Origin of the sequence: Nocardia sp. XZ_19_231 (genome assembly GCF_015355705.1) — a bacterium.
In the GTDB taxonomy this organism is placed as follows: domain Bacteria; phylum Actinomycetota; class Actinomycetes; order Mycobacteriales; family Mycobacteriaceae; genus Nocardia; species Nocardia salmonicida.
In genome coordinates this window covers 56640-114310 of sequence record NZ_JACUZI010000012.1, presented here as the reverse complement: position 1 = coordinate 114310, position 57671 = coordinate 56640, and the positions used below count along the sequence as shown (strand labels likewise).

Annotated in this window: 48 protein-coding genes (2 of these 48 cut by a window edge); 19 read left to right on the top strand and 29 right to left on the bottom strand. The window is 67.3% G+C overall.

Features of this window, described 5'->3' with window-relative positions; all coding sequences use genetic code 11:
• Positions 1-1193: the 3' portion of a DUF885 domain-containing protein gene (locus IBJ82_RS32410; protein ID WP_194829781.1), read on the top strand. The gene continues 478 nt to the left of window position 1, outside the view; the window shows 1193 of its 1671 coding nt (coding positions 479-1671); the start codon falls outside the window, past its left edge; the stop codon is at positions 1191-1193.
• A gap of 7 nt (positions 1194-1200) precedes the next feature.
• Here the strand turns inward: IBJ82_RS32410 and IBJ82_RS32405 are convergent, their stop codons facing one another.
• Positions 1201-2112 (bottom strand): DUF2797 domain-containing protein, encoded by a 912-nt coding sequence (locus IBJ82_RS32405; RefSeq protein ID WP_194829780.1) that lies wholly within the window; start codon positions 2110-2112, stop codon positions 1201-1203.
• 154 nt (positions 2113-2266) lie between these two features.
• Here IBJ82_RS32405 and IBJ82_RS32400 point away from each other — a divergent pair, with 154 nt between their 5' ends.
• Entirely contained in the window at positions 2267-2545 is a 279-nt protein-coding gene (locus IBJ82_RS32400) for a hypothetical protein (RefSeq protein ID WP_194829779.1), read from the top strand.
• Between the two features lie 296 nt (positions 2546-2841).
• Positions 2842-4092: a CdaR family transcriptional regulator gene (locus IBJ82_RS32395; RefSeq protein WP_194829778.1), complete on the top strand. Its 1251-nt coding sequence runs from the start codon at positions 2842-2844 to the stop codon at positions 4090-4092.
• A 26-nt stretch (positions 4093-4118) separates the two neighbouring features.
• Here IBJ82_RS32395 and IBJ82_RS32390 read toward each other — a convergent pair whose 3' ends face one another.
• Genes IBJ82_RS32390 through IBJ82_RS32375 form a run of 4 tightly spaced genes read right to left on the bottom strand, consistent with a single transcriptional unit; the run spans position 4119 to position 16044 of the window.
• Complete coding sequence (locus IBJ82_RS32390; protein WP_194829777.1) at positions 4119-5417, bottom strand: NAD(P)/FAD-dependent oxidoreductase; 1299 nt, start codon at positions 5415-5417, stop codon at positions 4119-4121.
• Positions 5414-6406, bottom strand: coding sequence for an AfsA-related hotdog domain-containing protein (locus tag IBJ82_RS32385; RefSeq protein WP_194829776.1), 993 nt, complete (start codon positions 6404-6406; stop codon positions 5414-5416). Before IBJ82_RS32385 ends, IBJ82_RS32390 begins: the two co-directional genes overlap by 4 nt.
• Positions 6403-9540: a type I polyketide synthase gene (locus IBJ82_RS32380; RefSeq protein ID WP_194829775.1), complete on the bottom strand. Its 3138-nt coding sequence runs from the start codon at positions 9538-9540 to the stop codon at positions 6403-6405. Before IBJ82_RS32380 ends, IBJ82_RS32385 begins: the two co-directional genes overlap by 4 nt.
• A gap of 24 nt (positions 9541-9564) precedes the next feature.
• Positions 9565-16044: a type I polyketide synthase gene (locus tag IBJ82_RS32375; protein WP_194829774.1), complete on the bottom strand. Its 6480-nt coding sequence runs from the start codon at positions 16042-16044 to the stop codon at positions 9565-9567.
• 236 nt (positions 16045-16280) lie between these two features.
• Between IBJ82_RS32375 and IBJ82_RS32370 the strand changes: the two genes are divergently transcribed.
• From IBJ82_RS32370 to IBJ82_RS32360, 3 genes are read left to right on the top strand one after another with little or no spacing between them, the layout of a single operon-like run.
• Positions 16281-17177, top strand: coding sequence for an oxidoreductase (locus IBJ82_RS32370; protein ID WP_194829773.1), 897 nt, complete (start codon positions 16281-16283; stop codon positions 17175-17177).
• Positions 17167-18375: a lipase family protein gene (locus IBJ82_RS32365; protein ID WP_194829772.1), complete on the top strand. Its 1209-nt coding sequence runs from the start codon at positions 17167-17169 to the stop codon at positions 18373-18375. Before IBJ82_RS32370 ends, IBJ82_RS32365 begins: the two co-directional genes overlap by 11 nt.
• 24 nt (positions 18376-18399) lie before the next feature.
• Positions 18400-19587 (top strand): lipase family protein, encoded by a 1188-nt coding sequence (locus IBJ82_RS32360; RefSeq protein ID WP_194829771.1) that lies wholly within the window; start codon positions 18400-18402, stop codon positions 19585-19587.
• On the opposite strand, the gene IBJ82_RS32355 is transcribed toward IBJ82_RS32360, so the two are convergent.
• Genes IBJ82_RS32355 through IBJ82_RS32345 form a run of 3 tightly spaced genes read right to left on the bottom strand, consistent with a single transcriptional unit; the run spans position 19588 to position 23146 of the window.
• Positions 19588-21663 (bottom strand): xanthine dehydrogenase family protein molybdopterin-binding subunit, encoded by a 2076-nt coding sequence (locus IBJ82_RS32355; protein WP_370585579.1) that lies wholly within the window; start codon positions 21661-21663, stop codon positions 19588-19590.
• Positions 21660-22646: a xanthine dehydrogenase family protein subunit M gene (locus IBJ82_RS32350; RefSeq protein WP_194829770.1), complete on the bottom strand. Its 987-nt coding sequence runs from the start codon at positions 22644-22646 to the stop codon at positions 21660-21662. Before IBJ82_RS32350 ends, IBJ82_RS32355 begins: the two co-directional genes overlap by 4 nt.
• Positions 22643-23146: a 2Fe-2S iron-sulfur cluster-binding protein gene (locus IBJ82_RS32345; RefSeq protein ID WP_194829769.1), complete on the bottom strand. Its 504-nt coding sequence runs from the start codon at positions 23144-23146 to the stop codon at positions 22643-22645. Before IBJ82_RS32345 ends, IBJ82_RS32350 begins: the two co-directional genes overlap by 4 nt.
• Positions 23147-23497: 351 nt before the next feature.
• Here IBJ82_RS32345 and IBJ82_RS32340 point away from each other — a divergent pair, with 351 nt between their 5' ends.
• Positions 23498-24283, top strand: coding sequence for an alpha/beta fold hydrolase (locus tag IBJ82_RS32340; protein ID WP_194829768.1), 786 nt, complete (start codon positions 23498-23500; stop codon positions 24281-24283).
• A gap of 7 nt (positions 24284-24290) precedes the next feature.
• On the opposite strand, the gene IBJ82_RS32335 is transcribed toward IBJ82_RS32340, so the two are convergent.
• From IBJ82_RS32335 to IBJ82_RS32325, 3 genes are all read right to left on the bottom strand, one after another.
• Entirely contained in the window at positions 24291-24824 is a 534-nt protein-coding gene (locus IBJ82_RS32335; RefSeq protein ID WP_194829767.1) for an STAS domain-containing protein, read from the bottom strand.
• A 61-nt stretch (positions 24825-24885) separates the two neighbouring features.
• Entirely contained in the window at positions 24886-25983 is a 1098-nt protein-coding gene (locus IBJ82_RS32330) for a glutamate--cysteine ligase (protein ID WP_194829793.1), read from the bottom strand.
• Between the two features lie 87 nt (positions 25984-26070).
• Positions 26071-26244, bottom strand: coding sequence for a CsbD family protein (locus tag IBJ82_RS32325; RefSeq protein WP_194829766.1), 174 nt, complete (start codon positions 26242-26244; stop codon positions 26071-26073).
• Positions 26245-26368: 124 nt separating this feature from the next.
• On the opposite strand from IBJ82_RS32325, the gene IBJ82_RS32320 reads away from it, so the two are divergent.
• The gene (locus IBJ82_RS32320; protein ID WP_194829765.1) at positions 26369-27055 is read left to right on the top strand and encodes a PAS and ANTAR domain-containing protein; all 687 of its coding nucleotides are present in this window, start codon (positions 26369-26371) and stop codon (positions 27053-27055) included.
• 33 nt (positions 27056-27088) lie between these two features.
• Here IBJ82_RS32320 and IBJ82_RS32315 read toward each other — a convergent pair whose 3' ends face one another.
• Both IBJ82_RS32315 and IBJ82_RS32310 read right to left on the bottom strand, forming a co-directional pair.
• A complete protein-coding gene (locus tag IBJ82_RS32315) occupies positions 27089-27367 on the bottom strand; it encodes a hypothetical protein (protein WP_194829764.1) in 279 nt (92 codons plus the stop codon).
• A gap of 256 nt (positions 27368-27623) precedes the next feature.
• Complete coding sequence (locus IBJ82_RS32310; RefSeq protein WP_194829763.1) at positions 27624-29771, bottom strand: catalase; 2148 nt, start codon at positions 29769-29771, stop codon at positions 27624-27626.
• Between the two features lie 196 nt (positions 29772-29967).
• On the opposite strand from IBJ82_RS32310, the gene IBJ82_RS32305 reads away from it, so the two are divergent.
• From IBJ82_RS32305 to IBJ82_RS32290, 4 genes are all read left to right on the top strand, one after another.
• Entirely contained in the window at positions 29968-30405 is a 438-nt protein-coding gene (locus IBJ82_RS32305) for an anti-sigma factor (RefSeq protein ID WP_194829762.1), read from the top strand.
• A 97-nt stretch (positions 30406-30502) separates the two neighbouring features.
• Positions 30503-31339, top strand: a complete 837-nt coding sequence (locus IBJ82_RS32300; RefSeq protein WP_194829761.1) for an RNA polymerase sigma factor SigF — start codon at positions 30503-30505, stop codon at positions 31337-31339.
• 139 nt (positions 31340-31478) lie between these two features.
• Positions 31479-31898, top strand: coding sequence for an STAS domain-containing protein (locus IBJ82_RS32295; RefSeq protein WP_194829760.1), 420 nt, complete (start codon positions 31479-31481; stop codon positions 31896-31898).
• Positions 31899-31973: 75 nt separating this feature from the next.
• A complete protein-coding gene (locus IBJ82_RS32290; protein ID WP_194829759.1) occupies positions 31974-32402 on the top strand; it encodes an anti-sigma factor in 429 nt (142 codons plus the stop codon).
• On the opposite strand, the gene IBJ82_RS32285 is transcribed toward IBJ82_RS32290, so the two are convergent.
• The 7 genes from IBJ82_RS32285 to IBJ82_RS32255 all read right to left on the bottom strand — a co-directional run bounded on the left by IBJ82_RS32285 (position 32377) and on the right by IBJ82_RS32255 (position 36275).
• Positions 32377-33372, bottom strand: coding sequence for an iron-containing redox enzyme family protein (locus tag IBJ82_RS32285; RefSeq protein WP_370585578.1), 996 nt, complete (start codon positions 33370-33372; stop codon positions 32377-32379). The two genes, IBJ82_RS32290 and IBJ82_RS32285, sit on opposite strands and share 26 nt — an antisense overlap.
• The gene (locus IBJ82_RS32280; RefSeq protein ID WP_194829757.1) at positions 33372-33551 is read right to left on the bottom strand and encodes a CDGSH iron-sulfur domain-containing protein; all 180 of its coding nucleotides are present in this window, start codon (positions 33549-33551) and stop codon (positions 33372-33374) included. The genes IBJ82_RS32285 and IBJ82_RS32280 overlap by 1 nt, the downstream gene beginning before the upstream one ends.
• 13 nt (positions 33552-33564) lie before the next feature.
• Positions 33565-34260 (bottom strand): HemK2/MTQ2 family protein methyltransferase, encoded by a 696-nt coding sequence (locus tag IBJ82_RS32275; protein ID WP_370585577.1) that lies wholly within the window; start codon positions 34258-34260, stop codon positions 33565-33567.
• Positions 34241-34531, bottom strand: a complete 291-nt coding sequence (locus IBJ82_RS32270) for a hypothetical protein (protein ID WP_056823027.1) — start codon at positions 34529-34531, stop codon at positions 34241-34243. Before IBJ82_RS32270 ends, IBJ82_RS32275 begins: the two co-directional genes overlap by 20 nt.
• A 105-nt stretch (positions 34532-34636) precedes the next feature.
• Positions 34637-35596 carry a hypothetical protein gene (locus IBJ82_RS32265; RefSeq protein WP_194829756.1) on the bottom strand — a complete coding sequence of 320 codons (960 nt, stop codon included), beginning with the start codon at positions 35594-35596 and terminating at the stop codon, positions 34637-34639.
• A 42-nt stretch (positions 35597-35638) separates the two neighbouring features.
• The gene (locus IBJ82_RS32260; RefSeq protein ID WP_194829755.1) at positions 35639-35827 is read right to left on the bottom strand and encodes a hypothetical protein; all 189 of its coding nucleotides are present in this window, start codon (positions 35825-35827) and stop codon (positions 35639-35641) included.
• 70 nt (positions 35828-35897) lie between these two features.
• Positions 35898-36275 carry a nuclear transport factor 2 family protein gene (locus tag IBJ82_RS32255; RefSeq protein WP_194829754.1) on the bottom strand — a complete coding sequence of 126 codons (378 nt, stop codon included), beginning with the start codon at positions 36273-36275 and terminating at the stop codon, positions 35898-35900.
• A gap of 38 nt (positions 36276-36313) precedes the next feature.
• Between IBJ82_RS32255 and IBJ82_RS32250 the strand changes: the two genes are divergently transcribed.
• Positions 36314-36886 (top strand): TetR family transcriptional regulator, encoded by a 573-nt coding sequence (locus tag IBJ82_RS32250; RefSeq protein ID WP_194829753.1) that lies wholly within the window; start codon positions 36314-36316, stop codon positions 36884-36886.
• Between the two features lie 38 nt (positions 36887-36924).
• On the opposite strand, the gene IBJ82_RS32245 is transcribed toward IBJ82_RS32250, so the two are convergent.
• Positions 36925-42387: a carboxyl transferase domain-containing protein gene (locus IBJ82_RS32245; protein ID WP_194829752.1), complete on the bottom strand. Its 5463-nt coding sequence runs from the start codon at positions 42385-42387 to the stop codon at positions 36925-36927.
• 557 nt (positions 42388-42944) lie between these two features.
• On the opposite strand from IBJ82_RS32245, the gene IBJ82_RS32240 reads away from it, so the two are divergent.
• Together IBJ82_RS32240 and IBJ82_RS32235 are read left to right on the top strand one after the other, a co-directional pair.
• Positions 42945-44690, top strand: a complete 1746-nt coding sequence (locus tag IBJ82_RS32240) for a GMC family oxidoreductase (RefSeq protein WP_194829751.1) — start codon at positions 42945-42947, stop codon at positions 44688-44690.
• A gap of 140 nt (positions 44691-44830) precedes the next feature.
• Positions 44831-46384, top strand: coding sequence for an acyl-CoA carboxylase subunit beta (locus IBJ82_RS32235; RefSeq protein ID WP_370585581.1), 1554 nt, complete (start codon positions 44831-44833; stop codon positions 46382-46384).
• Here IBJ82_RS32235 and IBJ82_RS32230 read toward each other — a convergent pair whose 3' ends face one another.
• The 7 genes from IBJ82_RS32230 to IBJ82_RS32200 form a co-directional block, all read right to left on the bottom strand.
• Entirely contained in the window at positions 46385-47656 is a 1272-nt protein-coding gene (locus IBJ82_RS32230; protein WP_194829749.1) for a CdaR family transcriptional regulator, read from the bottom strand.
• A gap of 594 nt (positions 47657-48250) precedes the next feature.
• Entirely contained in the window at positions 48251-48916 is a 666-nt protein-coding gene (locus IBJ82_RS32225; RefSeq protein WP_194829748.1) for a GNAT family N-acetyltransferase, read from the bottom strand.
• Positions 48917-48966: 50 nt separating this feature from the next.
• The gene (locus IBJ82_RS32220) at positions 48967-49629 is read right to left on the bottom strand and encodes a hypothetical protein (protein ID WP_194829747.1); all 663 of its coding nucleotides are present in this window, start codon (positions 49627-49629) and stop codon (positions 48967-48969) included.
• Between the two features lie 113 nt (positions 49630-49742).
• Positions 49743-50573, bottom strand: coding sequence for an alpha/beta fold hydrolase (locus IBJ82_RS32215; RefSeq protein WP_194829746.1), 831 nt, complete (start codon positions 50571-50573; stop codon positions 49743-49745).
• A gap of 46 nt (positions 50574-50619) precedes the next feature.
• Entirely contained in the window at positions 50620-51132 is a 513-nt protein-coding gene (locus tag IBJ82_RS32210) for a DUF1772 domain-containing protein (protein ID WP_194829745.1), read from the bottom strand.
• A gap of 48 nt (positions 51133-51180) precedes the next feature.
• Entirely contained in the window at positions 51181-51642 is a 462-nt protein-coding gene (locus tag IBJ82_RS32205; protein WP_194829744.1) for a VOC family protein, read from the bottom strand.
• Positions 51643-51688: 46 nt separating this feature from the next.
• Positions 51689-53884: an MMPL family transporter gene (locus tag IBJ82_RS32200; RefSeq protein WP_194829743.1), complete on the bottom strand. Its 2196-nt coding sequence runs from the start codon at positions 53882-53884 to the stop codon at positions 51689-51691.
• Between the two features lie 167 nt (positions 53885-54051).
• Between IBJ82_RS32200 and IBJ82_RS32195 the strand changes: the two genes are divergently transcribed.
• Entirely contained in the window at positions 54052-54861 is an 810-nt protein-coding gene (locus tag IBJ82_RS32195; protein WP_194829742.1) for a metalloregulator ArsR/SmtB family transcription factor, read from the top strand.
• Positions 54858-55448, top strand: a complete 591-nt coding sequence (locus IBJ82_RS32190) for a dihydrofolate reductase family protein (RefSeq protein ID WP_194829741.1) — start codon at positions 54858-54860, stop codon at positions 55446-55448. The genes IBJ82_RS32195 and IBJ82_RS32190 overlap by 4 nt, the downstream gene beginning before the upstream one ends.
• Here IBJ82_RS32190 and IBJ82_RS32185 read toward each other — a convergent pair.
• The gene (locus tag IBJ82_RS32185) at positions 55430-56371 is read right to left on the bottom strand and encodes an alpha/beta fold hydrolase (RefSeq protein ID WP_194829791.1); all 942 of its coding nucleotides are present in this window, start codon (positions 56369-56371) and stop codon (positions 55430-55432) included. The two genes, IBJ82_RS32190 and IBJ82_RS32185, sit on opposite strands and share 19 nt — an antisense overlap.
• A 90-nt stretch (positions 56372-56461) precedes the next feature.
• Between IBJ82_RS32185 and IBJ82_RS32180 the strand changes: the two genes are divergently transcribed.
• Together IBJ82_RS32180 and IBJ82_RS32175 are read left to right on the top strand one after the other, a co-directional pair.
• Positions 56462-57310, top strand: a complete 849-nt coding sequence (locus IBJ82_RS32180) for an SDR family NAD(P)-dependent oxidoreductase (protein WP_194829740.1) — start codon at positions 56462-56464, stop codon at positions 57308-57310.
• Positions 57311-57451: 141 nt separating this feature from the next.
• Positions 57452-57671: the 5' portion of an Lsr2 family protein gene (locus tag IBJ82_RS32175; protein ID WP_056822989.1), read on the top strand. Its footprint extends 131 nt past the window's final position; only the first 220 of its 351 coding nucleotides appear in the window; it begins with the start codon at positions 57452-57454; its stop codon lies beyond the right edge, outside the window.

Below are 57671 nucleotides of genomic sequence, written 5' to 3'. Positions count from 1 at the left end.
AGGCCGACACCTGGGCCGGTTCCGGTGGGAGGGACGGATTCTTCACCGCCTTCGTCGCCGCCGCCGCGGAGATCGACGGTGCGCCGCTGGCGCGACTGCACGAGGGCGCGCACGCGGCGCAGCAGGCCTACGCCGAATTCGCCGAGTTTCTGCGCGCCGAGCTCGTGCCCCTGGCTCCCGCCAACGATGCCGTCGGCGAGCAGACCTACCGGCTCTGGTCGCGCTATTTCACCGGCGCCGACCTCGATCTCCGGGAGGCCTACGACTGGGGCTGGGCGGAGTTCGCGCGGCTCGAGACCGAGATGCTGACCGTCGCTGCCCGGATCGCGCCGGGGGCCTCGCTCACCGAGACGGCGACCGTGCTCGACGCCGACCCGAAGTACCAGGTGAGCGGGCAGTCGGAGCTTCGAGCGTGGCTGCAGAAGATGTCCGACGAGGCGCTGGAGTCGTTGCGCGACACGCACTTCGATATTCCCGATGAGCTCATGCGACTGGAAGCCACGATCGCACCGCCCGGCGGGGTGGTCGGGGCGTATTACGTCGGGCCCAGTGCGGATTTCAGCCGTCCCGCGCGCATGTGCTGGTCGGTGGAGCCGGGGAAAGAGGACTTCGCGACCTGGCGTGAGGTCAGCACCGTCTACCACGAGGGCGTGCCGGGCCATCACCTGCAGATCGCGACCGCTGTGCGCGAAGCGGATTCGCTGAATCAGTACCAGCGGATGATGTCCTTCGTCTCCGGGCACGGCGAGGGCTGGGCGCTCTACGCCGAACGCCTCATGCAGGAACTCGGCTATCTCGACGACGACGGCGATCTGTTCGGCATGCTGTCGCAGCAGCTGTTTCGCGCCGCGCGGGTGATCGTGGACATCGGAATGCACCTCGAATGGGAGATCCCCGCGGGCACCGGCTTCCACGAGGGCGAACGCTGGACTCCTGACCTCGGCCTGGAGTTCCTGCTGACCCGAACGGTCACCGATTCGACCACGGCCCGCGACGAGATCGACCGCTACCTGGGGTGGCCGGGACAGGCGCCCGCGTACAAGCTCGGTGAACGTCTGTGGCTCGCGGCCCGCGACGAGGCGCGCGAACGAGCGGGCGCGTCGTTCGATGCGAAGCAATTCCACACCCGCGCTTTGCGATTGGGCGGCATGGGACTGGATACCATGCGGGCGCAACTCGCCGCCATGGAGTGAGGACTCGTCAGAACAGGCTGGTCTGCGCGGGTTCCGGAGTCGCCGTGATCGTGGGGTCGAGTTCGATGCGGCGACCGACGAGCCGGGTGTCGTTGACCAAGACGAGTTCGCTCGCGCCCGCGTGGTCTCGGCACGCGATGGTGTGACCGTGCGCGGTGACCGCGTCGATGACGTATTCGCCTGGTTCCCCGGCGATTTCGGTGGCGACCGGGAAGCGGCCGTGCGCGAGGATCGTGGCGTAGAAGTCCCGCCCGCCCGACCAGGCGATGTCGGTGCGCGTGATGTCGGCGGGCAGTGCGCTCGCGGCATGCTCGGCCGCGTCGGCGACAGCTGATTCCAGGGCCGCCCACGGACGCAGCGGTTTCGTCAGAATGCGGGTCTTGGTGACACCGGCGACCGCCTGACCGATGCCGGCTCGCTCGGTCACCGTCCGTTCGAGGTCTCGGACATGGAGTCCGTCGGGGGAATCGGTGATGAATCGAGCGACCAACGCACCCTGTTCGAACAGACGGCGATTGCGCCGCGACGCCGAGGCCGTTCCGACCTTGGTCATCCCGTCACCGAAATACGCGATGTAGAGATGGTGCGGCTGCGACATGTAGTCGCGAACCTGTTCGGGCAACGCCGTGAGCGGACCGCGATGGCTGTGCACCACCGACCACCCCTCGTTGATCCGGCACTGCTCGCACTGGCGCCCCGCGTCGAGCCGTGCGCGGCGAGGACAGGCCAGCCGCCCCCGACGCCCACCGCCGAACCCGTTGTAGCCGAGACAGAATCGGCCGGAATCGGTAATCCGGAAGGCCAGCCGCGTGCCGACACCGGGCATCAGCTCGGTGGTCCCGTCGTCGCCGAGCAGCTCGTAGAACCATCGACCCTGCTCGTCCCAGCGAGTGCCGCAGTACAGGGCCGTGGAGATCATCGGTCGAACCTACACCGGTCAGTCGGTGCGGATCACAAGTCGAGGGCCGAAAGATATCCGAACGCCCAGTAACCCCTGCCCGATTTCCCCCACCGCGAATCGGTCACCTACCTTGAGCCCACAGCAGGGGTGCGAAACTGGTAAGGGGAAAACAATGGACGATCTCGAGCTGCTGCTCGACACGGGATTCAGTGTGACATCGACTGTACAGATGGATAGCCTGACGCATCAGCTGATGGTCGCCGTCGAATCCTGTTCCCGTAACGGAATTCCCTTTCCTCGAATCTGGGAGGAGGTCGAGGACGCTCTCGACATGGTCCCGGCGGATATCCCCGCTGAGTACCGCACGGAATTGAGGCTCTACCTCAGTGATCACGTAATCTCGGCCTTCATGAACGTACCGTCGGACGCGAGAGTGCTCCCCGACATCTGAGTTGTTTCGGACCGATGCCAGTCCTCGATCACCGGCATTGGACAGTTTCCAACGCACCGCCGCCGAGCCTTCGCCGCTGTTAGCGTGCGGCGGTGCGTATCCGGATAGCATCGCTACCGCTCAGCAACCGGCGACACCGCCCGCTTGTGAGCCCGCACAACCTGCCTATCAGGGGATCGTGATCCCACCAGGCCATTCGATGGGACCGACGACTACGACCTCCGATGTGGCTATGTTGCGATTCACACAGACTCACGACCAGCCCATTCGCTGTCTGCCCCGACGGAGTGCCTTCGATGAATTCTTCAGCCATGGATCGGATCTACGATCCACTCATCATCGCGAACGGTCGAACAGCCTCGAGTTTCCTGGGAAACGCCGACGAGTTGGTGTCACAGCTCGTCTCCTATTTCGCCGAGAATGTCATGCCGTGCCAGGCACTGCCGAGCGAGGCGATGCGCGGTGATGTCACCGAGTTCACCCGCCGCTGTCTGATCCTGGCGATGGAAATGCTGGACAAGCGGACGACCCCGTCCGAGCCGCAACTGGTGGCGCTGCGTGCGGCATCCGCCCAGCACGCACGCGAGGGTGTACCCGTGGGGACACTGCTGCGCGCGTACGCCGAGGGGTTCCGGATCGGCTTCGAACTCGTGATCGGGCAGGTGACCGCGGCCGATCTCGCCGAGGTCGTCGCGGGTACGCGCCTGCTGCTGCGCACGCTCGAGGTCATCAACGCGACGGTGACGAGTGCCTATCTCGACGAGCAGCGCCAGGTCGCCAAGGAACACCAGACCGGTGCGCAGACGATGATGTCGGCACTATTGAGCGGCCATGGCATCGGCGCCCTCACCCGGCAGACCGGGATCAGAGTGGCCGACTCGTATCAGGTAGTGGCGCTGATGATTCCGGAACTGCCCGAGGAGCACGACCCGCGCGTCGACGCCCAGGTGGTCGCGCGGCGCAAACTTCGACGCGTGCAGGCGGCGCTGGCCGATGCCTTCGCCTCCCGGTCGCTCGCACTGCTGAGCACCACCGGCGGAACCCTGCTGATCCCGAGCGACGAGCCCGACACGGCGCGGATGACCGGCGACATCCTCGCCACGATCAGCGCGACCTCGGGGGTCGAACTCACCGCGACCGTGGTGCCCGCCCCGACCGACCAGATCCCCAAAGCCACCGAGGAAGCACACGAGCTGCTCGATCTGGTGCGTGGCATCGCCAGACCCGCCGGCCTGTACGAGCTCTCGGATGTGGCGATCGAGTATCAGCTCACCCGTCCCGGTCCGGCGCGTGAGCATCTGGCCGGTGTCATCGCCCCGCTCGCCACCCATCCCGAACTGCTGGAAACCCTGCGGACCTACATGGCGACCGGTCTCAATCGCAAAGCCACCGGCCGACGACTTCATGTGCACCCCAACACCATCGACTACCGCCTGCGGCGGGTGAGCGGCCTGACCGACCTGGACCTGACCACCGCGGAGGGCATTCTGCGGGCTCGCATCGCGCTGCTCGCCGACGACATGGTGCATACCCGGGGCGCCGCGTAGTTCCCACGCGACGACCCGGGCCCAGCTCACGCGATCAACGCACCGGCTGCCGCGACACCGGATCGGTAGCAGGCTTCCAACTGTGCCCCGAGTAGGTAGTCACCCGCGAGCTGTAGTCCCGCAACGGATTCGGCTTGCTCGCGCAGAGCCGTGCGGAATCCGGCGTGATCGGGGAGGTAGGCGCAGTGCGCCGCGGCCCAACTGCGCGTTTCGGTGCGTACCCTCGCGATCGACGGTCCGCCGAGATGACCTCGGACCTTCGCCTCGGCCTCGTCGATCCAGTTCGCCAACTGTTGCGCATCCGGTATCGGCCGGGCATCGCGCCCGCTGAAGGTGTAGCGGACGATATCGAGATCGTTCACGCCGTAGACGCCGGCGGCACTGCACGGCCCCGAGTCGAACGCGATCGATCGAACGGTGCTGCCGAAGAACGGCCGCTCGTACTGCACCACCGCGACCGTGGACGGCTGGTAGGCCACCTGGCCCAGCACCTTGCTCAGCGCGGGAGCCACGGGTTCCAACAGATTCGCCGCCGCGTACGCCGGGACCGCCAGCACTACACCGTCGTAGACGGAAAACGTCGTGGCGCCACCGTTTTCGGAGGTATCGAGTCCGATCACCCGGCCCTCCCGCAGCACGATGCGGTCGACGCGGGTGTTGAGCCGGACCGGCACCTGCCCGGCGAACCAGTCCAGGACCGGCTGCAAACCGTCGACGAGTTGGTCATATCTGTCCTGCACCATGCCGAGGCTCACCCCGAACGCGCCGAGGTACACCTCGTCCGGTTCGGCGGCGTTGAGCCGAACTGTCAACGGCCGCAGCACAGTACGACCGAAATCGGCGCCGAAGTGCGCGCCGAGCGCGACGTCGTCGCTGTCGGTTCCCGCTTTACCGAAGTAATCCGACCCCAGGTAGCGGTTGCGTTCGTCGAACCGCACGCGCGCACCGTAGTAGAGCATGCGCGCCGCGTCGATCGGCGAACCCATCCGCAGCAGATGGCGCAGGAAACCGGCGATGCCGGGGTTGTCGAGTGTCACCAGTTCGCCGTTGACGATCTGCGAGCTGTTGATTCCGAACGGCTCGTAGGTTCGCTCCCCGGACGCGGCGATGAATCCGCGCAGCTGCTGGTAGTGGCGACCGATGTTCTTGCCGCCCATCATGATCGGCCGACCGCCGAGGCTGTCGAAGCCGCAGCGGCCACCGAGCACCGCGTCCCGCTCGATCAGTTCGACGCGGTGGCCCGCCCGATGTAGTGCGAAGGCGGCGCCGATGCCGGACAAGCCGCCACCGATGACCGCGTACCGTTTCGGCGATGCTGTGGTCATGATCCGAGGTTCTCCTGTCGTTGCCCGGACACGGGATAGTGCGCCAGCTCGACGTGCGCGAGGGCGATGCGGTTGCCGTACTGGTGCAGCGCGACCTCGACCGTGATCTCGTCCAGGTCGAGATCGCCGACGGCCGCGGTGGTGCAGGTGATGGGGGCGTCCAGCTCGGCGAAGTCGGTGAACTGGGCTTCGAGGTCGAGTACCGCGGCGACCGGCGAGGCGAGCAGACCCGCCGCGGTCGCCGCCAGCACCGCCGCTTGCCGGAACACCTCGAGTAGCAACGGCCCTGGCACATGGTCGTATTGGTGGTCGAAGAAGCTCGGATGCCCGCGATCCACCACCACGACCAGGTTCTGCGCGGCGGTTCGAGCGAGCACGACATTGCGGGGGTCGCGCCGCCCCACGAGTTCGGGTGCCAGGCGCCGCACCGCCTCGGGACCGACCGCGCCGAGCGCCGAGCGCTTGCCCTGCTGGAGTTCGCGGAACTCGTCGTATGCGTCACGGGGGAAGGTGATTCCGCTGCCGCGCACAGTCATCGCCAGCGCTCCGTGGATGCTCAGCGTGGCGCCGAAGGACACGTCATGGTAGTAGCCGCGCCCGGTACCTGCCGCTCCCGGTCGCAGGCGCACCACGCCCTCGAGCGGTTCTCGTTCGCTGTCGCGGAACAAGCTGAGGTCCTCCACCGCGAACGCCATCCGCTGCAGGCTGGCCGGTGCGTCGGCGGGAACACCGAGGTGTCGTTGACCGACTACGAGCAGTGCCTGCCGGACGGCCTCGACGGCGGAGAACGGATCATGGTAGGGAACCAGCCGATCGAACCACAGCGAGTGCGCCCGCGGCACCTGCACGGCGGCAAGGTATTCCGAGCTTCCGACCGTCGCTGTGTCGGCGACGTAGACCTCCGCGAGCCCGCGCCGGTGGGCCAGCGCGGCGGGCACCAATTGTTCGAAGCCGAGAGTGCCACGCACCGGCGACAATCGCCCGCTCATGCGAGCACCGCCTCGTGGGTCGACGCGTCGCTCCAGATCCGGGCGGCGAGTACAGCGCCGAGCGCCCGCGGGGTCGGGTGGGTGAACAGGTCCTCCAGTGAGAGAGCGGTGCCCGCAGCAGCATTGATTCTGCCGCGCAGTTCGAGGGCGGACAGCGAGGTGAGTCCGATGGCGAGAACCGTCGCGTCGAGATCGATCTCGTCTTCGGTGAGGTCGATGAGGATCTCGCGGATCTGATCTACCACGAGTCGCACCGCGACATCGGAGCGCTCGTCCTCGGGGACGCTCTGCCAGTCCGGACGCAGGGGCGCCACCTCCCCCGCCGGTCCCTCGCGCCGACCGGCGCTCCGGTCACCGGCGAGTTCGGCTCCCGCGACGCCGATCATGCTCTCGAGTACGGCGCTGTCGGTGTGGACCCAGTAGCGGCGGTGCTGGAACGGATAGGTCGGCAGATCGACCGCCCTGGTGGTGTCGTCGGAACACAATGCCGACCACCCGACTTCGGCACCGGCAACCCACGCTGCCGCAACGGCTTTCACCGCCGAGCCGACTTCGTCGGCACCGGGACGCAGCACCGGGACCGCCGTGCTGCCGGTATCGGCGAGCGCCTCGTAGACCAGGCCGGAGAGGGTGTCTCCCGCGCCGAGTTCGAGGTAGGTGACGACGCCGGATTCGTGCAGCCGCAGCACACTGTCGTGGAAACGCACCGGCTCACGGGCCTGACGTACCCAGTAGTCGATCGAAGTCAGCTGTCCCGGTGCCGATTCCGTGCCGGTCACCGTGGAAATGATGGGGATGCGCGGTTCCTGGAGCCGGACGCCGGCCACGACAGCGCGGAACTCGTCGGCGATCAGATCCACGTGCGGCGAGTGGAAACCACGGTCGACGCCGAGCCGGGTGACCCGTCGACCACGTTCCCGCCAGTACCGTGCGAGCTCACCGACCGCCGCGACATCGCCCGCGATCACGGTGGCGTTCGGCCCATTGGCCGCGGCGACCGACAGTTCGGACTCTCGACCGGCGATCGAGTCGGTGACCTCGGCGCAGGATGCCCGCACCGAGACCATCGCACCCACGCCCATTCGTTGCATCAACCGACCGCGCGCCGCCACCACCGCGATCGCGTCGTCCATCGACAGCACACCCGCGACGTGCGCGGCGCAGAGTTCACCGACGGAGTGCCCGACGACGAAATCCGGTGTTGTTCGCCAGGATTCGAGCAGCCGGAACAGTGCCACCTGCAGTGCGAAAACGGCGGGCTGGGTGTATTCGGTCTGTGTGAGCCGTTCGCCCGTTCCGAACATCTCCGCGCGTAGCGGGTGGGCGAGATGGGCGTCGAAGCCGGCGCAGACGCTGTCGAGAGCCTCGGCGAAGATTGGGTACGCGTCGTACAGCTCGCTGCCGATGCCCGCGAGTCGGTCGCTCTGACCGGGGAACATCATCGCCAGCTTGCCGCCGGTGCCACGATGCGAAAGGACTGCCGAGGGGGCGGTGTGTCCATCGGCGATGGCGGCGAGCCCGTCCAGGAACTCACCGCGGGTGTTAGCCACGACGACGGCGCGATGGTCGAATCGCGTTCGCGTGGTTGCCAAGGAGTGGGCGATGTCGGCGAGGCGGTGCGAGGAGTTCGCGACTGCCTCACCTACACGGGCCGCTTGGTCGCACAGTGCGGCGGCGGTGCGTGCCGACAGCAGCCACGGCGTCGGCGGGTGTGCGGGCGCGGGTGTCGGTCGGTCATCGGCCGCTGAGGTTCGCGGCGCTTGCTCGACGATCACGTGGGCGTTGGTGCCGCTGATGCCGAAGGAGGACACCCCCGCCCTTCGTGCGTGCTCGGTGCGCGGCCACGGTTGTAGTCGCAACGCCAGCTGGATGCGATCCTCGGTCCAGTCGGCGTGCGAGGTCGGCGCGTCGACATGCAGTGTGGGCGGGACCATCTCGTGGTGGATCGCCTGGACCACCTTGATCAGTCCGGCGATCCCCGCGGCCGACTGCGTATGTCCCATATTCGATTTCACCGACCCCAGCAACACCGGCGGCGCACCGTCGCGCTGCCCGTAGGTCGCCAGCAGGGCCTGTGCCTCCACCGGATCGCCCAGCACCGTGCCGGTGCCGTGGCCCTCCACCAAGTCGATATCGGCGGGGCGCAGACCTGCGTTGGCCAGCGCGGATCCGATCACCCGCTGCTGAGCCGGGCCGCGTGGTGCGGTGAGCCCGTTGGACGCACCATCACTGTTCACCGCGGAGCCGCGCAGCACCGCGAGTACCCGGTGCCCGTGGCGCTGCGCATCCGAAAGGCGTTCCAGTAGAACGAAACCCACACCCTCACCCCACGCGGTGCCGTCCGCGCCCGCGGCGTAGGACTTGCACCGCCCGTTCGACGCCAGCGCACGCTGACGGGAGAACAGCGCGAACGGCATCGGGGTGGACATCACCGTGACGCCCCCGGCGAGTGCCATCCCGCACTCCCGCAGGCGCAACGACTGCATCGCCTGATGAATCGCGACCAGCGACGACGAGCAGGCGGTGTCGACGGTGACCGCCGGACCTTCCAGACCCAACAGATAGGCGACCCGACCCGCCGCCATCGAGGCGTGATTGCCGGTGAAGTAATAGGTCTCCGCACCGTCCCAGGCCTGGGTGGCGCCGAATCCGTACCCCTGATCACTGAATCCCACGAAGACACCGGTGTCGCTGCCGCGCAACGTCGTCGGGTCGACGCGGGCCTGCTCCACCGATTCCCAGGCGAGCTCGAGCAACAGCCGCTGCTGCGGGTCCATCGCCTCGGCTTCGCGCGGGCTGATCCCGAAGAACCCGGCATCGAACTCGCCCGCGCCCTCGAGGAAACCGCCTTCACGCACATAGGATTTGGCGAACTTGTCCGGGTCGGGATCGTAGAACCCGTCGACGTCCCAGCCCCGATCCGCCGGGAACTCGGTGATCAGGTCACGCCCCTCGATCAGCGCCTGCCACAGATGATCGGGTGATTCGATCCCGCCGGGGAACCGACACGACATTCCCACGATCGCGATCGGTTCCCGCGCGCGTGCCTGCTCGTCACCGAGCTGCTGTCTGGTCTCCTGCAACTGCCGGGTGGCGCGCTTGAGATAGGCGCGCAGTTCCGCTTCGTCGGCCATTCGACTCTCGCTTTCTGGTCCGGCTCAGACCGAACGGACCTGGTCGATGAGATCGAAAAGGGCATCGTCATCGGCGCCGTCGATGTTGTCGACGACCTCGCCCGCCGCGTCACCGCGCAGGGTGCGCACGAGGTCGTTGATCCGCACCAGCAGTTCGTCGACCCGCTCCGGCGCCAGCTCCACTCCGACACACCCCGCGGCCAGCGCGTCGAGTTGTCCGACGATCCGCGCTGCCGGGTCGTCCACGGGGGCGATCTCGGTGCGCAGGTAATCGGCCAGCGCGGCGGCATTGGGGTAGTCGAAGACGATCGTCGTGCGCAACTTCGCGCCGGTGGCCGCTTCGAGCCGGTTACGGAATTCCACGGCACCCAGCGAGTCGAAACCGAGGTCGGTGAACGCGGTCTCGGCGGGGACCGCCTCCGCGGACGCATGACCGAGTACGGCTGCCGCGTGCGACCGGATGACGCCGAGGACGATGCCCTCCTGTTCGGCCGGTTCGCGCCCGGTCAGGCTCGCCAGCAGCTTCGCCGACTCGTCGGAGCCGCCACCGGCCGCCCGGCGCGGGCCGCGAAGCAGCGACCGCAGCATCGCGGGCATCTCGTCGACGTCGCCGAGCGAGCCCAGTGCCGTGAGGTCGAGCCGTGCGGGCACCGCCAGCGGTCTACCGGTCGACAGGGCGCTGTCGAACAGGGCCATGCCGTCGTCGTCGGTGAGCGGGATCAGCCCTTCGCGGCGCATTCGCCGCAGGTCCCGCTCGGTCAGGTGACCGGTGATGCCCGTGCCGCGTTCCCACAGCCCCCAGGCCATCGCGGTGGCAGGCAGTCCGCGGTGGCTCCGGTGCTGGGCCAGCGCGTCGAGGAAACCGTTGGCCGCGGCGTAGTTCGCCTGGCCGGGGTTGCCGAGCAGACCCGCGATCGAGGAGTACAGGACGAACATCGACAGTGGGTGTGCCCGGGTCACCTCGTGCAGATACCAGGCAGCATCGGCCTTGGGGCGCGACACTGTCGCGATGTGCTTCGGGGTGTGCTCGGTGAACAGCGCGTCTTCGACGACGCCCGCGGTGTGCACCACTCCGGTCAGCGGGTGCGCGGCCGGTATGGCCGCGACCAGTGCCGTGAGCGCGGCACGGTCGCCGACATCGCAGGCGGCGATCTCGACCTGGGCGCCGAGTGCGGACAGTTCGGCCACGAGTTCGCCGGCACCGTCCGCGTCGGGTCCGCGACGGCTGGTCAGCAGCAGGTGGCGAACCCCGTGCGCGGTCACCAGGTGCCGGGCGGCCAGCGCGCCGAGGCCGCCGGTGCCGCCGGTCACCAGGACGGTGCCGTCTCGGTCGAGTGGGGGCGGCACGGTCAGCACGTACTTGCCGACGTGGCGCGCCTGGCTCAGCTGCCGAAACGCCTCTGGTGCCCGTCGCACATCCCAGCGGGTGACCGGAAGTGGTTTCAGAACACCGGATTCGAAGAGCGCGCGCAGCTCGGTCAGGATCTCGCGCAGCCGGTCGGGGCCTGCCTCCATCAGGATGAAGTTCTGGTATCGGACGCCCGGGTGGGTTCCCGCGATCTCGTCGGCGTCGCGCAGGTCGGTCAGGCCCATCTCGATGAACCGACCGCCGCGCGGGAGCAGATCCAGCGACGCGTCCACTTTGTCGCCGGCGAGTGAGTCGAGCACGACATCGACACCGCGTCCACCGGTGGCTTCGAGGAACTTCGTCTTGAACTCGGTGGTTCGCGTATTGCCGATTCGCTCGTCGTCGAAGCCGTTTGCGCGCAGCACATCCCACTTGCCGGGGCTGGCCGTGACGTAGAGGTCCAACCCGAGATGGCGGCCCAACTGGACCGCTGCCATACCGACACCACCGGTGGCGGCGTGGATCAGCAGCGACTCCCCCGCCCGCACCTGCGCCAGGTCGACCAGTGAGTAGTAGGCGGTCGCGAACACGATCGGCGCGGCCGCCGCATCCTCGAACGACCAGCCCGCCGGAATCTTGATGACCGTCCGCCGGTCGGCCACCACCGTGGCGCTCACCCCGGTGAAGATGCCCATCACCCGATCGCCGGGCGCGAAATCGACGACATCGGCGCCGACTTCGACGATCACGCCGGAACCTTCACCACCGATGGCGGTGTTCGGTATCGGGTACATCCCGAGCACGATCAGCACGTCACGGAAGTTGACACCCGCCGCCCGCACCGCGATCCGCACCTGTCCCGGTCCGAGCGGCTCCGCCTGCGGTCGCGCAGCCAGAATCATGTTGTCGCCGTGCAGCGTTCCGCGTCCGTGGTCGACCAACTGCCAGTCGTCGTCGCCGAGCAGCTCGGCGGACCCGACCGTGTCCGCACCGGCGCGCACCAGGCGCGGCGCGTGCGCTTCACCGTGCCGGATCGCCAGCTGTGGCTCGGTGGTGAGGGCGGCGCAACTGAGCACCGCCTCGCGGTAGTCGCTGCGACCATCGAGATCGAGCAGCGCGATGCGGCCGGGGTTCTCGTTCTGCGCGGTCCGCAGCAGACCCCACACTGCCGCGCCTGCCAGATCACCGACATCTTCGGCCCCGTGGGTCGCGACGGCGCCGCTGGTCACGAAAATCACCAGGGCCTTGGCGAATTGGTCGTCGGCGAGCACGTGCTGCACCACCGTCTGCACGGCGGTCACCTGCTCGCGCACAGCGGCCGGATCCACCGAACCGACGCTGGTTTCGGGAACACGCACGACGACGAGATCGCGATCAGCGCGTTCGCACCGCTCGACAGTTACGCCGTCGGCAGCGAAGTCCAGCTCGGACCATTCACCGTGTCCCGCAATGGGTCCGGGAGACGGAACGGTCACCCAGTTCACCTCGTAGAGTCCGCCGTCCGAGGAGGATGCCCGCTGACCCAACGCTGCCAGGGGAATCTCGCGCAGTGCCAGCGATTCCGCACTGGCCACCGGCCTACCCGCCGAATCGGTGAGTTCGAGGCCGATGCGGTCGGCGCCGACCGGGGTGAGCCGAACACGCAGCGACGACGCGCCGACGGCGTGCAGGCACACGCCTTCCCAGGCGAACGGCAGGCGGATCTTGCCGGATTCGGTCGGTCCGACCGTGCCGGTCGCGATCATCGCGTGCAGTGCGGCGTCGAGCAGTGCCGGGTGTAGACCGAATTCGGCAGCGTCGGCGGTGGCCGATTCGGGCAGCGCCACCTCGGCCAGTACGTCGTCGCCGTGGCGCCAGATCTGACCGAGACCGCGGAAGGCGGAGCCGTAGTCGTATCCGGCTGCCGCCATCGCGTCGTAAGGGTCGCCGACGGCCAGCGCGACCGCGCCCGCGGGAGGCCACGCGCCGCCGCCCGCTGTGGCACCCGCGATCTCGTCCGACGGTCGCACGGTGCCGGTGGCGTGTCCGATCCACGGCAGCTCCGGCGCGGAAGCTGTCTGTAGACGCGAGTACACCCCGATCGTCCGATGCCCCGATTCCTGTGCCGGTCCGACCAGGACCTGCAGTTCCACCGCACCGGTCTCGGGAATCACGAGCGGGGCTTCGAGCACGAGCTCGCCGACAACCGGGCACTGCACCGATTGACCCGCATGCCAGGCCAGTTCGATGAACGCGGTGCCGGGAAGCAGTACCGCGCCGCCGATCCGATGCCCGGCCAACCAGGGGTGCGAGTGCAGCGACAGCAGCCCGGTCAGCAACAATCCGCCGTCCTGAGCCAGGCCGATCTTCGCGCCGAGCAGCGGGTGATCGTCGGCGTCGAGTCCGGCGCCACGCACATTGCTGCCTTCGCTCACCTCGAGCCAGAACCGCTCACGCTGGAAGGCATAGGTAGGCAGGTCGATCGGGCGGGGGTCGGCGCCCTCGAAGAGGGCGGCCAGATCCAGCGCTGCCCCTTGGGAATACAGCGCCGACAGGCCCGCGACGAACGCAAGATCGCCCGCGATGCCGGGCCGCTGCAACGCGGCGGCGGTCATCACCGCGCCGTCGTCGACGATCTCGTGCACCATCGCCGTCAGCGCGGCCCCTGGCCCCATCTCGGCGAAGCAGTTCACCGCGCCCTGTTCGCGGGCCCACCGCACCGCGTCCAGGTAACGGACCGGTTCGCGCAGGTGACTCACCCAGTAATCCGGCGAGCACAGCTGCGCGGCCTCGGCCACTTTGCCGGTGAGCGCCGAGATCACCGGCACGGTCGGCGGGCGATAGGTGAGTCCCCGGCAGACTTCACCGAATTCCGCCAGCACCGCGTCCATCTGGGACGAATGGAACGCATGACTCACCCGCAACCGGGTGGTTCGCACGCCGTCGGCCGCCAGTTGCTCGGCGATGACGTTTACCGAATCCGCCGCACCCGAAACAACCACGGACGCGGGCCCGTTCACCGCGGCGATGCTGACATCATCGCGTCGGCGCACGAGTTCGGCCACGGTCTCGGCGTCCGCGGCGACCGCGATCATCGCCCCACCCGCGGGCGCGGACTGCATGAGTCGACCACGTGCGGCGACCAGGGTGCAGGCATCCGCGAGCGACCAGACCCCGGCCACATAGGCGGCGACGATCTCACCGATCGAGTGACCGAACACGAACGCCGGGCGCAATCCCCATGATTCGGCCAGGCGGTACATCGCCACCTCGGTGGCGAAGAGGGCGACCTGGGTGATCTCGGTCCGGTCGAGCGAGCCCGCGGTGTCCTGATCGTCGAAAACGACATCGCGCAGCGGTGTTTCGAGATGCTGGTCGAGCTCCGCGCAGATCTCGTCGAAGGCCGCGCGGTACACCGGATAGCCCTCGTACAACTCGCGCCCCATCCCCGCGCGCTGAGCGCCCTGGCCGGGGAACATCACCGCCGTGACCGCCGCGGTGACGGTGCCACGCACCACGTTCTGCGCCGATTGTCCGTACGCGAGTGCTCGCAGCCCGGCAGTCAGTTCCTCGGCGTCGTGGCCGACGATCACGGCGCGATGCTCGAACCGAGCACGGGTGCCCAGCAGTGCGGCTCCGACATCGACCGGGTCGACTGTCCCGAGGCCGTCGAGCAACGCGCTTGCCTGGGCGGCCACCGCGGCGGCGGAGCGCGCCGTGACGACCCACGGAATCACCGGCGGTGCCACGGTTTCGACAGCTCGCTGCACCTGCGGCGAGAATTCCCCTCGCTCGATGACAACGTGCGCGTTGGTGCCGCTGATGCCGAAAGACGACACCGCCGCGCGCGGCGGCTGCCCGGTCGCCGGCCACGCCTGTGCCTGGGTCACCAATCGGACCGAGCCCGACGACCAATCCACATGCGGCGTCGGCTCGTCGACATTCAGCGTCGGCGGCACCACCCCGTGCCGCATTGCCATCACCATCTTGATCAGCCCACCGACCCCGGCGGCGGCCTGCGTATGTCCCATGTTCGACTTGAGCGACCCGAGCAACAGCGGCTCCCCGCCCTCTCGCTCGGCACCGTAGGTGGCGAGCAAGGCCTCCGCCTCGATGGGATCGCCCAGCCGGGTCCCGGTCCCGTGCGCCTCGACGACATCCACCTCCGTGGTGGCCAATCCCGCGTCCGCCAGCGCCGATCGGATCACTCGCTGCTGGGACCGCCCGTTCGGCGCGGTCAGACCGTTGGACGCGCCGTCGGAGTTCACCGCGGTGCCACGCACCAGACCCAGGATCTTGTGCCCGAGGCGCCTGGCCTCGGAAACGCGTTCGAGCAGCAGCATTCCGACGCCCTCGCCCCACGCGGTGCCGTCGGCGCCCGCGGCGAAGGACTTGCACCGGCCGTCGGCCGCCAGCGCGCGCTGGGTGGAGAACGCGACGAACGCGGCCGGTGTCGACATCACGGTGACACCGCCGGCCAGCGCCATCGTCGACTCGCCGGAGCGCAACGATCGCACCGCCTGATGAATCGCGACCAGCGAGGACGAGCACGCCGTGTCCACGGTGACCGACGGGCCTTCCAGGCCCAGCACATACGACACCCGCCCCGAGGCGATGCTCGACGCCTGACCGGTCATCAGGAACTGATCGATCGTCTCGCGCACTCGATCGTCGATATCGCGCGAAGACGGACCTTCGGAGTCCGGCATCAAGCCGACGAACACGCCCGTCGCACTGCCGCGAACGGTCGTCGGGTCGATGCCCGCCCGCTCGAAGGCTTCCCAGGCGGTCTCCAGCACCAGACGCTGCTGCGAATCCATCGCCTGGGCCTCACGGGGGCTGATCCCGAAGAAGTTCGCGTCGAATTCGGTGGCGCCGTCTAGGAATCCGCCCGTTCGCACATACGACTTGCCCGGCACACCCGGCTCCGGATCGAACAGACCCTCGACGTCCCAGCCACGATCGGTCGGCCACTGCGACACCAGACTGCGCCCGTCGATCGCCGCCTGCCACAACTGCTCCGGCGAGGTCACCCCACCCGGGTAACGGCACGCCATGCCGACAATGGCGATCGGCTCGGTCGCCCGCGCTTCCACATCATCGAGGCGCGCGCGGGTGGTCTGCAGTTCCCGGATCGCCTTCTTCATGTAAGTGCGTAGTTCGTCTTCGCGAGCCATAGGGCAAACATCTCCTGCATCAGAGGTATCGACAGGGAAGCGAGCAGTGCGGCGGGATCGGGTATTCGCCCAGCGATCTACTCGACAACACTGACCGGCGCCACGCTACGACAGCTGGCAAGCGAATTCGCGGCGCGCCGAACCTCTTTGGGAAACGACCAATGGCTGCCGCGTCGTCCCTGACATTTTCCAAACGCATTGCCACCCGATGACCGCGATTCGTAAGGTCATGCGCCATGGCAAGGACTCCCGATCCGATACCGGATCAGCACGGCCGACGCTTCGTTATCACCGGGGCCAACGGCGGACTCGGCGAGGTGGTGACCCGCACGTTGGCTGCCCACGGCGCCACGGTGATCATGGCTTGCCGCGATCCGAAACGGGGGCGAGCTATCGCCGATCAGCTGGACGGCGATATCTCCGTGGCCGCCTTGGATCTCGCCGACCTGTCCGATGTGCGCCGATTCGCGCAAGAGTGTGGCGAATTCGATGTACTGATCAACAATGCCGGGCTGATGAATGTGCCGTTCGCCCGTACCGCCGACGGATTCGAAACACAATTCGGGGTCAATCATCTCGGGCACTTCGCGTTGACGGGCTTGCTGCTGGATCGGATCAAGGACCGCGTCATCTCGTTGTCGAGCATTTCCCACGGGTGGACCAACGCACTTCCGCTCGACGATCTGCGCTTCGAACACCGTCGATACAGCCGGCATGCGGCCTATCCGGAATCGAAACTGGCCACCCTGATGTTCGGCCGTGAACTGCATCGCAGGCTCCGCGAATCCGGGTCGACGCTGCGTTCCTACGCCGTGCACCCCGGTGTCGCGCCGACCGGGCTCGTCGCCAAGACACAGACGCCACTCGATTACGTCGCCGAGCCGTTCATCCGCCTGGTCGGCCAATCACGCACCGCCGCAGCGCGATCCATGCTGTATGCCGCCACCGCACCGGATGCGGACCCCGACATCTACTGGGGCCCGACCAAGCTGTTCAAGACCCGAGGACCGGTCGGCGCCTGCCCGTCTAGCGCGCTGTCGCAGGACCGGGCCCTGTGGCAACAGTTGTGGACGGTGTCCGAACGCGCCACCGGTGTCCACTTCCCCGCCTCGGCGGTGATCCATGAGAATTGACCTACGCACCCTGACCTGTGCCGTCATGGTCGGATTGCTCGCCGCCTCGGGCCCACCGTCGGCCGCCGGGGCGCCACCAGTGTATCCGGCACCTGACCCCGACCCCTTCTACGCCGCGCCCGCCGACATCGCGAGCACGGAACCCGGTGCCGTTCTCGCGGTGCGCGTTCAGGAGCCGCTGCCCTACTTCCCCACCGCCACAGTCACTTTGGTGAAGTTCCGGTCCAACGACTCGCAGGGCCGACCGATCGCCGCGACCACCACGATCCTCACCCCGAAGGATCATCGTCCCGGCGCGCCGCTGCTGTCCTATCAGCACATCATCAACGGCCTCGGCACCCAGTGCGCGGTCTCGCGCGCTCTCTACGCCTACGATCCCAATCTGCTCTATCGTGCTGTGCCGCTACTGAATACGATGCTGCTGCGCGGCTGGAGCATCGCCCTGCCGGACCATCTCGGCCCGAACGCCGCCTACGGCGCGGCCAAACTCGGCGGCCAGATCACCCTCGACGGCATTCGCGCCGCGACCAGAGTCCCCGAACTCGGCCTCGCCGACAGCCCCTCGGCCCTGCTCGGCTACTCCGGCGGTGGCATGGCCACCGGCTGGGCCGCCGCGCTCGCGCCCCGGTACGCGCCCGAACTGCGCCTGGTCGGCGCGGCGCAGGGCGGCGTGCCGATGAACATCACCACGATGGCGCGCACACTCGGTTTCGCCCCGCATCCCATGTTCGGGCTCGCGATGGCCGCCGCGCTCGGGCTCGAACGCGAGTACCCCGATCGTCTTCCGATCAGTGCGCAGCTCAACGACACCGGCTTGGCGGTGCGCGATGCCATGTCCAACGGTTGCACCGTCGAACTCATCGCCGCCGGTGCGATGCACAGCGCCTCCGATCTCGCCTCGACCGTGTCGCTGATCGACGACCCGCGGGCATGGGAAGTGGGCGACGCCAACAGCCTGGAGCTGTTCGAGCCCGTGCCCACGATGCCGATCTTCGAGTGGCACACCCCCATCGACCCGCTCATCCCCGTCGACGCCGTCGATCGCACGAACCAGCGTTACTGCCGGGCCGGGACCCCGGTGCTGTCCGAGCTCTATCCGAGCCCCGATCATCTGGCCACCGCGGTGATGGGTTTTCCGTCTGCCGTCGCCTGGCTCGATGCCCGCTTCCGCGGCGAGACCGCCCCGAGCAACTGCTGACTTCTCGAGAGATAGGGAATTACCATGCGCCGGATATTGACGGCCGCGCTGACGGCGCTGTTCTACAGCCTCACCGTCGTCATTTTCGCTCCCATGGCGACGCCGGAACCGCACTACCCCACACCCAATCCCGACCCCTTCTTCACCGCACCGGCCGATATCGGCGACTTCGCGCCCGGTGACGTGGTGCGGCAGCGCAAGTTCAACCTCGGCGCCTACCAGGGCACCGACATCTGGCACGTCGCCTTCCGCTCGACCAACTCCGCGGGCGACCCGATCATGGGGGTGACCACGGTCTTGATCCCCGCCGGTGTAGCGAACCCGCCGCTGGTGTCGTATCAGGCGCTGATCAACTCCCTCGGCACCAAGTGCAACCCGTCCACCTCGCTGATCAACGACGAGACCCCCGACGCGTTCGGTGCGGTGCTGCCGCTGGGGCGCGGTTGGGCGGTCGCCTTGCCCGACTACCTCGGCCCGAATGTCGCCTACGGCGCGGCCAAGCTCAGCGGCATGGTGACCCTCGACAGCGTGCGAGCGCTGCAGCGAGCGCCCGAACTCGGCCTCGGACAGTCCCCGATCGCACTCGCCGGGTACTCCGGTGGCGGACTGGCGACCGCGTGGGCCGCCGCCATGCAACCGACCTACGCACCGGAGTTGAAGCTCGCAGGCGTCGCCGCGGGCGGCATCCCGGCCGATCTCGAGCAGATGGCCCTCGGGATCGGCTTCGGCCACCATCCCGGTTTCGGCCTCGCCTGGGCGGCGGCCATGGGCCTGGAACGCGAATACCCCCAGCGTTTGCCCATTTCCGACCAGCTCAACGGCGAGGGTCTGTGGTTCCGCGACTTCACCGCCGACGAGTGCCGACGCTTTCTGCTGTTCCACGGTGTGGCCCGCAGCGCCGAACAGTTGGCGGCGACCAAATCCCTGATGGACAGCCCCGAAGCGCGGGCGGTGTTGCGCGAGAACAGTTTGCGCTATGACCCCGCGATCCCCGAGACCCCGATGTTGATCTGGCAGGGCGTCTTCGACGGGCTCACACCCTTCGACGCCGTCGAAGACGTGGCCACCCGCTATTGCGCGGCGGGCGCGCCGGTTACCTTCTCCCGCTATCAGATCGCCGAACACATGACGACCGCGGTGGCAGGTCTGCCCGAGGCCTGGAACTTCATCGAAGCGCGATTCCGCGGCGAACCCGCGCCGACTCGCTGTTGATCACAGCGCGCCGAGCAGGTCTTCCAGGTGGATGGGGACATGACGGAGGCGGACGCCGGTGGCGTGGTAGATAGCGTTGCCGACCGCGGCCGCCGACCCGACGATGCCGATCTCACCGATTCCCTTGCTGCCCATCGGGTTCAGATGCGGGTCGTGTTCGTCGATCCAGCTGACATCGATATCGCCGATATCGGCGTTGACGGGGATGTGGTAGCCGGCCAGGTCGTGGTTGACCACCGTGCCGAGGCGCGGATCGAATTCGCTCTGTTCGAGTAGCGCCATCGACAGACCCATGGTGACGGCGCCGACGAACTGCGAACGAGCCATGCGCGGATTGATGATGCGACCCACGCCGAAGACACTGACCACGCGCGGAACCCGAATCTCGGCGGTGTCGGTGTTCACGCGGACCTCGACGAAGTGGGCACCGTAAGCGTGGGTCGAAAAGTTCTCCCGCTCAGGGTATTCGGGGGCTTGCACGGTGACCTCGGCACCGTCGGCGGGTTCCTGCCCGAATCGGTCACGGAAGGCCCGCGCGGCCGCCACCACCGCCGAGCCCCACGACGCCATGCCGGTCGAACCGCCCGCGACCGTCGCCTCGGGGAGATCGGAATCGCCGATGCGCAGCTCGATGCGGTCCGGGTCGACACCGAGCGCGTCGGCGGCGATCTGGCCGAGCGAGGTCCAGGTGCCGGTGCCGATATCCACCGCGTCGATGGCGACTTCGTAGCGGTCGCCGGTGCGGCGCACGCGGGCGCTGTTGCCCGCGGCGGTGTCGGCCGGGTAGGTGGCCGCCGCGACCCCGGATCCGATCAGCCATCGCCCCTCGCGCCGCGACTTCGGTGCCGGGTCGCGCTCGGCCCAGCCGAAGCGCTGTGCTCCGGTACGCAAGCACTCCGCCAGCCCATGCGTGGAGAAAGGGTGCCCCGATTCCGGGTCGACCTCGGGTTCGTTGTGGATGCGCAAGGCGATCGGGTCCATGCCGAGGGCGACCGCGAGTTCGTCCATCGCCGTCTCCGCCGCGAACATCCCAGGACAGTGCCCTGGCGCCCGCATCCACGACGCGACGGGGACATCCAGCGTCGCGAAACGGTGCGAGGTCGATCGGGTGGCCGCCGCGTACATCACGCGGCTGACCACAGCGGTCGGTTCGGCGAATTCCTTCACCGTGGAGGCCTGGGCGATCGCCGCGTGGGCGATCGCGGTCAGGGTGCCGTCGGGATGCGCGCCGAGCCGGACCCGCTGGATGGTCGGGGTCCGGTAACCGGCGAGGGAGAACAGCTGCTGCCTGGTCAGCGGCAGTTTCACCGGTCGTCCGCCGGACAGTTTCGCCGCCATCGCCGCGACCACGATATTGGCGTGTGGCTCGCCCTTCGACCCGAAGCCGCCGCCGACGAAGGGCGCGATCACCCGCACCTGTTCGGGCGCCAAACCGAACAGCGGCGCGATCTCGGCGCGCACGACGTGCGGGCCCTGGGTGGAGTCGTACAGCACCAGGGTGTCGTCGGTCCAGTGCGCGACGGTGGCGTGCGGTTCCATCGGATTGTTGTGGACCATCGCGGTCGTATAGGTCTGGTCGATCGTGACCGGGGCGATGGCCATGGCCGCGTCCACGTCACCGATCGACGTGTCGGTGGGAAAGCCGCCGCTCACCTCCTCGGGGGCGTGGAGGTTCTCGCTGTCGGCGTCGAGCGTGACGTCGGCGGGCCGCTCGTCATAGGTCACGCGCACCTGCGCGGCGGCTTCACAGGCCACCTCCGGGCTCGTCGCGACGACCGCGCCGATCACTTGCCCGCGGAACGCGATCTCGTCGTTCTGCAGGATGAACAGTTCGTTGTTGTCGTCGACGGCCAGCCGGGCGGCATTGTGGTGGGTGAGCACGGCGACGACACCGTCGATCCGCTCGGCCACGGAGGTGTCGATCTCGCGGATGCGGCCTCGGCTGATCGTCGACTGGATCACGAAGCCGTACACAGGATCCGGTTGCGGATGCTCCATCGCGTAGGGCGCGACACCGCGGAGTTTGGCCGGTCCGTCGATGCGGGTGGGTGAGGTGCCGATCGCCGGTGAGTTCACGGTGCCTCGCTCAGCTCGCGCAGGGTCGCGACGAGGATGTTGCGCGCCAAGGCGATCTTGAATCCGTTCTGACGCTGTGGGCGTGCGTCGGCGAGTTCGGCATTCGCCGCGGCAGTGAAATTGTCCTCGGTGGGAGCCCGCCCGCGTAGTTCGGCCTCGGCAGTGTGCGCTCGCCATGGTTTGGCCGCGACACCGCCGAACGCGATCCGTACATCCCGCACGACTCCGTCGGCGATGTCGACGGCGGCCGCCACCGAGACCAGCGCGAAGGCGAACGACGCACGATCGCGGACCTTGCGGTAGGTGGAGGTGGTAGCCCAATCGAGCGCGGGCAGGTCGACGGCTGTGATCAGGTCCCCGTGTTCGAGGACGGTGTCACGTTCGGGTTCGTCGCCGGGCAACCGGTACAGGTCGACCAGCGGAATTTCGCGCTCGCCGTCCGCACCGAGCACCCGCACGATCGCTCCCAACCCGACCATCGCCACCGCCATATCGGAGGGATGGGTGGCGATGCACCGACTGGACGCGCCGAGGATGGCCTGGTCGCGATCGAACCCGCCGATCGCCGAGCATCCGCTGCCCGGCTCGCGCTTGTTGCACGGCACGGTCGAGTCCTGGAAGTAGGGACATCTGGTGCGCTGCAACAGGTTTCCGCCCGTGGTGGCGAGGCTGCGCAGTTGGGCGGACGCTCCCGCCACGAGGGCGGCCGAGAGCATCGGATAGCGCGCCCGGATCACCGGATGCGCGGCGAGGTCGGCATTGCGCACCGCCGCACCGATGCGTACGCCACCGTCGGGCAGGTCGGTCACCTGATCGAACGGCAGTCTGCTGACATCCACCAGCTTGCCGGGCGCGATGATCCCCAGTTTGAGGTGATCGACGAGATTGGTTCCCGCGCCGAGGAATACGGCGTCGGGCTCGGCGAGAACCGCGGCGACCGCCTGCCCCGCGTCGGTGGCGCGTTCGTAGGCGAACTCCCTCATCGGGCGACCTCCTGAATCGCCGCGACGATGTTCGGATACGCCCCGCAGCGACACAGATTGCCGCTCATCCGTTCCCGGATCTCGTCGGCGCTCAACCCGTTCTCGGCCGTCGGATCCGCGCTCACCTGGCTCGGAGCGCCCGCCTTCACCTCGTCGAGCATGCCGACCGCCGAACAGATCTGGCCCGGCGTGCAGTATCCGCACTGGAAGCCGTCGTGTTCGAGGAAGGCCCGCTGGACCGGATGCAGGTCGTCGCCGTCGGCGAGTCCGTCGGCGGTGACGATCGTGGCTCCGTCGTGGGCGACGGCCAGCGCGAGGCACAACGTCGCCCTCCGTCCGTCCAACAGGACCGTGCACGACCCGCATTGCCCGCGATCGCAGCCCTTCTTCGGGCTGGTGACGCCCAGTTGTTCGCGCAGGACATCCAACAGGGTGGTGCGGGTGTCGACGTCGACCACCCGCGTCCGCCCATCGACGGTCACACTGATTCGCGCACGCATCGAACGGCCTCTCTTCGTGGGACAGGCGACTCCACACAGACAACCGCAGCCGACCCTTTCGGGCCCGCTACCAGCACTTACGCAACTGCTGCGCGCACGCGCACGTCGGCCACGCTACCAACCCCGACACCTGACCGCCGGACGCCGCGACCACATCCGCCGTGGTTTCGCCGGACATCGTGACGACGGTCAACGAGGTGTAGTCAGTCCGGGATCCCCGACTATCGCAAAATACAGCTCGCACGGGCAGGGCTTCTTGCCGCACCGATGAGTTTCGAGGGGTGAAGGCGTCGTACTGGTAGAAGACATCGGATCAGAGATCCGCGCGCCCGGGACCGAGAGGAATGAGTTATGAGGATCGCTACGTCGAAGGATGGCACGGAACTCGCGTATGACGTTTCCGGCGACGGACCTGTACTGGTGTACATCACCGGCGCGACGTGTTTCCGGAGGTTCCGGCCGATTGTCGCCGATGTGGGGGTGTTCGCCACGAGGTTCACCGTCTACAGCTATGACCGGCGCGGGCGTGGGGACAGCGGGAACGAGCTGCCGTATGCGATCGAGCGGGAAGTCGACGATATCGAGGCCGTTGTGGATGCCGCCGGCGGGCGCGCGATTCTGTACGGGCATTCGTCGGGTGCCGCGCTGGCACTCGAAGCGGCGGTACGGATGCCGGACAAGATCGACAGGGTCGTGGTCTACGACGCGCCCTATGTGCACGACGAGGCCGAACGGGCGTCCTATGCCGAGTTGGGCGAGACGGTACGCGCACTTCTCGGCGAGGCGAAGAACGCGCGAGCGCTGAAGGCATTCCTGCGTGGGATCGGGATGCCGGGTGCGTTCGTGGCGCTGCTACCGCTGTTTCCCGGGTGGAAGACGATGAAGGCACTCGCTCCCACGCTGATGTACGACATCGCCATCACCGAGGTCCTTCCCCCGGTGGAGCGTTTCGAGAACATCCGGGTGCCGGTGAATGTCGTTGTCGGAGAGAAGAACCCGCCCGGCATGCAGCAGGTGGCGCGAGAGTTGGCCGCGGCGATTCCCCAGGCGACGCATCGGGTGCTCGCCGGGCAGGACCATATGGTCAGCGCCGAGGCGTTGCTCCCGCTACTGACGAATTCCGTCGCGAACGATTGAACCGCGCTTACGTCGTCGTCCACGACGTCGGGGGGATGGTTCGGAGGGACTGCTGGAGCCCAAGCGTGGGCGCGGCGGCGATGGCTTCGGTGCGGCTGGCGTAGACCGGTAGCCACTGGGTGAGGCCGGCGGCGATGATGATCCGGTTGATGACCGACGGCCCGGGAATGACCACGCTCGTGCGCAGCTTGCTCTGTTGGGCGCGGGTAGCCATCTCGAGGATCGCCCGGCACGACATGAAGGTCACATCCCTGATGTCGATCACCAGATGGCCCGACTCCCCCTCCGCTGCGATGGCATCGTCGAGAATCACGCGCCACTGGAGCAGGTTGCACGCGTCGATCTCGCCGTGCACGTGCAGCACGGTCGCCGTGTGATGGAGGGTGACCTCCGCGCGCAGTCCCGAGTCGGATTCCTCGAACCTGATCGTATTGTCGCCATGACTGGAATGGGTGTTCACGAGTGCTCGATCCCTCGACACCAGCAGGGGTGCACAATGCCCGGCCGATCCTGGTAGCTCAAAATCGGCTGGTGTTTCCATTTGAGCACGCCGAGTCGGTGCTGTCAGCGATTGTGATGGATCTGATGCGCCCGGGTCGCGGTCAGCGACATCCTTCGAGCGTGGCATCGGCGAGTTCGCTGATGACATCGGCAATCTCGCGTCTTCGGTGCAACGCCGCCAGTTGTCGGCGCGCGCCGTTTCCGCGCTCGCCGAGTCTCGCGACCGTCTCGGCGACGAACGTATGGTCGCCACAACGGCGCAGTGCCGGCGCGATGTCGTCGATGAGCTCGGCGAGTAGTTCGCGATGGGGAACGACGCGACCCGCGACGAGGTCGAGGCCGTCGCCGTCCAGACCCGAGCGCGCGGCGTTCCAATAGGCGGCGCGCAATATTTCGCCGGACACCGCGGGAGCGGGGATATGCTGAGCGATCGCATCGAGCGCGGTGCTGACGATTCCTCGAATGAGCGCGGCCAGCAGGGCGGATTCCTCCGCGGTCGCCGGAACATCGCTGACCCGGATTTCGACGGTCGGGAAGCTCTCCGACGGGCGGACATCCCAATACACCATCTTGTTGTCCAGAATGCTGCCGCTGGCCCGCATCATCGCGACGATCGATTCGTATTCACGCAGCGAGGTGAAATACGGCGGCGGACCCGCACTGGGCCATCGACGCCACAGAATGCTGCGCCAACTCGCGTAACCGGTTTCGCTGCCACGGTAGATCGCCGAATTCGCGGTCAATGCCAGCAGGATCGGCAGCCGCGGGCGGACATAATTGCTGACCAGCACCGCTGTATCGCGGTCGGGGACAGCCACGTGCACGTGGCACCCACACAGTCCCTGCTCGTGGGCAAGCATGCCGAAGGAGTGGGCGATGCGCTGGTAGCGCGGCGTATCGGTGACCGGATACCCCTCGACCAAGGTCGGCGGTACCCCGACCGCCAGCAGGCGGGTTCCGTGCTCGGCCGCGCATTCGGCCACCCGGCGCCGCGAGGTCCGCAATTCCGCCAGCAGGGCGCCGATATCGGAATGCACCGCGCTGCTCGTCTCGACCTGACAGCTCGTCAGCTCCAACTGCAGATCGATCCCCGCCCTTTTCGCGGTAGCGGCGACCTGGGTGTTCTTCGCCACGGGCGCCCCGGACTCGGGGTCGGTGAGCAGAAACTCTTCTTCGACGCCGACCGTCGGAACATGCATGGACACTTCCATCACCTCCAGCAACTGCGGAGCGAGCGCGGGTCATCGGCCCGTGCAGGACCGATGACCCGGGCGGCGTGTAGCAGGTCAGTCGCGGAAAGCGTCCTTGACCTTCTCGCCTGCGTCCTTGAGGTTCGACTTCGCCTGCTCGCCGCGACCCTCGTTCTCGAGTTCGCGGTCGTCGGTGGCGCGACCGGTGGCTTCCTTGGCCTTGCCTGACAGCTCTTCGGCCTTGTTCTTCGCCTTGTCAGCGATACCCATGGTATTCCTTTCAGGCTGTTTCTCGGCCAACTGGTGACCGTGGGCCGTCCTGGGGACCCATCAACGGCCTACCCGGGTCTGCCAGGTGCAAACAGGCGCGCCATCCAGGGTGAATAATCAGAGCATGACCGAACGGGACGACGAATCCATGGCAGAGCGCGCTCTCGTCGAGCGCGTGATCGGAGTCGGCGACTCGTTGACGGTCGGCCGTTTCCGGTTTCGATCCACAGACCGGCAATGGGAATGGTCCGACGAGGTCGCGAAGATGCACGGGTACCTGCCCGGCACCGTGCCGACGACCGAGATGCTGGTCTCGCACAAGCATCCCGACGACCGGGATCGGGTCGCCGCGATGATCACCTCGGTCGAGGACAGCGGCGTGTTCTCCAGCCATCACCGCATCATCGATACGCAGGGGCGGGTGCGTGATGTGCTGGTCGTGTCGGAGCCGCTCGCCGACACGGACGGGACGGTGATCGGCACCGAGGGCTATTACATCGACCTGTCCGATACCGCGGCCGAATACCGGCGCGAGGCACTCGACACCACCCTGCCGGGACTGCTCGAGGCGCGCGTGGTGATCGAGCAGGCCAAAGGCGCATTGATGCTCGCCTACGGTGTCAATGCCGACCAGGCGTTCCGGGTGCTTCGGTGGCGTTCGCAGGAGACCAATGTGAAACTGCGCGCGATCGCCGAACACGTGGTGGCCGAGTTGCCGACCGTGGCCAGCGACGAGGTGCGGCTGCGAACCCGGCTCGACCACGTGCTGCTGACCGCGCACGAAGGCGCCCAGGTAGACACCCTCGGCTAGCGATCGCCGGGGTCGCCTCCGACGACCACCAGGTCAGCGAAAGACCGGCGGCGGCACGGAGTCGGGGCCGGGCGGGGCAGGCGGAGCGGGCGCCGGCTCACCGGGGCCGGGCGGAGTCGGCGGGGCGGGCACCGGATCAGGACCGGGCGGTACCGGCGGAGGGGGTACCGGAGCCGGGCCGGGCGGCGGGACGGGCGGCGCGGGCACGGGGTCGCCGGGACCCGGCGGGAACGGGTCGGGTGCGGGACCCGGCGGCGCGGGCTCCGGGGGTGCGGGCACCGGGCTCGGCTCGGTGAGCTCGATCGCGAACATCATCGCCTCCTGTCATCAGTGCACGCGGGCGCGCGAATCGAGCGCCCGCGAAGGCCGCGACGCAGGTCGAGCGTGCACACCGCGATGACGTCGTTGGCATCGTGATGGGACGCTCGACCTGCCCCGAGGTACTCCGGTGTCGACACCGTCGAACGAAACGCGTGGTTCGGCCGGTTCTTCGGCGCCCGTTCTACATTCGGCCGATTGCCACAGGGTGGGAATGCCCGCGTGCCAGCACCCGAAACGTCGGCACGGTTCAGGACTCGCCTTCGATGCGCGCCCACGCGCGATGCTCACCCAGGTCGGTGAGCAGTCCGCTCGCAGCCGCCCCGGGATCGGCGACAGTGATTCCCGGGGCATCGGAGTCGATGTCGTTGCGCTGCAGCGCCGATACCGCGGTACCGACCGCCGCGATCGCCTTGCCGTGCCGCCACATCTCCTCGACCAGCAGGTTCACCCTCGGGTCCTCCGGTGCGGCCAGCAGCAACGCACCGTCGAATTCGACCGACCGCATCGTGGCGAAGGTCCGTGCCACCGGTACGCCGTCGATCACCCCGCCGCGTGCCGCCACGACCATCGGCCTGACCTTGGCCTCTTCCAAGGCGGTCGAGACCTCCTGCACCGCGTCGGCCGACGTGGCGTCGTCGACCAGTACGGCCACCGTCCGCCCGTCCACCGGGAAACTGCCGTGCCGCTGCGACAACGCGGGACTCGGTGCGAGCTCGGTGAGTTCGCTGTTCGGGGCCGGCTTGTCGAGCCCGAGTTGCCCGGCGACATAGTCGGCCAGCCCGTCGTCGACATTGACCAGCATCTGCAGAGCACGCTTCTGGATCGCCTCGGACAGGCACTTGCCGAGTTCGAACGAGAACGCGTCGGCCAGATTCCGCTGTTCGCCCTCGGTCAGGCTGCGATAGAACATCCGCGGCTGCGAGTAATGGTCGGCGAACGATACCGTGCCCGCGCTATTGGCGGAGGTCCGCAATTTCGCGGTCGGCGGCGGAATGGGCGTCGGCGATTCGACATAGGCGTCGTCGGCGAAACTCGCCGCGTAGGGGCAACCACCGCCCAGCGAATTGGGTTTGTAGGCAGCGACTCCGGCGTGCACGGCGCCCTGGTGCATGCCGTCACGGGAGAGGTCGTTGACATCGGTGTGCGGTGTGTTGATCGGCAGCTGTGTGAAGTTCGGTCCGCCGAGGCGACTGATCTGGGTGTCGAGGTAGGAGAACAACCTGCCCTGCAGCAGCGGGTCGTCGGTGACTTCGATGCCCGGAACCAAGTGCGTCGGGCAGAAGGCGACCTGCTCGGTTTCGGCGAAGAAGTTCTCCGGATTCGCCGTGAGCCGCAGGGTGCCGATCGTCTGCACCGGCGCGAGTTCTTCGGGGACGAGCTTGGTCGGGTCGAGCAGATCGATGCCCTCGAAGAGGTGATCGGGCGTATCGGGGAACACCTGCACGCCGAAATCCCACTCCGGTGCCATGCCCGCCGCGATCGTGTCGGCCAGATCCCGGCGATGGAAATCGGGGTCGAACCCGGCCGTCAGCTGGCATTCCTCCCACAGCATCGAGTGCACGCCCAGGCGCGGCTTCCAGTGGAATTTCACCAGGCTCGTCGTGCCGTCCTCGGCGACCAGCCGGAAGGTGTGGATGCCGAATCCCTCCATCATCCGCAACGAGCGCGGCAGCGCCCGATCGGACATATTCCAGAAGGTGTGCGCGGTCGCCTCGGTGTGCAGGGTGACGAAGTCCCAGAAGGTGTCGTGGGCGGATTGCGCCTGCGGGATCTCGCGGTCCGGCTCCGGTTTCCCGGCGTGGATCACATCGGGGAATTTGATCGCTTCCTGGATGAAGAACACTGGGATGTTGTTGCCGACCAGGTCGTAGACCCCTTCGTCGGTGTAGAACTTCACCGCGAAGCCACGGGTGTCACGCACCGTGTCGGCCGACCCGCGTGAGCCGAGCACCGTGGAGAACCGGACGAAGACCGGTGTGCGCGCGTCGGCGGCCAGGAACTTCGCCCGCGTCAGCGACGCGGCGGCGCCGTTGGCCACGAAAACCCCGTGGGCGGCGGTGCCGCGGGCGTGCACGACCCGCTCGGGGATGCGCTCGTGATCGAAATGGGTGATCTTCTCCCGCAGATGGAAGTCCTGCAGCAGCGTCGGGCCCCGCGGACCCGCCTTGAGCGCGTGATCGGTGTCGGCCACGCCCGCGCCCTGCGGGGTGGTGAGCCGAGGGCCCTGCTGGGCGCGCACGGTCGCCTCGCCGGGAATCGGGGCGCCGGTGGGGCTGCGCAGTGCGGGGCCCTCCTGGTCGGGGGCCGGGCCCGCCTGCTCGCACGGTGTCCCCGGGTCCTCGTCCGGTGGGGTGGGCGGGTGGGTGAATTCGGACGGAACATCGTGGTCGGTCATGTTTTTTCGTCGTCCCTTCGTCACACTCGCGGAATTCGGAGAATCGGGCTGGCGCCGTCCCCGATGGACTACCGCGTTCTGCGCGCGGCAAACAGCGATTCGGCCTCGGCGGGTGACGATCCGAAATGGGCGTGAGGCGTGACCTGATGGTTACGGGGTAACCTCCGACCAAACGGTCGGTGATGAGGGAGGTGGCGTGCGAGCTCGAGATCGCGACACCGCTCCCCGCTCGAGAACTGTCGGATTCCAGGTGCCCGCCGAGCTGGACCAGCTGAGCATGGTGCACGCACTCGCCGAGACCGTCCTGCTCGTGGGTGGTTTCGCACTCGACGAGGTCACCGATCTGCTCCTGGCACTCGACGAGGTCGCCACCGCGTTGATGCTGGTCGCGATGCCGGATTCCCAGCTCGACTGCTCGTTCACCGGCGGCGACGGCGCCCTCGGTGCCCGGGTGAGCGCACTGGCACGAGAGCCCGACGCCCTCGACGAACAATCTTTCGGCTGGCACGTAGTCGCGACGCTCACCGACGCGCTGCGCACCGATTACGCCGGCTTCGATCCGGCCCGCGGCGGCTACCCGACCACCGTCGAATTCGGCTGGATCCGACGATTGCACGGATCTACCGAGTCGTGACCATCGGGCGCTAGCCTCATAGGTAGGGCATAGCCCCGGGTCCCGGTGGGTACCCCATGAACACATCTGCAACCGCCTGGAAGTGAGGCAAGTAGCGATGACATGGGAATCAACTGCAGCAGCCGATCGTCCGACCGCCCGGCGATCACATTCGCACGGTGACAGCTACGACAACATCGAACCGTGGTTCGAGAAGCTGCGGGCGCTGCCCGACGGCGATGAACACCACGACGCGCTGCGCGGGCAGGTCATCGAACTGTGTCTGCCGCTCGCCGACCACATCGCGCGCAAGTTCAACGGCCGCGGCGAGCAGTTCGACGACCTCGAGCAGACCGCCCGGGTAGGGCTGGTGCTGGCCGTCGATCGCTACGACGTCACCCGCGGCTCCTCCTTCCTGTCGTTCGCGATCCCGACGATCATGGGCGAGGTGCGCAGGCACTTCCGTGATCGCACGTGGGCGGTGCGCGTGCCGCGTCGGCTCAAGGAAATTCAGCTCAGGATCGGACCCGCCACCGAGGAGTTGTCGCAGCGACTCGGCAGGCTGCCCAACGCGCGCGAACTCGCCGACGAACTCGACGTCGACCTGGTCGAGGTCACCCGCACGCTGGTTGCGGGCAACGGCTATCAGACCAACTCCATCGACGGTGTCACCCACGACGGTCGCGACAATTCCTCGCAGCCGATCACCGACACTCTCGGCTCGGAGGAGCCGTGCTATCAGCTCACCGAGGACGCGATGGCCGTCCGCCCGTTGATCGCCGCGCTCCCTGCCGAGGAGCGGCGGGTGCTGATCATGCGCTTCTACGAGGCCAAGACACAGGGCCAGATCGCCGAGGAGCTCGGCGTCTCCCAGATGCAGGTCTCCCGGATCCTGTCACGAACCTTGGCGTTGCTGCGGGAGCAGGCACTCGCCGAGCCGACGCCGACGCGGTGACAGCGACGTCGGCACGTGCCAGAATTGTTGCAGGTTGAGACCTCCAGCCGACCCTGGTTCTCGTGTGCCGCTCCCCGCAAGTCGGCCGGTTCCGCCTCGGCGGGCGCGAGCCGGATATTCCTGTCGCACAGGAGGTTCTATGTCTGTCGTCATGGATCGTCGGCATCCGAGCCGGCTGCGCTGGTATCGCGGGTGCTCCGCGGCTGCCGCGGCGGAGTTGGCCCTGCGCGATCCGGGACGACCCGGCTGCTGGGTGCTGCAGGGCGGTATCGAACTCGACGCGGCGCGGATGCCCCGATTCTGTGCGTTGCTCGACCGCTCGGTGCGTTCCGGCGCGCGCGTGGTCGTCCTCGATCTGCGCGATACCGAGTTCCTGAGCCTGCGGGTGGCCGCGCTGCTCGGCGTCGCCAAAGCCGATGCGTGGACACGGGGGGTCGATCTCCGCCTGCTCACCGGAAGCCGTGAGGTGGAGCGGGCACTCGGCCTGGTCGGCGTGCGGCCGCTGTTTCGGTACTACCTGTCCATCGACGAGGCGTCGGGACCGGAATCCGGCTACTGAGGGCTGTTTCACCCCACCGATTCCTGGGTATGCGCACGGAGAAGCCACTCCAGCGCAGTTCGGGAGGAGGACATCGTGGATTCGAGCGACAGGATCATCGCCGATTCGATACATGCGACATCGATCCAAATTCAGATCGACGCCGACCTCGGTCAGGTTGTCATGCTCCGGGCCGTCGCTGAAACCGTCGCCCTGATAGCGGGTTTCACCGTCGACGAGGTGGCAGATACGCGAGTAGCGCTCGACGAGGCCGCCACGTGCCTGATCCTCGGTGCGGTGCCCGATTCCCAACTCAACTGCGACGTGGTCGCCGACGGGTTCCGGATTCGGATCGAGGTAGACGCGGTGTGCGGGGACACCGACCCGATCGACACGGCGGGGTTCGGCTGGCATGTGATGCACTCGATCACCGACCACCTCACCGCCGATCACAACGCCTACGACCGGGCACAGGGCGGTTACCCCGTCGCCATCGCCTTCACGCAGGTGCGGCGGGTGCACTGAGCGGCTCGCGCAGGGAACCGCGGTCCTCGTTCCAGCACTTCAGGACGTGATCGGCGAAGCGGTCTTCGAGCAGGTTCGTCGCCTGGATGCCGAAGACGATCGAGGCGGCCGAATCCGGTTCCGCGGCCAGCAGCCCGGCGATCACATCGCGCCGCATCACCTGCTCGTGCACGGCATCGGCCTCTACGTGCTCGGCGTAGAAGTGCGCGCACGCGGGATGCGGGAGCAGCGTGCGGGCCAGCTCGGCGAGGCGCCGCGAGGCGGGTGACGACGTGATCTCGGCGGTGGCGAAATGCCCGATCAGTGCGCCGCGCAGCCCCCGATGCAGACCGAACAGCGACATCATGTCCACCAGTGCGAGCATCGGCGCAGGCACCGTGTCGAGGTAGTGCAGGTAGCCCGGCTCGAGGCCGGCGCCCGAGAGCAGGTCAGCGAACAGTTGCGCGTGGACGCGTTCGCCACGACCGCCGCCGAACTCATCGAATTCCACCGCCACCAGTGACGCTTTCACCTGTCCGCGCAGACGCGGGATCACCCAGGCGTATGGGTCGGCCTCGATGTGGTGGTAGATCGAGCGGTGGACGAAGTACTCGCGCAACTGGTCGGCGCTCCCCCGCTCGGCGAGGAATCCGGCGATGCCGTCGGTGTCGCTGGTCGGTTCGAGCAGACGGTCGAGTTCCGCGTCGACATCGTCGCCACCGGGGACATCGGCATGCAGTGCCGTCAGCAGGGTGTTCTCCAGGTCGCGGCGCAAGCGCAGGAGGTCGGGATCCCATTCCCAGCTCTCGTCGACACCGGCGAATCCCTGATAGTGCAGTTCGTAGCAGGTGTGCAGAGTCAGCAGAAGATCTTCGCCGTAGGGGTCGAGTCCGGCAGCATCAGGAACCGCCGAACCTGGTGTGCGCGTGAGCAATCCGACCACCGCGGCGGACAGCTCGCCGCGCGGACGCGGGAGGGATCGGCCGGGCATCATTCGGCGCTCCTCGGATGACGTCGGCGCCGATGGCTGGTATCGCACAGCGGGTAGGTGCTCGACCGACGACACAGACACAGCGCCACCACGAAACGGTCGCAGTGCAGCACGGCGCCGTCGGCGGTGACCAGATCGACCGGTCCGTCGATGAGTGCGGGTCCTTCGTCGGTGAGCACGACGCGCCGCGGTTCAGGCGGAGTCGGAGACAACAGGGGACGAGCTTCGGTCGACACGGATCACCACCAGTTCCTCATCGCGCTGGCCATGGGCGATGAGGCCCTTCGCGGCCAACCATTTAGCACGCGACCGCATGACCGGCCCGAACGGCACCGTTCCCGTCGCCACGATCTTTGCGCTGGCACCCAGCTCGCGGAGCTGGTCCAAGCTGCGCCCCGGATCGCTGATCGCCGAATGCACGATCAACCCGACGCCGCGTTCGGTGAGCAGGTCCGGCAGCATCGCGCACAGCCGGTCGAGCACGCTCCTGCCGTCCGGGCCCGCGTCCCACGCCAGGGCCGCACCGCGACCGCCCGCCCGCTCGGCGGGAACATAGGGCGGGTTCGCGACCACCACGTCGAAGCGCGGCAGCCGAAGCGCGGACGCGAAATCGCCGTGCAGCAACTCCACAGCCACCCCACGCAACCGACAGTTCATCCACGTCGACATCAGCGCCGACCGGGACAGGTCGACCGCGGTCAGACTGCCCGCACCCGCCGCCGCGGCCGCCACCGTCAACGCGCCGGTACCAGCACACACGTCGAGCACCCGACCGCCGCGCAGCGACGGCACTTCATTCAGCGCACGGGCCAGCATCCAGGTGTCGGCCTGCGGGCGGTAGACGCGCGGCGCGCGGATGACCACCACCTCAGTGACCCCGCGGTTCACCCAGGGCGAGACCCTCTTGCGCCTTCACCCGCCGATGTTCGGCGACCACGAGCCCGATTCCCAGCAACAGGCACACCGCACAGGCCACGCCCGCGATCACGGCCCAGCCCGCGAAGCCGTAGCCGGCGGCGGTGAGCGTGAGACCGAGCAGTACCAATCCGATCGCGGCAAGAATCAATCCGGGCCAGTTCCTCGCGTCCCTGATCGACTCCCCCGCGTGTGAGCGAGTGGTCCGAGCGTCATCGGGGAACTGCTTCTCCGTCTGGTTCATGCGCGTGCTCCTTTCGAGGACGACACCGCCCTGTCCTGGACATGCCCGCAAACCGGCAAAGCAATCAGCCGGCATCCCGGACTGTGACCCGGTCGATCCGGTGGTTCAGTTCGTCTCGATGACCTCGGCGACCGGGCGGCGCGGGGTGGATTCCAGCGGGGCCGCGGCGTGCGGCATGACGCCGACCCGGATCATGACGTGGGGATAGGCACATTCCTGCAGGACTGTGGTGCGGATCTGTTCACGCAGATCGAGCATTCCCAGCGGTTCGGATTGCAGGCTGGTCGCCAGGCCGAGATAGGTGGCCTGGAGCAAGATCGCGCTCGTCGCCTGACCCGCGCCCAGCTGGGAGAGACGGTTGTCGTGCGGGGTGCACACGACCAGCCAATGGGCCGAGTCGGGTTCGTCGGTGTACTCCGACAGCTCGGCTTCGGCGAAGACCCGCACCGGCAGTTCGTCCGATGCCCTGGCGGCGGGCGCGTTGCGGGCAGGCACGCCGGTGGGCTCGCCATGGCAGCCGCTCCACTGCTCGAGTTCGGCGAGATAGTTCGTGTCCGTCGCGTGTCGGGCGGCGGCTCGGCGCATGGGGGCGGCCAACTGCGAGAGCATGCGGTCGGGGACATGCCTGGCCGCTGCCCCGAACCGGGAGGCACACCGCGAGACCGCACGCAGGTCGTGGGCAGCCACCGGCAGGCCGGGATAGCGGCGCCGATCCGATTGCCGCAGGTGGATGGCGGCGGCGAGCCGGATGTCGAGATCCGACGGCGGGCGCGGTGTGAACTTCATCGTCGCGAGATGGTCGGGTCGATCAGGATCGGGCATCCGGTCGGTGTCGGCCTGCCAGCCCAGCATGGCGAACGCCACTTCGAGATGATGCAACGCGGCGCCGCAACTCACCACGAGAGCGCGCGCCAGCGGATCGGTCGCGGTGACCTGTTGCCCGAAGTCGGCGAACAGATCGACCCGGCCCCGCTGGATCCGCCACCGCCAGGGTTGGGTGTTGTGCACCGAGGGAGCACGCACCGCCAATTCCAGCGCGTCTCGGCATGTTGTGATGCTCGGCATGTCTCGCCAGTCTTCCTTCCTGTGCAGGTGGGCGTTTCGAAATCACGCAGCCGGATAGACCTCGGTGGGGACGCTGGTGGCCGCTGCCCAGTGCAGCAGGCAGTCGCGGGTGTCGAAGTGCCGCACCTCGCCCGCACCGAGGTCGACGGTGATCCACCGGCTGTTGACGTCGTGGTCGATGCGCTGCCAGCTGTCGCAACCATCCCGGTCACAGTGTCGAGCCAAAGCCATCAGAAACGCTCCTAGTCGTGATGCGAAGAGACCAGGGTAGCGGGGCGTTCGATGTGGTCAGGACCACCTCCTAGGACTTCGGGGTCCTGGCGAGTTGGTGAATCCGTCGCACCCGACCGTCATCGGCGACGCTGCCGATCATGATCCATTCGATCGCCACGGATCCGAGCTTGCGATGTTCGGCGGTGAGGTGGCAGTGCGCGGCGAATCGGCGGCCGTCGACGAGCAGGTCGTCGATCCGTACGTCGACGGCGGTGACGTTCTTGCGGGAGGGGGCCGCGTGCGCGATCAGCTGAGCGCGATCGAGCTCGGTGCCGTCGGTCCGCCAGATCACGTCCTCGGTCAGGGTGCGGTCCACGATCTCGGCGGGATCCTCGTCGGACAGGGCCATGTCGCGGGTGTAGTCGAGGACGAGTCGACGGGCCGCGCGTTCGGTTATCTCTGACATACCTGACAACCTTAAGTGGCCTGTTATCGTTGTCAATCGTGTCAGAGATAAGGCGACGACGTCAGCGAATCGAGGTCGGGCGCAATCGATCGGCGCTGGTAGCCGCGGCGATCCAGGTCCTGGGCGAGCACCCGGAGGCGAGCATGGCCCAGATCGCCGCCACGGCAGGTGTCACCCGTCAGACCGCGTACGCGCACTTCGGCACCCGCGAGATGCTGCTCGCCTCGGTGCGTGACGAACAGAGCCGACGGGCACTGGACGTACTGGACGCGGCCGACCTCGAAACCGGCACCGCCACCGCGGCTCTCGACCGATTCCTGACCGCGGTCACCACGATGCTGGCCGAGCAGACGAGATTCGACTATTCCGACGACGACCACGCCGCCGACGCCGCGCGCCACGTACCGATCGAACAGCACCTCGACGCACTGATCCGCCGTGGCCGCGACGCGGGCGAATTCACGACGAATCTGCACACCGAGTGGCTCGTCGCCGCGACGATCGCGCTCGGCCATGCCGCCGACCGGCAGCTGCGCGGCGCCGGGCTCGACGTGGCGACCGTGGCCGCGCAGTTCCGATCGTCGGTATTGCGCCTGTACGGCGCAGACTGACCGGGCTCGGTCGAATTCCGAGCCCGGTCGGCCGAGTACTACGCGGGCAGTCGAGCCTCGATCGCGGTGATGATCCGCGGACGCAGATCCGCGACGCTGACGATGGCGTCCACCGAGCCCACCTCGACCGCGCGCTGAATGTTGTGGACGCGGTCGAACTCCGCGGCCACATCGCCCAGCTTCTCCGCACGCACCGAGGACCGCGTCTCGTCGAGTTCGGCGCTCAGCTCCGCTCGATCGGTGCCGACGGCGTTCGCGACCCGGGATTCCAGCTCCCGCACGCGCGGATCAGCCGCGGTCCTTGCCTTCACCTCACCGGCGAACACCACCGCGGCGGCCGGTGCGCCGCCGAGCACCGAGGCGAACGAACCTTCCAGCGCGAGCACCGTCATGTTCGGGTTCAGTGCCTTCGAGAACACCACGAACGCGCCGCCGTGGTAGCGCGAGATCACGCAGAACACGATGGGGCCTTCGAAATTCACGATGGCGCGGCCGATTTCGGCGCCGTACTCGAGTTGCAGCTTGCGCATCGATTCGGGCGAGCCGTCGAAGCCGGACAGGTTGGCCAGCACCACCAGCGGGCGGTTGCCGCTGGCGGCATTGATCGCCCGTGCGGCCTTCTTCGACGAACGCGGGAACAGCGTGCCCGCGGTGTAGGTGTCGGGCCCGTCGGTGGACGGGAAGCCGCGCCGGGCCACATTGCGTGACTCGATGCCCAACAGGCACACCGGGATTCCGCCGAGGTGCGCGTCGTGCACCACCGCGGTCTCGGCGTCGGCCATCCCGGCCCAACGTTCCAGGACCGGGTGATCCTGGTCGGCCAGGGCCCGCATCACCGTGCGAATGTCGAAGGGCTTCTTGCGATCCGGGTTGGCGGTGGCGGAGAAGATCTCGCCGACGGTGGCGAAGGTGCTGTCCGCCAACACATGCGGGAAGCTCGAGACGTCGCGGTCGACGGGATCGCCAGTCGCCGCACGGCGCGGCGCCTGCTCTCCGGGGGCGATGTAGGTGTGGTCGTAGTGCGCCATCAGTACATCGCGAGCGGCGGACAGGTTCGGCGCCCAGTACTGCGCCTGCCCGTTCGGGCCCATCACGCGGTCGTAACCGCCGATGCCGAAGTTGTCCTCGGCCGAGACTCCGCCGGAGAAGTCGAGCGACTGCTTGCCGGTCAGCACCATGGCCGAGTCGGGGGTCATGACCAGCACACCCTTGGTGTGCATGAGCATGGTGGCCTCGGCGTTCCAGTACGGCTGCGCGCCGACGTTGATGCCGGCGACCACGATATTGATCTCGCGACCGTCCTGGGTGAATTCGACGATCCGCTTGAGCGCGGCCGCGACCCAGTCCATGTTCTCGGTACCCGAGGCCATCGAGATGCGCGCGCCCGAGGACAGCGCGTACCACTCGAGCGGAACCTGCAGGCTCTCGGCCAGATCCAGCGCCGCGATCACGCGTCGGCATTCCGGTTCCGACAGTGCCCCGAGGGATTTGGTCGGGTCACCGAGCAGCAGCACCCGGGTGACGCCCTGCGGATGCTGCACGGTCGGCGTGGTCACCACACCGGCGACGATCGCCGCGGTGTTGTGGCCCTTCGGCCGATCGACCGGCACCAGCGCATGGTCGGCATCGAGATCGTATTCGGCGAAATCGCCGAGCAGCGAGGTCAATTCGTACGGGTACACGGTGTTGCGTGCCGCGGCGCGCAATACCTTCTGCCGGTATTCGTCGAGCGGCTCGACCGGTTCGTCGGTCCGTTCGCCGACCGTCACCTCGGATTCGCCGTTGGGGCGGAACGAGATGCGCACACCGACCTTGGTCAGCTCGCCGGTCTCGGGATCGCGCTGGCGGGCGATGAGCAGGATCTCCTCGAGCCCGGCGCCCGCGGCCGTCGGCAGCACGTGGCCGCCGATGGTCTCGAGCTCCGCGCGGGTGACATCCATATGCGGCCAGATGTACATCACGATGCGGTTGGTGTTGAGCCGCTTGGCCGACGGGAACCGCGACTGGGCCCGACGGATCGAGTCGACACAGGTGGCGATGGCGCTCTCGGCGGTGGGCAGGGCCACCAGTCGGCCGTCGTGATCACGCAGCGCCGCGAGGTCACGGACCTGGGCGAAGGCGATCAGGCGATCGTCGGAGGGGTTCTCCTTGGCCACGCCGCGGAACAGGTAGACCTCTTCGTCCGAGGACGGCAACCGGGTGAGGTCGAACTTGCGCAGTCGCTCGAGCTGCATCCGCTGCGCGATGTAGGGGTGCAGACCGCGGATCAGCCGCTCCTCGGCCATCCCGGTCACCGACGGACGGAAGGTGAAGTGGTGGTGCATCACCGAGCCGCCGCTGCCCGCGACGGTGGCGGTGATCCGGTGCACCTGATTGGGCACCGGGTGCGCGCCGAGCACCTCCTGCAGGGCAGCGGCCATCGCATCGAAGTCCTCGGGCTGTGATTCCCAGCTGAGGTAGATGTCGGCGTCGATGGAGACAGCGCCGGTTGCCAATTCGGCGAGCCCGTCCAGTGCCGCGTCGAGCTCGTCGAAACTCACGGCGGTCGAGACCAATGTCGAACCGTAGCGTTCGGCGACGACGAAGGTGGTGTCGCCGACCTGTTCGGTCCGGACGCCGGTGAGACCCTTGTTGCCGTAGTAGCGCCGCGTCAGCACCTCGAGCATCGAGGTGTGGTCGGGCTTGCCGCGCTCGAGCCGCTGGCCGAGCAACCGCACCAGCGGTTCGGTGCTGCGCACCATCTCGGCGATCCTCGCGCCGCGATCGTCGGCCTGCGGGTTCGCGTCCAGGTAGCTCAGGTGCTTACGGACATTGGTGTACACGCGAGCACGGTTGCGGCGCAGCAGCGGCTGGCCGTACCAGGCGTAGACCAGACCGCGGGCGAGATCGGCGATCACCGGGAAACGCACCTGCGTCGCCGCGACGAGACGCTCGAGCGCCAGGCCGACGGGTTCGCGCAGCACCTGGTCGGGCATCGGCTCGGTCAGCCATTCGCGCAGCAGCGCTGCGACGACGGTGACGGTGTCGGTGGGGCGCTGCTGAGCGAGGAAGATCCGGAAGACCGCCGATTCGAGGTCGGGCGTTCGGTCCAGCTCGGTGATCCCGTAATGGCGCAGCGCCGTACCGAGTTTGGCCTGGTACGACTCGGGGAGCCCGGCCCGTTCGACGTCGAGGCTCTGCAGGTAGGTGTGGAAGTACTCGCGGGCGCTGTGGACGTGTCCGTGGCCGTGATCGTCGTCGGCCGACCGATTGTGGCTCAGTTCGGCGAGGTCGGCGAACATCTGCACCAGTTCGAGCTCTTCGGCGAGCGGGCGCAGGCTGTCGGCGACGGCTTCGCGACGGGCCGTGAGGTAGTCGTCGAGAACGCGACGGTCGTCGTGCGGGTCCACGTCGAAGCCGAGCAGCAGGCTGCTCAGGTCCTGCAGGCCGCGGGCTACGCGCTCGTCTGCACGCAGGGGTGTTGCCGCGCTGGGCAAGTCGAGTTCGACGGTGCCGGTGGTCACGGCTTCGGTGGCTTCGTCGTCGTCGACGAGGGGTTCGAGCCGCATCAGCGGCGCGCCCGCCTCGACCTGGGTGCCGACGGAGACCGCGCATTCCTTCAACCTGGCCCGGAACGGTGCGCGCAGTACCGTTTCCATCTTCATGCTCTCCAGCACGAGCACGGGCGCTCCGGCCTCGACCTCGGCACCGACCTCGAGCGGGGTGCCGACGACCAGCGCGGGAGCGGGCGAGCGGACGACACCGCCTTCGTCGCGGCTGATCCGGTGGGTCACGCCGTCGACATCCACCACGTGGGTGGGCCCGTGGGTGCCGGTGATCAGGCGGTAACGGGTGCCGTTGACGACGATCTGGCCGGTGTGGTGATCGAAACGCTCGAGATCGACATCGGCGGTGCGCAAGTCGCCGCCGGCCTCGATGCCGACGCGGAAGCGGTGCGCGCCGATCCGGGCCACGCGCACGCGATATCCCGCGCCACGCAGTTTCAGATCCAGGGGTCGACCGCTCTCGTGCTGCACCTGCGGACGCCCGCCGGACGCGGTCGACAGCAGTCGATGCCGCTCGACCCGCTCGTCTTCCTCGTAGGCGTCGATCGCGGCCACAGCCAGCGCGACGGTGGAGTGGCGGTGGGTCACCAGGCGACCTTCGCCGCGCACCCGGTCGATCCAGCCGGTGTCGGCACTGGCGTCGATAACCTCGGGCTGATCGAGCAGGTCGAGCACAAAACTCTTGTTCGTCGCGCCGCCCGCGATGACGACGCGGGTCTGGGCCATGGCCCGGCGCAGTCGGCCGAGGGCTTCGTCGCGGTCACGGCCGTAGGCGATGATCTTGGCGATCATCGAGTCGAAGTCGGCGGGGATCGTGTCACCCTGGCTGACGCCGGTGTCGACGCGAATGCCGGGGCCGGCGGGCAGATCGAGTCGCACGATGCGACCCGGGGCGGGCGCGAAGTCGCGGTCGGGGTCTTCGGCATTGAGCCGGGCTTCGATGGCGTGGCCGCGCTCGGCAGGCGGCTCACCTTCGAGCTTGATGCCCGAGGCCACCCGCAACTGCGCGTGCACCAGGTCGAAACCGGTGGTGAGCTCGGTGATCGGGTGCTCGACCTGCAGGCGGGTATTGACCTCGAGGAACGCGAACAGCTGGTCGCCGGGGTGGTACAGGAACTCGACGGTCGCCGCGCCGCAGTACTCGACCGCGATCGCCAGGCGCTCGGCCGAAGCCTTGAGTTCGGCGGTCTGCTCGGCACTCAGCACGGGAGAGGAGGATTCCTCGATCACCTTCTGGTTGCGCCGCTGCACCGAGCAGTCGCGCACGCCCAGCGCCCACGCGGTGCCCTGACCGTCGGCGATCACCTGGACCTCGACGTGGCGGGCGCCCGTGACCAGGCGCTCCAGGAAGACGACGCCGCTGCCGAAGGCGCGGGCGGCTTCCTGCTTGGTGCGCTCGTAGGCGTCGACGAGCTCGGCCTCGTTGGTGATCACGCGGATGCCGCGACCGCCGCCACCGGCGGTGGCCTTCAGCATCAGCGGGTACCCGATCTCGGTGGCCGCTTCGATGGCGTCCTCGACGGTGTCGACCGCGCCCCGGCTCCACGGCGCGACGGGCACACCGACTTCCTCGGCGATCAGCTTGGCGCCGATCTTGTCACCGAGCTTGCGCATCGCGTCGGCACTGGGCCCGACAAAGGTGACACCGATGTGGTCGCACAGCTCCGCGAACGCGGGATCCTCGGCGACGAAGCCCCAGCCCACCCAGGCCGCGTCGGCCTTGGTGGCGACCAGCGCGTTCTCGAGTGCCTTGAGGTCCAAATACGGGCGTGCCGACGCCGGACCGAGGTCATAGGCGATATCGGCTTCCCGGACGAAGGTCGCATTCCGGTCGACGTCGGTGTGCAGGGCTACGGTTTCGATTGGTAGCCCGGTTGCCGCCGCCAGATCACGGACGGCATGGATGAGGCGCATTGCGGCCTCGCCCCGATTCACGATGGCGATACGGCTGAACACTCGCCGACTCCTTCCATTTACCCAGGACATCGTCCTGCGGGTGAGGTTTGCAACTCCCGGTCCGTGCGCAGTCTGCACCCCCGTGTCTCATAAGGAAACACCGTGCGGGGGTTACCGGCACGTAGCCAGAACACGGGTGGCCGCCGAGCACCATACAACTCGACGAACGCGAGCGGGCGAAGGCGCCGAGATGACGGCTGGCGGGCGTTGTGATGCCGCACAGTTGAACAATCACATTCCCCAAGCGAGTGGACGGCCAAGGTCTGCGGTCCCGGACCATCCACTCACTTCGAAATCCTATCAATCATGTTGACCTACAACATATTCGAGGTGACTTCCCTCTCCTCTGGCCTGGTGCCCCACCGATGTCGCCGTCACCGGTCGGTCCCCCTGCCTGCATCGTCGGCGACACACCGTTCGCCACCGGCGAGTCGCGTGAACGCGGGGCGAACCATCCGCTGTCATCGGTTCCATAACTTCGCGCCCGAGATCGTGAGTTCTGCCAGCCCGCGCGCCGAATCGGTCACTTCGGCACGCGGGCTTCTACCGTCGGGTCCGTGTCAGAAGCCTCCTCCGATAGCGCCACGCCTTCCTACGACTACGACGTCTTGATCGTCGGGTCGGGGTTCGGCGGCAGTGTGACCGCCCTGCGCCTGGTGGAAAAGGGCTACACCGTCGGTGTTCTCGAGGCCGGTCGCCGGTTCGCGGACGCGGACTTCGCGGCGACCAACTGGGATCTGCGCCGATACCTGTGGGCCCCACGCTTCGGCTGCTACGGGATTCAGCGCATCCACCGCCTGCGCGACTGCTTCATCCTGGCCGGCGCCGGGGTCGGCGGCGGTTCGCTCAACTACGCCAACACCCTCTACAAACCCGGCGAGGCGTTCTTCGGCGACCGGCAGTGGGCAGGCATCACCGACTGGGACGCCGAGCTCAGCCCCCACTACGACCAGGCGCGCCGCATGCTCGGCGTCGTGCGCAATCCGCACATGACACCGGCCGACACCATCATCGAGTCGGTGGCCAAGGAGATGGGAGTCGGGGACACCTTCGTGCCGACCCCGGTCGGCGTGTATTTCGGCACGCCGGGCGAGACCGTCGCCGACCCCTACTTCGGCGGCGCCGGACCCGAGCGCACCGGATGTATCGAGTGCGGCGAATGCATGACCGGCTGCCGTCACGGCGCCAAGAACACCCTGGTCAAGAACTATCTCGGGTTGGCGGAGAAGGCCGGGGCCGTGGTCTCGCCGATGACCACCGTGACCGCGATCCGGCCGCAGTCCGACGGCAGCTGGCTGGTCGACACCGAACGCACCGGACGCTGGGTGCGCAAACACCGCGCCACGCTGTCGGCGCGACGCGTCGTACTGGCCGCGGGCACCTGGGGCACCCAGCACCTGCTGTTCCGCATGCGAGACGCCGCGATACTTCCCGAGATCTCGTCGCGGCTGGGTGTGCTCACGCGGACCAATTCCGAAGCGATCCTCGGCGCCGGACGCACCGAGGTCGACCCGGCCGTCGACATCACCAAGGGCGTGGCGATCACGTCCTCGTTCCATCCCACGCCGAACACCCATGTCGAGCCCGTGCGCTACGGCAAGGGTTCCAATGCCATGGGATTGCTCAACACCTACCTCGTCGACGGCGATCACCGACTGCCGCGCTGGTCGCGAGTCCTGCTGATCGCCGGGCGCCACCCGATACAGACCGTGCGACTGCTGCGCACCAACCGGTGGAGCGAGCGCACGCTGGTTCTTCTCGTGATGCAGAGCCTCGACAACTCGATCACCACCTACACCCGACGCGGGGTGTTCGGTCGCCGGTTCACCAGCAAGCAGGGGTTCGGCGAACCCAATCCGTCCTGGATCCCGCCCGGTCACGAAGCCACACGGCACGTCGCCGCGAGGCTCGGCGCCACCCCCGGCAGCACGTGGCCGGATGTGTTCAACGTCCCGATGACCGCGCACTTCATCGGCGGCTGCGTCATCGGTACCGATGCAGGCAACGGCGTCATCGACCCTTACCACCGGGTCTACGGCTACCCCGGTCTCAGCGTCGTCGACGGCTCGTCGATCTCGGCCAACCTCGGCGTCAATCCGTCACTGACGATCGCCGCCCAGGCCGAACGCGCCGCCGCGCTGTGGCCCAACAAGGGCGAATCGGATCCGCGCCCGGCGATGGGCGAACCCTACGAGCGGATCGCCACGGTGGCACCGAAGGACCCCGTCGTCCCCGCCACCGCGACCGCCGCACTGCGTCTGCCGATCTGGCCGGTCACCGCGACCGTACCGAAGGACCGCTGAGCGCGTTGTAGAGAATGCGACGAGATAGCTGGGCGAGACTTTGTGACCTCTCCTGCCTCCCTCGCTTATCGCGTTGCCACACGGTGATTCGACTACCGTCGCGCACAGCACTTGAGTTCGGTCGGAAGGTGGCAGTAAGCGTGGTAAGTACCAAGGCGAAGCTCGACGGGCTGGCCGATATTCTGGCGATCGCCGCGGAACCAGCAGGTGAGGCCGCCGTTGCCAAGCGAGCGAAGAAGGGCGTTCCGAGCGTTCGCGAGCGGATGAACATGCTGCTCGACCCTGGAACATTTATCGAAATCGGAGCGTTGGCACGTCAGCCCGGACAGCCTGATGCCCTCTACGGTGACGGACTGGTGACCGGTCGTGGGCTGATCCACAACCGGACAGTGGTCGTGATCGCTCACGATCCGACCGTGTACGGCGGGTCGGTCGGTATCACGGCGGCGCGCAAGTTCATGCAGGCGCTGAAACTCGCGTTCGACAACGGCTGCCCGGTGGTGACGATCAACGAATCCCCCGGCGCGCGGGTTCAGGACGCGGCCGGTTCGCTCGCCTCGTTCGGCGATATGACCCGGGTTCTGGAGAAGCTGTCGGGCTATGTCCCGCAGGTGTCGATCATGCTCGGCAAATGCGCGGCGGGCTCGGTCTACGGGCCGATCAATACCGACGTGCTGGTCGGCACGAAGGATACCTACATGTTCGTCACCGGGCCTGACGTGATCAAGGCCGTCAACGGTGAGGACATCAGCGCCGAGGCGCTCGGTGGCGCGGAGGTGCAGGCCAAACGTGGCACCCTGCATCACGTCGCGGACAACGAGCAGGAAGCCTTCGACTGGGCCCGCAACTACCTCAGTTACATGCCGTCGAGTTGCCTCGAACAGCCGCCGATCGTCAATCCCGGCCTTGAACCCGACATCACCGCCTACGACCTGGAACTCGAGACGATCATCCCGGATTCCGATCGTGCGGGTTACGACATGCACGACGTCCTGTTGCGCCTGTTCGACGATGGTGAATTCCATGAGATCCGAGCGGCTTTCGCCCCGAACCTGATCACCGGGTTCGCCAGGGTCGACGGCTATCCGGTCGGCGTGATCGCCAATCAGCCACTGGTCCTCGGCGGGTCCGTCGACGCCGCCTGCTCCGACAAGGGGACCTACTTCATCCGGCTGTGCAACGCCTTCAACATTCCGCTGATCTTTGTCACCGACACCCCCGGCGTGCTACCCGGCCTCGATCAGGAAGACGCGGGCGTGATCATCCGGGGCGGCCGGATGCCGCGGGCGATCATCGAGGCGACAATACCGATCATCAGCCTGGTGGTGCGCAAGTCCTATGGCGGCGCCTACGGAATGATGGGTTGCCGTCAGGTCGGTGCCGACGTCAGCTTCGCCTGGCCGACCGCCCGGATCGCCGTGATCGGCGCCGAAAGTGCGGTCGACCTCGCCGCCAAACGCCAATTGGCCGCTGTCCCCGAGGAACACCGCGCGGCGGCGCGCGATTTCATGATCAACCAGTACAACGAGACCATCGCCACCCCGTGGATCGCCGCCGAGCGCGGCTACATCGACGCGGTGATCGAGCCCTCACGCACCCGCCTCGAGATCCGGCACGCCCTGCGCCTGCTGCGCGACAAGCCGCCGGTCAAGCCGGAGTTCAACCCGCGCAAGCACCCGCTCTATCCCATGTGATCAGCCTGCGCGCGAACTGGTTTCGCTCGGGCTTCGATAGAGCTCTGTTGATCCGGACCCACGGTGGGCCCGGATCAACAGGGCGGCGCGCAGATGGCACACACCGGAAACGTCATTGAGGTCGAACCCGGTCATCTGGCCGATCCGTTTCAATCGGTAGTCGACGGTGTTCGTGTGAATGAACATCAGGCGCGCGGTCCGCGCACGCTGCATATTCGTGGACATATACACCTCGAGCGTGCGTAATAGTTCAGGATGCGCTTCGAGGGAGTCGACGATGGAGCTCAGATAGTCGCGCGCGGGCCCCGGTCGGGTCAGTTGGTATTCGAAGGCCAATTCGTGCGGGCGATAGACCTTGCTCGGACCACCGAACCGATGCACTATTTCGACGAGTTCATGGACCTGCTCGGCGACGTGCGGGATTTCGGACGGGGACGCCGACGTCGCCACCGCACGCACCGGCACCTGTGCCGCGGCGGACAGGTGCACGATCAATTCGTCCAATTCCACCTGGGTGAATTCGTGCGCGGGCAACAGTAACGTGCCACCATCCACGCTCAACAACGACAGCACCTTCCCGTCACAGCGGTCCGCCAGTTCCGCCTGCACGCGGCGCAATTTGCGTCGAGCCACGACCTTCGCATCGAGGGTGGGATCGAATTCCTCTGGGTGCGGCGGCAGTTCGAGTGCCATCACGTGATAGCGATCGGCGACCTCGATGCCGCACTCCCGTGCCATCGTCGAGGTGTTCTGGCCGCCGAGCAATGCCGAGGTCAGCGTGTGCACCGCCGTGTGGTGTTCGCTGTCCACCGATCGCAGTTCACGAACGTAGGCCACCGAGACCGCCGAGGTGATCATCTTCTGGGCGTCCATCAGCCGCCGAGCCACCCCGACGACGGTGTCGTAGTCGTGGTTGGTGACATTGGTAATAACCAGATCGAAGCCGAGTTTGAAGCCCTCGTGTACCGCGTCGTGAATGGTGTCGATCGGGATTCCCTCGCGCGCCCAGTCGGCGGCGGCGGCCTGCACCCGCTCCACGCGACCCGGGATATCGCGGCCGTCGAGCATGCTCCTGGTCAGTTCCAGACAGACGCGAGTCACCGTCGTAACGTCTCCGTCGAGCGCTTCGCCGGGCAGCGTGCCACACGGTACGACATTCTCGATGAAATGCACCACCATCTGGCGGGATATCGTCCGCACATCCTTCAAGGGGTTCGATACCGGCCGCCCCGAAACTGTCAGGAACGGTTCGATGGAAGTTGCGCCAGCCATGATGAATCCTTCCCACCCAGATCACTGGGCAAGCCCCCAAACTACCGTGGACGACAATCCCCCGTCCAACCTTCGCTTGTGACAAAGCGCAAGAGAACAGTGGATCAATGATGCTTTCCGACAAGAAAGCCCACGGGCCTGCGGGTCTACTCCGGGTGCGGCGGTGGTGGCTCCGAACGGAGCCGCGCACTTCTTCACCCCGTGACCGGTGCCACCACCGCCGCATGTATCCGTGTTAGCCGGTTACAGACAGAGGCTGATCTCGAGCACCGGAAGTGGAAGAGGGACACACACTTCCACCGAACCCGAGACGGGCGCCGGAGCTGCTGCCGTAGCGGTACCGGCGCCGATCACACCGGCGGACAATACGATGGCGGCGACGGCGAGCGGACGGGAAATTCTGGAGTTCATACGGTCATCCTCATTTACAGTCTGTGAAACATCCCAGCTTCGGGACATCTCGATCAGATCACGAACGTCACGCCGATCGCTATCGCCGCGCACAGGTTTTGACGTTCCTATTCCCTATCCGCGGAATTGTCATGGATTTCCACAACAATTTCGACCGCGAATTACTCGCGTTTCGCAGCACCGTCAGGTATCGCGTGACCTTCTACCGCGAGCAGGATTCGGGATCGGTTGCGGCACTTGACGCATGAGCCATCTGCGCGGACCGCCGCCGGGGAGATCGATCACCGCGGTCGTGTCGAATCCGAGGCGTTCATAGAAGGAGAGGTTGTTCGGGTTCGTTGTTTCCAGATGTACGGGGACACCGTCGGCGGCCGCTCGATACATTCCGGCCGCGATCAGGTCCTGTCCGTGTCCGCGTCCGCGTGCTTTCGCGGAGACACCGACCGCCATCAGGTGCCAGTGCTGCTCCTGCACGCCCGCCGCGTAGGTCGCCTGTGCGCCCGCCTGTGCCTGCGCGGCGCGGGAACCGTAGGTATGCAACGCTCTGAGCTGTCGACCTACCGTCGCTCGGGGCAGGATGTGAAAGGTCGCCAGCCAGACCGCGACGCCGACGATCGCGCCGGTGCTGTCGAGGGCGAGGTCTACCCCATCGCTGCAATCGCGGGAATCGTCGAGCGAGGATCGAAACGACCGGGCGAGCTTGGTCTTACGGGTGGATTCCTTGGGGTGCAGCCACAGGGTCGCCGGGTCGTTCGCCAGGGCCGCGGCCAGCAGTTCGGCGGCGACGCCGAAGTCCTTTCTGTTGCCGGGGCGAACCCGCCGAGCATTCCCGTGTACCGCATCTCCCACGGGCGGAATGATAATGGCGAGTCGGCGATCGGGCCGCTCGAGCAGCACAGTCAGACCGGGACGGCTCGACCCCGCAGGTAGGCGATGACGCTGTCGGCGACCGAGTCATCGGGATCGGCGACCGATAATCGGAACTGGGTCACCGCGTCGTCGAGTCTCGGTCCCGGGCCGTGGTCGGCGAGCAGAACGACGATCGCCTCCAGGGCGGCGGGTTGCGGATTCGGGTCCGCCAGTAGTTCGTCGAGGTAGGCGTCCGGTTCGAGCAGGCGCAGTGCCCGGCGCGCGTAGGCATGCACGCGCACCGGCAAGTCGGCGCGAATGGCGTCGACGTCGGCTTGTAGCGCGGGGCGCGACCGATGGGCCGGATCGACCCGCAGCGACCACAACTCGGTCAATTCCTCGCCCATCCCGCGCTCGTCGATCAGTGCGGGACCGGTCGCTTGTTCGAGCGCGGTCGGCGGGAGTCCTCGCACGGTATCGCGCCAGTTGCAGTATTCCCACCAGGCAGTCGGCGTCGCGCCGAGTTCCAGGCCGAAGCCGATCGCCTGCTGACCGTCTGTCCAGGTCCGCTGGGTGCGGGTGCGACGGATCGTTGCGACACCGTCGGCGGTGATCTGCGTCCAGGAGGCTTCCGTTCCGTGAAAGCCATATGGCCGCAACAACTTTCCCGCCTCGCGTGTCAGGCGGCGTAGCGCAGAGTCCGGTCCGTCCATGTGAGCAGACTAGAGGTGCGCACCGACAAGTTCGGTTCACCGACGCTCAGCGCCCGCTGTGGCCGCATGTCGCGGCGGGCGGGATCCACGCTCGACCGCGACGGCGGTTCGGACTAGGAATCCACGGCGCGCGTGCCCGCCGTCGCGGCGAGCACCGCGGCGGTGACCTGCTCGGGCGACTCGACCATCACCAGGTGACCCGCACCGTCGACGACGATCGCCCGCGACGGTTTCAACGTGCGGTTCAGCGTGGCGCCGGCTCGGGCGCACAGCACTCGATTACGACTGCCCCAGATCGTGGTGACGGGCGGAAAGTCGGCGGGCGGGACGAAGCTGTCCAATTCGTCGAGCAGCGGAATCTCGCGCGAGATCGCGGCGGTCACCATCAGCCGACGGGGTTCGGTCCAGCTCTCGCGTAGATGCGTGACGATCTCGGCCGGGGCGTTCTCCGAACCGAGTTGTTCTGCCACGATCAGCCCGGCCACCGGGCCGGGAATGCGGACTCGGGCCAGCACCGAGTCGATGTGCAGCCGTCGACCGAGCGCTGCCGCCCATGCGGTTCGGGTCGGACGCAAGGTATTCGGGGTGAGTGGGCTGCTGAGCACCAGCGACCGCACCCGGTCGGGATTGCGCCGCGTATAGAGCAGCGACAGCGCACTGCCGAAACAGTGGCCGACCAGTGTCACATCGCGCAGATCCCGCTCTTCGATGAACGCGGTGACCATGGCCAGATAGTTCTCGACCGTGTACCCGTTGTCGGGGGCGTCCGAGTCGCCGTACCCGATGAGGTCGATCGCGTAGACCCGATGGTTGTGCTTCAGTGCGTCGAATTGCGCACGCCAGATGTGACGGTCGCCGCCGAGGTTGTGCAGGAAGACGACTGGCGGCCCCGCACCGGCCTCGTCATAGGCGATCAAGGTTCCGCGAAAGTCGAAATGCCGCATCCCGGGGCTTCCTTCCAGTGGCAGCCACGTGACCACGTCGTCGTGGTCAAACCACGGTAGCGCCGACACCCTCGCTCGCACGGCGAAACTCCCGCTTCGCCTCGCCCGAACACCACACCACCAGCGCGATGATCAGCGCGAAAGCCGCCAGCGCTGTCCCGGTACGCAGGAAATGGAAGAAGTCCCATCGCTCCAGGATGACGGCATAGTCGGCGGGCGCTCCGTCGACGGCCCAGGCATTGATCTTGTGGTTGATCGGCACGTTGCCCAGCCGGGTGATGAGGAACGACCCGACCACCAGCACCGTGGCCGCCGCGGCGAGCGCCCGATCCCTGCCGGTCTGCACGACGGCCAGGGCGAGGCAGCTCAGCGCGGCGGCGGCCATGGTGAGCTGCATGCTGATGCTGTTGTTCTGCATGAGCTCGGTGTGGAATTCCAGGCGCATCTGCAGCGGGACCCGATGAAAAGTCGGGACCAGATTCGCGGCACCGTAGCCGAACGCACCGGCGAGAAGGCCGGTGGTGAGCAGGGCGAGCGCGCGTATCGGTGCGTGGTTCATGAGGTCGAAGTTAGCCGCCCGCCACTAAATTCGACAATAGTGTCAGATTTAGTCCAGGCAGAACTCGTTGCCCTCGGGATCGGTCATCACGATCCATCCCGCACTCATCGGCGGCTCGGGTTCGAAGCGCTCGACCCGCTTGCCGCCCAGCGCGATCAGCCGCTCGCACTCGGTCTCCAACGCCGCCATCCGCTCGTCACCCTGCAACCCGGGCGCCGCCCGAACATCGAGATGAACCCGATTCTTCGCGACCTTGCCCTCCGGCACCTGCTGGAAGAACACCCGAGGGCCATGCCCCTCCGGATCCTCGATGGCCGACTTCGAGTTCCGCTCTTCGGCCGGAACGCCGATCCGCGCGAGAAACTGGTCCCATACGACCAGCGGATCGACCCCGGCAGGCACCTCGACTCCCGGCGGCCCCGGATGCACATAACCCAGCGCGTCACGCCAGAAGGTCGACAGCGCGGCCGGATCGTGCGCGTCGAAGGTGATCTGAATATGGCGGCTCATCATGACTCCGTTCATGGCAGCTGAACACAGGTGGTAGACCTTTCCGTCACCGTATGCCAGGGGTCCGACAATCTGCCGCAGTGGTTGTCGGGGACGGTGATTCGCCCAGTCCGAATCTGTCGTGGACGGTCTTCATCCACGTCGGAGCCCACCAGCAGTCGTCGCCGAGCAGCTTCATCGTCGCGGGGACAAGCAGCATGCGCAGCACGGTGGCGTCGATGATGAGCGCGGCGATCATGCCGTACGCGACGTATTGCATCAGGACCAGGTCCGAGAACGCGAAGGCGCCGGTGACCACGAGCAGGATCAAGGCGGCGGCGGTGATGATGCGCCCGGTGTGCGCGGTGCCGATGCGGACCGCCTCGGTGGTGGTGGCGCCCTTGGCCCGCGCTTCGACCATGCGCGAGAGCAGGAAGACCTCGTAGTCGGTGGACAAGCCGTAGATGATCGCGATGATCATCACCAGCATGTTGGCCTGAATGGGTTGCGGGGTGAAGTTGAGCGGGCCCGCGCCGTGGCCGTCGATGAAGATCCAGGTGAGGATGCCCAGCGTCGAGCCGAGGCCGAGAGCGCTCATGAGGGCGGCCTTGATCGGCAGGATCAGCGAACCGAAGGTCAAGAACATCAGCAGCGTGGTGACGAGCAGGACGAGGGCGATCATCCACGGCATGCGCTCGAGCAGCGCGTCGAGGCTGTCCTTCTGGATGGCGGGGACGCCACCGACGAGCATCCGCACTCCGTCGGGCAGTTCGATGCCGCGGAGATAGTCGATGGTGGCGTCGGCGGAATCGGAGTCCGCGAGTGTCGTTTTGGTGCGGTACACATCCGACTGCACCGGCGACCGCGACGGCAGTTCGAACTTCGCCGCCAAACCGGGCGCTTGGTTGGCCAGTTTCAGGGCGGTACCGATCGCGACGGTGTCGCCGGAGACGAAGATCAGGTCGATCGGATCGGATCTGCGGCCGGGGAAGGTCGCGTCGATCTGCTCCTGCGCGACGCGAGTGCTGTTGTCCGGCGGCAGATATCGTTCACTGAAGCCACCGAAGGCCAGGTTACGAGCGGGCAGGATCAATAGCACCAACACGACGCACAGTACGCCCGCGACCTTCACCGGGTGCTTCATCACCCACTGGGTGCTGCGGCCCCAGAAACCGTTCTCCACCTCGTACGCGGACTTCGTTCTCCGCAGCCGCCTACTTCCCCACATGTCCACGCGGGCGCCGAGAATCGCGAGCATCGCGGGGAGCAAGGTAATGGCGGTGAGCGCGGCCAGCGATACTGTCGCGATCGCTCCATAGGCGATGGATTTCAGGAACCCCTGCGGGAACAGCAGCATGCCGCCCGCGCTGGCGATGATCATCGTCGCGGAGAACACCACGGTGCGCCCCGCCGTCGTCATCGTGCGCCGTACCGCCGCCGCGGCGGCGTGGCCCTCGGCGAGTTCTTCGCGGAAGCGACTCACGATGAACAGCCCGTAGTCGATGGCCAATCCCGCACCGATCATCGAAACAACCGGCGCGACAAAGGAGTTCACCTCGGTGACGTAGGTGAAGGTGCGCACGATCCCGCTCGCGCCGAGCATCGTCAGCCCGCCGACGATCAACGGCAGCGCGGCGGCGACCACACCGCCGAAGATGAAGAACAGCAGCAGCGCGACCACCGGGAACGCGAGGAATTCCATTCGTCGGATGTCGTCGGCCAGGGTGTCGTTGAGTGTTCCCGCCACTGGCTGCAGGCCGCCCACCTGCACATCGACACCGGGAATCGCGAAGGCGTCCTTCACCTTTCTGGTGTTGCGCAGCATCTCGGTGTCGTTGTCGCCGACGATGGCGACGGCGGCCACAGCGCGGGTGCGGTCCACGGTGGCGAACAGGGAACCGCTCGCCCGACCGGTTTCCGTCTGCCAGTAGGCCCCGTTGACGCCGGCTATCACGCCGGGGTACTCACGCGGCAGGCTGTTGAGGTTGTCGACGATCTTGCGGCTGAACTCGGGATCGTCGACGGTCCTGCCGGGCGGCGCGGTGTAGAGCACGACCACATCGAGGTCGTGGTTGCGACCGAACGCACTGTCCGCCAAGCGCCCCGCCAGCGCGGATTCCGAGCCGGGATCGTCCATGCCACCGGAGCTCAGCTCATCGTGCAGCCCCAGCCCGTACCCGCCGAGCGCGAGCAACGCGGCCACCACGACGCCGAGCACGCCGAACCGGAATCGATAGACCAGATCGCCCCAGCTCGTGAACACTAGCTCGTCGTCCGTTCGTCGGCTCCGAGTGCAATCTTCAAGAGGCCGCATCCTTTCAGGTGGTCCGCCCGATGTGCCTCCCACCAAAAGTACCGCCTCTCCGCGAGTTTCCACCGAGCGACTCATATTCCTTGACAGGAATATTCACTCTAGTGAATACTCGGATCATGGACGCGATCGCATCAGCACTCGGAGACGGCGCACGGTGGCGCATCGTCGAACTCCTCGCCGAGCGCCCCCGCTCGGTCGGCGAACTCGCCGACCTGACCGGTTTGCGGCAGCCCCAGACCACCAAGCACCTCCAAACATTGGCGCGCGCCGGGCTCGTCACGGTCTTTCCACTGGGGCAACGTCGCGTCTACGCCGTCGAGTCGGCGCCACTACAGGAACTCGCGAGCAGGCTCACCGACCTGGTCGAAACCATCTCCGCTCATGCGGACGAGCGCGCGGTCGTAGAGCGATACCGTGCCGCCATCGAGGTGGAATCGATGGCCGCGGAACGGGACCGCTGGGCAGACGGGCGAAGGTTCACCTTCGAGCGCGAACTGACCGCGTCTCGGGACCTCGTCTGGCAGCACTGGACCGATCCGACTCTGCTCCGATCCTGGTGGGCCCCAGCGTCGATGACGATCACGGACTGCGTCATCGAGCCGAAGAAAGGCGGTCGCGCCGCACTGGACTACCGCGACGCCGAAGGGCGGCGATACCGCTCCGAGGGGCGAGTCACGGCCGCGAGGAAACCGGGCCACCTCGGATTCGACCTCTCGGTGCTCGATGCGGCGGGCGCCGTCTCCTTCACCGGCCACTACGACCTGACCCTCGAGCAGCAGGCCGGCGCCACCCGCCTGACCCTCGACCTGACCATTACCGAAACAACCGTCGAGGCCGTCCCCTACATCGCCGGCATCGAAACCGGCTGGAGCCGAGTCCTCGACAACCTCGCCCACACACTCCCCCACAGCAAGGAACAGCCATGACCGAACGCACTGTGACCGCGAATATCGGCCTTACCCTCGACGGACGCTACAACGGCCCCGGCGGCCCCACCGACGCGCAGGCGATCGTCCGCTACGCCACCACCGAAGTCGCCCGCGATCACCTCACCCGCATCTGGGAGGGCGCGACGACGGCACTGCTCGGCCGGGTCAATGCCGAAGGCTTCCTGGGGTTCTGGCCGACGGTCGCCGCCGACGAGAACGCCGACCCGCGCGACCGCGCCTACGCGAAATGGCTGGTCGACACCGAGAAGGTGGTCCTGTCGACCACTCTCACCGAGTCGCCGTGGGAGCGCACCCGCATCGCGAACGCGCCGGCCGCCGACGTCGTCACCGCGCTGAAAGCCACCGGCACGGGTGACATTCTCGTCAACAGCAGCCCGACCGTGATCAAGGACCTGCTCGCGGCGGACCTGATCGACCGACTGCACCTGCTGCTGTGCCCCGAGATCGCCGGCGACGGACAGCGACTGTTCGACGACGGCCTGCCCGGCTCGCGGTGGACGCTCACCCGTCGCGAGGTCGGCGAACTGGGCGAGATGGCCCTGACCTACGACCGCGCGCGCTGATCGACACCGACCTCGCGCAGCGCGGTGACCAGGAAGTCGTTGACCGCGTCGGTTCGCTCGAGGTGCACGAGATGGCCCGCACCCGGAAGTTCCACTACCGCGCGGAGATCGGTGACATTCGCCCGTAGCGTGGCAAGCGGGTCGCGGCCACTGAAGCCCTCCATGTCGGGATCGTTCTCGCCGTAGAGGAAGTAGGTCGGGACCTCGATCCGGGCATCGGCGAACGGCTCGGCGAGTTCCCAGTTGCGGTCCAGATTGCGGTACCAGTTCAATCCCCCGGTGAAGCCGGTCCGCTCGAATTCCGTGGCGATGGTGTCGAATTCATCGTCACTGAGCCAGGTCCACGGTAGCGCGGGCGCCTGGGGCAGCACATCCAGATAACCGAGCCCCGGCGGGTTCTTCCAGGTGTCGAGGTAGTGGTAGTCCCCGGAGAGGGAGAAGTAGACGCGGGACAGGAATTCCCTCGGTCGCGCGGCGAGTTCGACATCGGCGACGCCGGGCTCCTGGAAGTAGGACAGGTGCAGGAAGTGGCGCTGGGAGGCCTTCGTCCAGAAGGCCGAGGGTGGACGCGGCGGGCGCGGCGAGTACGGATTGTTCAGCACCACCAGCGCTTCGACGCGTTCGGGAGCGCGCAGCGACAGCTCCCACACCAGTTGGGCACCGAAATCGAGGCCGACGAACACAGCCTTCTCGGCGCCGACGTCATCGAGCAGCGCCAGGAGGTCGCCGATCACGGCCTCATTGGTGTACGCGGCGACATCAGCGGGCGCCTCGGTTCGACCGTAGCCGCGAAGGTCGGGCGCGATGGCTCGGAATCCCGCCTCGGCCACGGCCGCTATCTGCCGGTGCCAGATGAACCCCGTGTGCGGAAATCCGTGACAGAACACCACCGGGTAGCCCTGCCCCTGCTCGGTGACATGCATCCTGATTTCGCCTGTGTCGAGAAATCTCTGCTCCACTACCGCCTCCAATTTCTAGAACGTGTTCTGATTTGACGGTAGTGTCCTGAGGTCATGAGCGGAACACCCAAGATTCTGGCCGGGCGCGTCGCGGTCGTCACCGGGGCAAGTCGTGGCATCGGCAAAGGCATCGCCCTCGAGTTGGGCGCGGCCGGGGCGACCGTGTACGTCACCGGACGCACCACCGAGCCCGGGAAGCTACCCGGCACCGTGGGGGAGACCGCCGCGATGGTCACCGAGCTCGGCGGACACGGCGTCGTGGCAGTCTGCGATCATCGCGACGACGACGCGGTCGAGAACCTCTTCATCCGGATCCGCGAGGAACAGGGTCGCCTCGATGTGCTGGTCAACAACGTCTACAACTCCCCCGCCGCCGCCCGCTGGCTGGGCCGCAAGTTCTGGGACGTGCCACCGAAGGCGTGGGACGAGACCTTCGACATCGGCGTGCGATCGCACTATGTGGCCAGCGTTTTCGCCGCACCGCTGCTGATCGAGTCGGCGGGCCTCATCGTCAATGTCTCTTCCCCCGGCGCCCGGCGGTACATGCACAATGCCGTCTACGGGGTCGGCAAGACCGCCCTGGATCGCCTCACCGCCGACCTCGCGCACGACCTGACCGGCACCGGCGCGACCGCGGTCTCGATCTGGCCCGGGATCGTGAATACCGAACTACTGCAGATGGTTCCGGCCGACGAGCACGGCCGTCGCCAGGTCACCCTGCCCGGCGAAGGCACCTTCGATCTCGACACCGCCGAGTCCCCACGCTTCCCCGGGCGCGCCGTGGTAGCGCTGGCCGCCGACCCCGGCCGGTCGACGCGCACCGGGAAATCCTGGAAAGTCGCCGATCTCGCCGAGGACTACGGGTTCACCGACGTCGACGGACGCGTCCCTCGCGCCGACTGACACACCCCAGAAATACCTGCGACGGTGTCGCGGGCGGACGTCGCGCGAGCTGATCGCGATTGGTGCCGAGCGAATAACCCGCGCCGCGGTCAACTAAGATCAGCGACGGTAATTCTCGGCACCCGAACGAACAGGACTCCCATGGCGCGCAAAGTCGTTGTCACACTTGTCGATGATTTCGATGGCACGTCCGCTGCCGATGCGACTGTCACATTCGGAATCGATGGGGCGGCCTACGAAATCGACCTGTCCGATGCCAACGCGGCAGAGTTGCGTGAGGTGTTCGAACAGTGGGTTCCGTACGCGCGTCGCACCGGTCGGGCCAAAGCAGGCGCCGCACGTCGCCTCGGCTCGGCACCGG

What these genes read in the sequence shown, in the direction of transcription:
- IBJ82_RS32205 (WP_194829744.1), bottom strand. Translation starts at nt 51,642, where the DNA reads ATGAGCCGCCATATTCAGATCACCTTCGACGCGCACGATCCGGCCGCG.
- IBJ82_RS32320 (WP_194829765.1), top strand. Translation starts at nt 26,369, where the DNA reads ATGACCGAACGGGACGACGAATCCATGGCAGAGCGCGCTCTCGTCGAG.
- IBJ82_RS32230 (WP_194829749.1), bottom strand. Translation starts at nt 47,656, where the DNA reads ATGGCTGGCGCAACTTCCATCGAACCGTTCCTGACAGTTTCGGGGCGG.
- IBJ82_RS32335 (WP_194829767.1), bottom strand. Translation starts at nt 24,824, where the DNA reads ATGGAAACACCAGCCGATTTTGAGCTACCAGGATCGGCCGGGCATTGT.
- IBJ82_RS32400 (WP_194829779.1), top strand. Translation starts at nt 2,267, where the DNA reads ATGGACGATCTCGAGCTGCTGCTCGACACGGGATTCAGTGTGACATCG.
- IBJ82_RS32310 (WP_194829763.1), bottom strand. Translation starts at nt 29,771, where the DNA reads ATGACCGACCACGATGTTCCGTCCGAATTCACCCACCCGCCCACCCCA.
- IBJ82_RS32340 (WP_194829768.1), top strand. Translation starts at nt 23,498, where the DNA reads ATGAGGATCGCTACGTCGAAGGATGGCACGGAACTCGCGTATGACGTT.
- IBJ82_RS32395 (WP_194829778.1), top strand. Translation starts at nt 2,842, where the DNA reads ATGAATTCTTCAGCCATGGATCGGATCTACGATCCACTCATCATCGCG.
- IBJ82_RS32265 (WP_194829756.1), bottom strand. Translation starts at nt 35,596, where the DNA reads ATGCCGAGCATCACAACATGCCGAGACGCGCTGGAATTGGCGGTGCGT.
- IBJ82_RS32405 (WP_194829780.1), bottom strand. Translation starts at nt 2,112, where the DNA reads ATGATCTCCACGGCCCTGTACTGCGGCACTCGCTGGGACGAGCAGGGT.
- IBJ82_RS32385 (WP_194829776.1), bottom strand. Translation starts at nt 6,406, where the DNA reads ATGAGCGGGCGATTGTCGCCGGTGCGTGGCACTCTCGGCTTCGAACAA.
- IBJ82_RS32375 (WP_194829774.1), bottom strand. Translation starts at nt 16,044, where the DNA reads ATGGCTCGCGAAGACGAACTACGCACTTACATGAAGAAGGCGATCCGG.
- IBJ82_RS32315 (WP_194829764.1), bottom strand. Translation starts at nt 27,367, where the DNA reads ATGTTCGCGATCGAGCTCACCGAGCCGAGCCCGGTGCCCGCACCCCCG.
- IBJ82_RS32270 (WP_056823027.1), bottom strand. Translation starts at nt 34,531, where the DNA reads ATGAACCAGACGGAGAAGCAGTTCCCCGATGACGCTCGGACCACTCGC.
- IBJ82_RS32220 (WP_194829747.1), bottom strand. Translation starts at nt 49,629, where the DNA reads ATGGACGGACCGGACTCTGCGCTACGCCGCCTGACACGCGAGGCGGGA.
- IBJ82_RS32180 (WP_194829740.1), top strand. Translation starts at nt 56,462, where the DNA reads ATGAGCGGAACACCCAAGATTCTGGCCGGGCGCGTCGCGGTCGTCACC.
- IBJ82_RS32380 (WP_194829775.1), bottom strand. Translation starts at nt 9,540, where the DNA reads ATGGCCGACGAAGCGGAACTGCGCGCCTATCTCAAGCGCGCCACCCGG.
- IBJ82_RS32210 (WP_194829745.1), bottom strand. Translation starts at nt 51,132, where the DNA reads ATGAACCACGCACCGATACGCGCGCTCGCCCTGCTCACCACCGGCCTT.
- IBJ82_RS32365 (WP_194829772.1), top strand. Translation starts at nt 17,167, where the DNA reads ATGAGAATTGACCTACGCACCCTGACCTGTGCCGTCATGGTCGGATTG.
- IBJ82_RS32370 (WP_194829773.1), top strand. Translation starts at nt 16,281, where the DNA reads ATGGCAAGGACTCCCGATCCGATACCGGATCAGCACGGCCGACGCTTC.
- IBJ82_RS32345 (WP_194829769.1), bottom strand. Translation starts at nt 23,146, where the DNA reads ATGCGTGCGCGAATCAGTGTGACCGTCGATGGGCGGACGCGGGTGGTC.
- IBJ82_RS32215 (WP_194829746.1), bottom strand. Translation starts at nt 50,573, where the DNA reads ATGCGGCATTTCGACTTTCGCGGAACCTTGATCGCCTATGACGAGGCC.
- IBJ82_RS32295 (WP_194829760.1), top strand. Translation starts at nt 31,479, where the DNA reads ATGTCTGTCGTCATGGATCGTCGGCATCCGAGCCGGCTGCGCTGGTAT.
- IBJ82_RS32350 (WP_194829770.1), bottom strand. Translation starts at nt 22,646, where the DNA reads ATGAGGGAGTTCGCCTACGAACGCGCCACCGACGCGGGGCAGGCGGTC.
- IBJ82_RS32300 (WP_194829761.1), top strand. Translation starts at nt 30,503, where the DNA reads ATGACATGGGAATCAACTGCAGCAGCCGATCGTCCGACCGCCCGGCGA.
- IBJ82_RS32190 (WP_194829741.1), top strand. Translation starts at nt 54,858, where the DNA reads ATGACCGAACGCACTGTGACCGCGAATATCGGCCTTACCCTCGACGGA.
- IBJ82_RS32360 (WP_194829771.1), top strand. Translation starts at nt 18,400, where the DNA reads ATGCGCCGGATATTGACGGCCGCGCTGACGGCGCTGTTCTACAGCCTC.
- IBJ82_RS32185 (WP_194829791.1), bottom strand. Translation starts at nt 56,371, where the DNA reads ATGCATGTCACCGAGCAGGGGCAGGGCTACCCGGTGGTGTTCTGTCAC.
- IBJ82_RS32390 (WP_194829777.1), bottom strand. Translation starts at nt 5,417, where the DNA reads ATGACCACAGCATCGCCGAAACGGTACGCGGTCATCGGTGGCGGCTTG.
- IBJ82_RS32330 (WP_194829793.1), bottom strand. Translation starts at nt 25,983, where the DNA reads ATGCATGTTCCGACGGTCGGCGTCGAAGAAGAGTTTCTGCTCACCGAC.
- IBJ82_RS32255 (WP_194829754.1), bottom strand. Translation starts at nt 36,275, where the DNA reads ATGTCAGAGATAACCGAACGCGCGGCCCGTCGACTCGTCCTCGACTAC.
- IBJ82_RS32285 (WP_370585578.1), bottom strand. Translation starts at nt 33,372, where the DNA reads ATGCCCGGCCGATCCCTCCCGCGTCCGCGCGGCGAGCTGTCCGCCGCG.
- IBJ82_RS32195 (WP_194829742.1), top strand. Translation starts at nt 54,052, where the DNA reads ATGGACGCGATCGCATCAGCACTCGGAGACGGCGCACGGTGGCGCATC.
- IBJ82_RS32325 (WP_194829766.1), bottom strand. Translation starts at nt 26,244, where the DNA reads ATGGGTATCGCTGACAAGGCGAAGAACAAGGCCGAAGAGCTGTCAGGC.
- IBJ82_RS32260 (WP_194829755.1), bottom strand. Translation starts at nt 35,827, where the DNA reads ATGGCTTTGGCTCGACACTGTGACCGGGATGGTTGCGACAGCTGGCAG.